This window comes from Phycobacter sedimenti (assembly GCF_038148855.1).
GTDB classification, from domain to species: domain Bacteria; phylum Pseudomonadota; class Alphaproteobacteria; order Rhodobacterales; family Rhodobacteraceae; genus Phycobacter; species Phycobacter sedimenti.
The window spans coordinates 171703-226519 of the sequence record NZ_JBBVGR010000007.1; the positions used below are offsets into that span (position 1 = coordinate 171703).

The 54817-nt window shown below is 61.9% G+C and carries 56 protein-coding genes (2 of these 56 running past the window's edge); 25 read left to right on the plus strand and 31 right to left on the minus strand.

The window, feature by feature from the left end; all coding sequences use genetic code 11:
• The 6 genes from AADA15_RS13780 to AADA15_RS13805 form a co-directional block, all read right to left on the minus strand.
• Positions 1-331: the 5' portion of an SDR family oxidoreductase gene (locus tag AADA15_RS13780; RefSeq protein ID WP_341642132.1), read on the minus strand. Its footprint begins 410 nt before the window's first position; the window shows 331 of its 741 coding nt (coding positions 1-331); its start codon is at positions 329-331; its stop codon lies beyond the left edge, outside the window.
• A complete protein-coding gene (locus AADA15_RS13785) occupies positions 328-1863 on the minus strand; it encodes an ATP-dependent DNA helicase (protein WP_341642133.1) in 1536 nt (511 codons plus the stop codon). Before AADA15_RS13785 ends, AADA15_RS13780 begins: the two co-directional genes overlap by 4 nt.
• An 84-nt stretch (positions 1864-1947) precedes the next feature.
• Entirely contained in the window at positions 1948-2589 is a 642-nt protein-coding gene (locus AADA15_RS13790; RefSeq protein WP_341642134.1) for an acyl-homoserine-lactone synthase, read from the minus strand.
• Positions 2590-2700: 111 nt separating this feature from the next.
• Positions 2701-3420: a helix-turn-helix transcriptional regulator gene (locus AADA15_RS13795; RefSeq protein WP_341642135.1), complete on the minus strand. Its 720-nt coding sequence runs from the start codon at positions 3418-3420 to the stop codon at positions 2701-2703.
• A 373-nt stretch (positions 3421-3793) separates the two neighbouring features.
• Positions 3794-5080: a crotonyl-CoA carboxylase/reductase gene (ccrA, locus tag AADA15_RS13800; protein WP_341642136.1), complete on the minus strand. Its 1287-nt coding sequence runs from the start codon at positions 5078-5080 to the stop codon at positions 3794-3796.
• Between the two features lie 111 nt (positions 5081-5191).
• The gene (locus tag AADA15_RS13805) at positions 5192-6631 is read right to left on the minus strand and encodes a 1-acyl-sn-glycerol-3-phosphate acyltransferase (protein WP_341642137.1); all 1440 of its coding nucleotides are present in this window, start codon (positions 6629-6631) and stop codon (positions 5192-5194) included.
• A 163-nt stretch (positions 6632-6794) separates the two neighbouring features.
• Here AADA15_RS13805 and AADA15_RS13810 point away from each other — a divergent pair, with 163 nt between their 5' ends.
• From AADA15_RS13810 to deoD, 3 genes are all read left to right on the plus strand, one after another.
• Entirely contained in the window at positions 6795-8768 is a 1974-nt protein-coding gene (locus AADA15_RS13810; RefSeq protein ID WP_341642138.1) for a methylmalonyl-CoA mutase family protein, read from the plus strand.
• A 127-nt stretch (positions 8769-8895) separates the two neighbouring features.
• Positions 8896-9213, plus strand: a complete 318-nt coding sequence (locus tag AADA15_RS13815; RefSeq protein ID WP_341642139.1) for an H-NS histone family protein — start codon at positions 8896-8898, stop codon at positions 9211-9213.
• A 24-nt stretch (positions 9214-9237) separates the two neighbouring features.
• Complete coding sequence (deoD, locus tag AADA15_RS13820; protein ID WP_341642140.1) at positions 9238-9942, plus strand: purine-nucleoside phosphorylase; 705 nt, start codon at positions 9238-9240, stop codon at positions 9940-9942.
• A 179-nt stretch (positions 9943-10121) separates the two neighbouring features.
• Here the strand turns inward: deoD and AADA15_RS13825 are convergent, their stop codons facing one another.
• The 12 genes from AADA15_RS13825 to AADA15_RS13880 all read right to left on the minus strand — a co-directional run bounded on the left by AADA15_RS13825 (position 10122) and on the right by AADA15_RS13880 (position 20827).
• Entirely contained in the window at positions 10122-10985 is an 864-nt protein-coding gene (locus AADA15_RS13825) for an urea carboxylase-associated family protein (protein WP_341642141.1), read from the minus strand.
• A 175-nt stretch (positions 10986-11160) separates the two neighbouring features.
• Entirely contained in the window at positions 11161-12336 is a 1176-nt protein-coding gene (locus tag AADA15_RS13830) for a type III PLP-dependent enzyme (RefSeq protein ID WP_437343198.1), read from the minus strand.
• Between the two features lie 617 nt (positions 12337-12953).
• Positions 12954-13118 (minus strand): hypothetical protein, encoded by a 165-nt coding sequence (locus AADA15_RS13835; protein ID WP_341642143.1) that lies wholly within the window; start codon positions 13116-13118, stop codon positions 12954-12956.
• Positions 13119-13311: 193 nt separating this feature from the next.
• On the minus strand, positions 13312-14091 hold the full coding sequence (locus AADA15_RS13840) for a succinate dehydrogenase iron-sulfur subunit (protein ID WP_192965576.1): 780 nt from the start codon (positions 14089-14091) through the stop codon (positions 13312-13314).
• 150 nt (positions 14092-14241) lie between these two features.
• Complete coding sequence (locus AADA15_RS13845) at positions 14242-15123, minus strand: hypothetical protein (protein ID WP_341642144.1); 882 nt, start codon at positions 15121-15123, stop codon at positions 14242-14244.
• Between the two features lie 117 nt (positions 15124-15240).
• Complete coding sequence (gene sdhA / locus AADA15_RS13850) at positions 15241-17046, minus strand: succinate dehydrogenase flavoprotein subunit (protein ID WP_341642145.1); 1806 nt, start codon at positions 17044-17046, stop codon at positions 15241-15243.
• Positions 17047-17061: 15 nt separating this feature from the next.
• The gene (gene sdhD, locus AADA15_RS13855; protein WP_065272520.1) at positions 17062-17433 is read right to left on the minus strand and encodes a succinate dehydrogenase, hydrophobic membrane anchor protein; all 372 of its coding nucleotides are present in this window, start codon (positions 17431-17433) and stop codon (positions 17062-17064) included.
• A 22-nt stretch (positions 17434-17455) separates the two neighbouring features.
• Entirely contained in the window at positions 17456-17839 is a 384-nt protein-coding gene (gene sdhC / locus AADA15_RS13860) for a succinate dehydrogenase, cytochrome b556 subunit (RefSeq protein ID WP_341642146.1), read from the minus strand.
• Positions 17840-18129: 290 nt separating this feature from the next.
• On the minus strand, positions 18130-19176 hold the full coding sequence (locus AADA15_RS13865; RefSeq protein WP_341642147.1) for a MaoC family dehydratase: 1047 nt from the start codon (positions 19174-19176) through the stop codon (positions 18130-18132).
• Positions 19176-19379, minus strand: coding sequence for a DUF1737 domain-containing protein (locus tag AADA15_RS13870; protein WP_065272517.1), 204 nt, complete (start codon positions 19377-19379; stop codon positions 19176-19178). Before AADA15_RS13870 ends, AADA15_RS13865 begins: the two co-directional genes overlap by 1 nt.
• 7 nt (positions 19380-19386) lie before the next feature.
• Complete coding sequence (locus AADA15_RS13875; protein ID WP_341642148.1) at positions 19387-19935, minus strand: NnrU family protein; 549 nt, start codon at positions 19933-19935, stop codon at positions 19387-19389.
• A 37-nt stretch (positions 19936-19972) separates the two neighbouring features.
• On the minus strand, positions 19973-20827 hold the full coding sequence (locus AADA15_RS13880) for an HpcH/HpaI aldolase/citrate lyase family protein (RefSeq protein WP_341642149.1): 855 nt from the start codon (positions 20825-20827) through the stop codon (positions 19973-19975).
• 420 nt (positions 20828-21247) lie between these two features.
• Between AADA15_RS13880 and AADA15_RS13885 the strand changes: the two genes are divergently transcribed.
• Positions 21248-21562 carry a hypothetical protein gene (locus tag AADA15_RS13885; protein ID WP_341642150.1) on the plus strand — a complete coding sequence of 105 codons (315 nt, stop codon included), beginning with the start codon at positions 21248-21250 and terminating at the stop codon, positions 21560-21562.
• Positions 21563-21634: 72 nt separating this feature from the next.
• On the opposite strand, the gene AADA15_RS13890 is transcribed toward AADA15_RS13885, so the two are convergent.
• Entirely contained in the window at positions 21635-22390 is a 756-nt protein-coding gene (locus AADA15_RS13890) for a sulfite exporter TauE/SafE family protein (protein ID WP_437343201.1), read from the minus strand.
• 160 nt (positions 22391-22550) lie between these two features.
• On the opposite strand from AADA15_RS13890, the gene mdh reads away from it, so the two are divergent.
• Positions 22551-23513: a malate dehydrogenase gene (mdh, locus tag AADA15_RS13895; RefSeq protein ID WP_341642152.1), complete on the plus strand. Its 963-nt coding sequence runs from the start codon at positions 22551-22553 to the stop codon at positions 23511-23513.
• A gap of 466 nt (positions 23514-23979) precedes the next feature.
• Here the strand turns inward: mdh and AADA15_RS13900 are convergent, their stop codons facing one another.
• Positions 23980-24567 (minus strand): TetR/AcrR family transcriptional regulator, encoded by a 588-nt coding sequence (locus AADA15_RS13900; RefSeq protein WP_341642153.1) that lies wholly within the window; start codon positions 24565-24567, stop codon positions 23980-23982.
• Positions 24568-24648: 81 nt separating this feature from the next.
• Between AADA15_RS13900 and AADA15_RS13905 the strand changes: the two genes are divergently transcribed.
• The 10 genes from AADA15_RS13905 to AADA15_RS13950 all read left to right on the plus strand — a co-directional run bounded on the left by AADA15_RS13905 (position 24649) and on the right by AADA15_RS13950 (position 35964).
• On the plus strand, positions 24649-25062 hold the full coding sequence (locus AADA15_RS13905) for a DUF4345 domain-containing protein (RefSeq protein ID WP_341642154.1): 414 nt from the start codon (positions 24649-24651) through the stop codon (positions 25060-25062).
• Between the two features lie 301 nt (positions 25063-25363).
• On the plus strand, positions 25364-26557 hold the full coding sequence (gene sucC / locus AADA15_RS13910) for an ADP-forming succinate--CoA ligase subunit beta (protein ID WP_341642155.1): 1194 nt from the start codon (positions 25364-25366) through the stop codon (positions 26555-26557).
• Between the two features lie 7 nt (positions 26558-26564).
• A complete protein-coding gene (locus AADA15_RS13915) occupies positions 26565-27086 on the plus strand; it encodes a hypothetical protein (RefSeq protein WP_341642156.1) in 522 nt (173 codons plus the stop codon).
• Positions 27087-27293: 207 nt separating this feature from the next.
• Positions 27294-28181, plus strand: coding sequence for a succinate--CoA ligase subunit alpha (gene sucD / locus AADA15_RS13920; RefSeq protein WP_341642157.1), 888 nt, complete (start codon positions 27294-27296; stop codon positions 28179-28181).
• Between the two features lie 267 nt (positions 28182-28448).
• The gene (locus AADA15_RS13925; protein WP_341642158.1) at positions 28449-31403 is read left to right on the plus strand and encodes a 2-oxoglutarate dehydrogenase E1 component; all 2955 of its coding nucleotides are present in this window, start codon (positions 28449-28451) and stop codon (positions 31401-31403) included.
• Positions 31404-31414: 11 nt separating this feature from the next.
• Complete coding sequence (odhB, locus tag AADA15_RS13930) at positions 31415-32941, plus strand: 2-oxoglutarate dehydrogenase complex dihydrolipoyllysine-residue succinyltransferase (RefSeq protein WP_341642159.1); 1527 nt, start codon at positions 31415-31417, stop codon at positions 32939-32941.
• Between the two features lie 58 nt (positions 32942-32999).
• Entirely contained in the window at positions 33000-33359 is a 360-nt protein-coding gene (locus AADA15_RS13935) for a hypothetical protein (protein WP_341642160.1), read from the plus strand.
• A gap of 112 nt (positions 33360-33471) precedes the next feature.
• On the plus strand, positions 33472-33861 hold the full coding sequence (locus AADA15_RS13940; protein WP_341642161.1) for an MAPEG family protein: 390 nt from the start codon (positions 33472-33474) through the stop codon (positions 33859-33861).
• 153 nt (positions 33862-34014) lie between these two features.
• Positions 34015-35409 (plus strand): dihydrolipoyl dehydrogenase, encoded by a 1395-nt coding sequence (lpdA, locus tag AADA15_RS13945; RefSeq protein WP_341642162.1) that lies wholly within the window; start codon positions 34015-34017, stop codon positions 35407-35409.
• 54 nt (positions 35410-35463) lie between these two features.
• On the plus strand, positions 35464-35964 hold the full coding sequence (locus AADA15_RS13950) for a flagellar type III secretion system protein FlhB (RefSeq protein ID WP_341642163.1): 501 nt from the start codon (positions 35464-35466) through the stop codon (positions 35962-35964).
• A gap of 134 nt (positions 35965-36098) precedes the next feature.
• On the opposite strand, the gene AADA15_RS13955 is transcribed toward AADA15_RS13950, so the two are convergent.
• Genes AADA15_RS13955 through AADA15_RS13970 form a run of 4 tightly spaced genes read right to left on the minus strand, consistent with a single transcriptional unit; the run spans position 36099 to position 39013 of the window.
• Positions 36099-36704: a pyridoxamine 5'-phosphate oxidase family protein gene (locus AADA15_RS13955; RefSeq protein ID WP_341642164.1), complete on the minus strand. Its 606-nt coding sequence runs from the start codon at positions 36702-36704 to the stop codon at positions 36099-36101.
• Positions 36682-37431 carry a lysophospholipid acyltransferase family protein gene (locus AADA15_RS13960; RefSeq protein WP_341642165.1) on the minus strand — a complete coding sequence of 250 codons (750 nt, stop codon included), beginning with the start codon at positions 37429-37431 and terminating at the stop codon, positions 36682-36684. Before AADA15_RS13960 ends, AADA15_RS13955 begins: the two co-directional genes overlap by 23 nt.
• Positions 37428-38339: a cell division protein FtsX gene (locus AADA15_RS13965; protein ID WP_341642166.1), complete on the minus strand. Its 912-nt coding sequence runs from the start codon at positions 38337-38339 to the stop codon at positions 37428-37430. The genes AADA15_RS13960 and AADA15_RS13965 overlap by 4 nt, the downstream gene beginning before the upstream one ends.
• Positions 38336-39013 carry a cell division ATP-binding protein FtsE gene (locus AADA15_RS13970; protein ID WP_341642167.1) on the minus strand — a complete coding sequence of 226 codons (678 nt, stop codon included), beginning with the start codon at positions 39011-39013 and terminating at the stop codon, positions 38336-38338. Before AADA15_RS13970 ends, AADA15_RS13965 begins: the two co-directional genes overlap by 4 nt.
• A 205-nt stretch (positions 39014-39218) precedes the next feature.
• Here AADA15_RS13970 and AADA15_RS13975 point away from each other — a divergent pair, with 205 nt between their 5' ends.
• Positions 39219-40031, plus strand: coding sequence for a zinc-ribbon domain-containing protein (locus tag AADA15_RS13975; RefSeq protein ID WP_341642168.1), 813 nt, complete (start codon positions 39219-39221; stop codon positions 40029-40031).
• 35 nt (positions 40032-40066) lie between these two features.
• On the opposite strand, the gene AADA15_RS13980 is transcribed toward AADA15_RS13975, so the two are convergent.
• The 3 genes from AADA15_RS13980 to AADA15_RS13990 all read right to left on the minus strand — a co-directional run bounded on the left by AADA15_RS13980 (position 40067) and on the right by AADA15_RS13990 (position 44652).
• Entirely contained in the window at positions 40067-42655 is a 2589-nt protein-coding gene (locus AADA15_RS13980; protein ID WP_341642169.1) for a TIGR02302 family protein, read from the minus strand.
• 76 nt (positions 42656-42731) lie between these two features.
• Positions 42732-43997, minus strand: a complete 1266-nt coding sequence (lysA, locus tag AADA15_RS13985) for a diaminopimelate decarboxylase (RefSeq protein WP_341642170.1) — start codon at positions 43995-43997, stop codon at positions 42732-42734.
• A gap of 67 nt (positions 43998-44064) precedes the next feature.
• Positions 44065-44652, minus strand: coding sequence for a TetR/AcrR family transcriptional regulator (locus tag AADA15_RS13990; protein ID WP_341642171.1), 588 nt, complete (start codon positions 44650-44652; stop codon positions 44065-44067).
• Positions 44653-44795: 143 nt separating this feature from the next.
• Between AADA15_RS13990 and AADA15_RS13995 the strand changes: the two genes are divergently transcribed.
• Positions 44796-45689 (plus strand): SDR family oxidoreductase, encoded by an 894-nt coding sequence (locus AADA15_RS13995; RefSeq protein WP_341642172.1) that lies wholly within the window; start codon positions 44796-44798, stop codon positions 45687-45689.
• Here AADA15_RS13995 and AADA15_RS14000 read toward each other — a convergent pair.
• The 3 genes from AADA15_RS14000 to argH all read right to left on the minus strand — a co-directional run bounded on the left by AADA15_RS14000 (position 45676) and on the right by argH (position 47619).
• Entirely contained in the window at positions 45676-45846 is a 171-nt protein-coding gene (locus AADA15_RS14000) for a hypothetical protein (RefSeq protein WP_341642173.1), read from the minus strand. The two genes, AADA15_RS13995 and AADA15_RS14000, sit on opposite strands and share 14 nt — an antisense overlap.
• 92 nt (positions 45847-45938) lie before the next feature.
• On the minus strand, positions 45939-46115 hold the full coding sequence (locus AADA15_RS14005) for a hypothetical protein (protein ID WP_341642174.1): 177 nt from the start codon (positions 46113-46115) through the stop codon (positions 45939-45941).
• 109 nt (positions 46116-46224) lie between these two features.
• Positions 46225-47619, minus strand: a complete 1395-nt coding sequence (gene argH / locus AADA15_RS14010; protein ID WP_341642175.1) for an argininosuccinate lyase — start codon at positions 47617-47619, stop codon at positions 46225-46227.
• Between the two features lie 20 nt (positions 47620-47639).
• On the opposite strand from argH, the gene AADA15_RS14015 reads away from it, so the two are divergent.
• The 7 genes from AADA15_RS14015 to phbB all read left to right on the plus strand — a co-directional run bounded on the left by AADA15_RS14015 (position 47640) and on the right by phbB (position 53670).
• Positions 47640-48203 (plus strand): TlpA disulfide reductase family protein, encoded by a 564-nt coding sequence (locus tag AADA15_RS14015; protein WP_341642176.1) that lies wholly within the window; start codon positions 47640-47642, stop codon positions 48201-48203.
• An 81-nt stretch (positions 48204-48284) separates the two neighbouring features.
• Entirely contained in the window at positions 48285-48899 is a 615-nt protein-coding gene (locus AADA15_RS14020) for a hypothetical protein (protein WP_341642177.1), read from the plus strand.
• A gap of 95 nt (positions 48900-48994) precedes the next feature.
• Positions 48995-49396, plus strand: coding sequence for a hypothetical protein (locus tag AADA15_RS14025; protein ID WP_341642178.1), 402 nt, complete (start codon positions 48995-48997; stop codon positions 49394-49396).
• The gene (locus AADA15_RS14030) at positions 49393-50340 is read left to right on the plus strand and encodes a sterol desaturase family protein (protein WP_341642179.1); all 948 of its coding nucleotides are present in this window, start codon (positions 49393-49395) and stop codon (positions 50338-50340) included. Before AADA15_RS14025 ends, AADA15_RS14030 begins: the two co-directional genes overlap by 4 nt.
• Before the next feature lie 179 nt (positions 50341-50519).
• On the plus strand, positions 50520-51329 hold the full coding sequence (locus AADA15_RS14035; RefSeq protein WP_437343202.1) for an EAL domain-containing protein: 810 nt from the start codon (positions 50520-50522) through the stop codon (positions 51327-51329).
• A 252-nt stretch (positions 51330-51581) separates the two neighbouring features.
• A complete protein-coding gene (locus AADA15_RS14040; protein WP_341642181.1) occupies positions 51582-52757 on the plus strand; it encodes an acetyl-CoA C-acetyltransferase in 1176 nt (391 codons plus the stop codon).
• 190 nt (positions 52758-52947) lie between these two features.
• Positions 52948-53670, plus strand: a complete 723-nt coding sequence (phbB, locus tag AADA15_RS14045) for an acetoacetyl-CoA reductase (protein WP_341642182.1) — start codon at positions 52948-52950, stop codon at positions 53668-53670.
• A 79-nt stretch (positions 53671-53749) separates the two neighbouring features.
• Here the strand turns inward: phbB and AADA15_RS14050 are convergent, their stop codons facing one another.
• The gene (locus AADA15_RS14050) at positions 53750-53896 is read right to left on the minus strand and encodes a hypothetical protein (protein WP_192965539.1); all 147 of its coding nucleotides are present in this window, start codon (positions 53894-53896) and stop codon (positions 53750-53752) included.
• A gap of 115 nt (positions 53897-54011) precedes the next feature.
• Between AADA15_RS14050 and AADA15_RS14055 the strand changes: the two genes are divergently transcribed.
• A protein-coding gene (locus AADA15_RS14055) for a transcriptional regulator GcvA (RefSeq protein ID WP_192965538.1) crosses the window boundary here: on the plus strand, positions 54012-54817 show its 5' portion. Its footprint extends 142 nt past the window's final position; 806 of the gene's 948 nt are visible here — the first part of the coding sequence; its start codon is at positions 54012-54014; its stop codon lies beyond the right edge, outside the window.

The window sequence follows — 54817 nt, forward strand, 5'->3', positions numbered from 1 at the left end:
CCGTAAGGTTCACGTTCACGGCAGCGTGCCAGTCTTCCAGCGCGATCTCGTCGATGGTGCCCGGCGGAGTAAAAATTCCGGCGTTGTTGAACAGCACATCGAGCCGCCCCGCCTGCATCACGAAGCTGTTCACGGCGTGATCCACTGCGACCGGGTCGGTCACATCGGCGGGCACCACATAGGCGCTGTCATGCCCCAGCGCCACATCCGTCAGCTTGTCCGCGCGCCGCGCCAAGAGGCCCACGGACCAGCCCTGCGTCAGGAAAAGTTCCGCCACCGCCTTGCCAATGCCCGAGCTGGCGCCCGTGATCAGGATCGTCTTTCGGCTCATATCGCGGCTTCCTCCTCTGCCTCTAGTGTCAATGCGGCCACCGGGGCGGCGCGCAGATCATCCACACGCAGCGGCCCCGAAGGTTTGGCCAGCCGGTTGCGCACCACCCAGATCAGCCGCTCCTGCGCACGGGTGATCGCCACATAGGCAAGCCGCTTCCACAGGGGCTGACCGGCCTCGACGCGACCCATGCGGGCGGCGGCATAAATGTCAGGGGCAAAGACCTGCGCGGTCTCCCATTGCGACCCTTGCGCCTTGTGAATGGTCACTGCCGCGCCATGAAGGAAGGTCGCCCCCATCCGCGCGGCGTAAGGGATGAACGGCTCTTCCTCGTCCGGTTTTTCGATCTTCACGATAGAGGCGGCCGAGACCTGCGGGTCTTCGGCGCCCATCACATGCAGGCGCGAAAAGCCGGGCTTGCGCCCCGGGCCGAGATAGATCACCTGCGCGCCCTTGATCAGCCCGCGCGCCTCAAGATCGAGCCGTTTCTTGCGGTGCTTGAGCGGCAGCTCGATTCCGTCACAGATCAGCGGCTCCCCCTCGATCAGCGCATCCTCGGGCGCGCCATGAACAGAGCGAAAGGCGTTGATCAGCCGGATGCGCGTTGCGTTGCGCCAGACCAGCACCGGAGAGCGCGCCATCAGGTCCACCTCGACCCGCTGGCCCCAGACCACGCGGGGATCGCGGCGGGCAGTGTCTTCGACCATGCGCTCGAAGTCTTCGAAGCTCAGCTGCGGGTCGGCCAGCGCATGGGCCAGGTCCAGGATCGGGTTGTCCGCCTCCTGCCGGTGAATGCGGCTGAGAACCAGCTTGCGCGGCTCGGGCAGCCCGTCAAAGACCATGGCGCCGGACTGGTTCACCGGTGCCAGCTGCGCCGGGTCGCCAAACAGCAGGAGAGTCGGGAAAATCTCCTTCAGGTCCTCGAACTGGCGATCGTCCAGCATCGAGGCCTCATCGACAAAACCGATGTCCAGGGGCTCCTCGCGGCGCTTCCAGCCGGTGATGAAATCCGATCCGCGCAGACCAGCGGCAGCCAGGGCGCCGGGGATCGACTTGTTGCGCTCGTAAAAGGCGGCAGCACGGGCCAGCGCCTCTTCGGTGAGGCCCTCGATGTCTGGCTCGTCGCCATTGCCCGCCAGCCATTCGGCGATGCGTTCGAATTCGGGGTCATAGACAGGGGTATAAAGGATGCGGTGGATCGTGGTCGCGGGCACCCCGCGCAGGCGCAAGACGCTGGCGGCCTTGTTGGTGGGCGCGAGGATCGCAAGGGTGCGTTTGCCGGTCTTCTTGCGGCTTTCGTAATCGCCCGAAACCACCTCGACACCGGCCTGTTCCAGCGCTTTGTAGAGTTCGGCCAGAAGGAGCGTTTTGCCCGACCCGGCCTTGCCGATCACAGCCATCACCCCGGCATCGCCGCGCGGCGGGTGCAAAAGCCCATCGTCCAGGTCGACACCGGCCTGGCGCAAGAGCGCGGTCACGCTGTCATAGGCCGTGGCCTGATCATCAGAGAACTGGATAAGAGGCTGTGTCATGGCGCGACATTACAGCCGGTGGGTCGGCTGCACCAGCGGCAACCGACCCGGGAACAAGCAGGGATTATTCAACAGGAACGCAAATCAACCGGTCATCGCCATCGGCGCGACGGGGCCGGCATCCCCAAAGGCACGTTCGAACCAAAGGCGCGACAACTCGGGCGCAATCTCGGCACGTTTCGCCACCATATCATAGCTTTCGGGCGTGAACTCCCAAAGGCCGACGTTGATCTGATCACGCCCTTCACCTTCGGTGCCCAGTACCTCGGGGCTGGAGCCGATGGCACGGTATATGCGCACCATGCGCTTGTCGAAAACGCCTACAAAATGACGCACACCAAAATTGCGCATGATCTCACCACCGCCCAGCATCAAGGCGCCGGCAACGCGGGAGGGGGCGTGGCGCGACAGGCAGAACCGCGTGCACTCCCAGATCAGCGGGCTGACAATGGGCGCACCGCCAGTCAGATGGCCAAAGATCTCGTTCACCATGACGCGCCCCGTGGTCGGCAGGAACCGCATCGAGCCGCCGTGGCTGCCGTCGGGCATTTCCCAGATCACATAAAGCGGATCCAGCGCGTCGTACTGATCGCGCTCTTCACCATTGGCATCAACATTGACCTCCCAGCCCAGCCGAGTGCGGAATTGATCGGCGCGGTCCGTAAACATGGAGTGGGCCAGTTCCGGGTATTTGTGAAGGTCGTGTCCGTAGATGTATCGAAGCATTTGCATTGTCCCCTTTAGCTTGAAATGCAGGGACAGAATACGGCCTGAAAGTGAAGAACCAAAGACTTTAGATAAATTGTCGAGGCTAAATTCTATTTTTTATTCAACCACTTAAACAACAATCAGGCCGCAACTAAGGGCCCGCGCAATTGCATGCGTGGTGTTCAGCGCGCCAAGCTTGAAACGTGCGCTTTCGATGTAAACGCGCAACGTATGTTCGGAAATCGACAGGGTTTGTGCGACTTGCGCACGGCTGTACCCAATGGCCAGCAGCGTCAGTGCGTCGATTTCACGCGGCGACAGGGTCTGTGCTTTGTCAGGTCCACGATCCGGTTCGAATTCCAGCGCTTTTCTATTGAAATAGTGCGCCATGAGAATCAGTTCGCGACTGTGGTTTTCAGTAAATTCAGCCCATTCTTCATCCTCGCAATTATGATTGACGGTAAACAGGGCGAATTGCCCGTTCGGCCCGCGAATCGGAATTGAATACCCCTGATTGCCGACCCCGTGGGCCAGCGCGTCTTTCAGGAATATGCGTGCGGATTTGGTTGACCAGTCGAGCCGTTTCCAATCGACGGGGTGGAACCTCTGGTAGCAGCCGATAATGACCGGATCAGTGCGCAGATAACCCTGCTCGAGGTAGTGCTGGACCCAGGCGTCGTCGTAGGTACCGCAGCCGTATTGCTCTCCGGCGCTGTCGACCCAGTGGTAGACGATGTGATCGATGCCAAAGGCATCCCGCACGCGCTCGGTGATCTCCTGGAGACCCTCAAGAGTCGTGGTGGCATCCAAGTCCTCCAGAATGCCGTCGAGATCTACCTTCTTCCCCATAGGATTGCGCACCGTTGTCGTCTGCTCTTGGGGAGATCTCCGCGTAAGCGATATCCAGCGCGATATCCAGCTGGTCGCTCAGCCTCCCCAGACCTTTTGCAGCGGCAACCTCCCTGAGGTCAACGAGAACGTCCAAAATCCATCCATTTTCTCCCATCGCGGCCCCCTGAGCCTTTCCAATTCCTGCCTCCAACGTAATTTCTTTGCAAAATTTGTCCTATTCGCGGGTTTTTCTTCCCCTGAAATAGTGAGGCACAGACACGTAAGTCGCTGATTTTTCATTTTGGGAGATTTCAAAAGCAAAAAAAGAGCGAACCATTTGAAATGATTCGCTCTTACGTTTTCTGTAGGCTGTCGCCGGGTGTTCTGCGGATTACTTGCCCGCGTCAAGCACCTCGGCCAAGGTGCGCATGCCGGTCTTGGGGGCCTGCACCAGCACCGACATATTGCCCGGCAGATGCTCGTTGCGCAGCATCTTCATGTGGGCTTCGGGCAGATCGTTCCAGGCAAAAACCTCGGACATGCAGGGGTCAAGACGGCGCTCGATCATCAGCTTGTTGGCCGCCGAGGCCTGCTTCAGATGGGCAAAGTGCGATCCCTGCAAACGCTTCTGGTGCATCCACATGTAGCGCACATCGAAGGTACAGTTGAAGCCGGAGGTGCCTGCGCAAATCACGACCATGCCGCCCTTTTTCACCACGAACGTAGAGACCGGGAAGGTCGCCTCGCCGGGGTGTTCAAAGACCATGTCCACGTTCACACCCTTGCCGGTGATGTCCCAGATCGCCTTGCCGAACTTGCGGGCTTCCTTGAACCAATTGGCGTATTCCGGGGTGTTGACCGTGGGCAACTGGCCCCAGCAGTTGAAGTCCTTGCGGTTCAGAACGCCCTTGGCACCCAGCCCCATGACGAAGTCACGCTTGCTCTCGTCCGAGATCACGCCGATCGCATTGGCGCCGGCGGTGTTGATCAGCTGGATCGCATAGGAGCCAAGACCGCCCGATGCGCCCCAGACCAGAACGTTCTGGCCCGGCTTCAGGTCATGCGGCTCATGGCCGAACAGCATCCGGTAGGCAGTCGCCAAGGTCAGCGTGTAGCAGGCGCTTTCTTCCCAGCTCAGGTGCTTGGGGCGCGGCATCAGCTGCTGGGCCTGCACGTTGGTGAACTGGGCAAAGGAGCCATCGGGGGTTTCATAGCCCCAGATGCGCTGGCTGGGGGAATACATCGGATCGCCACCGTTGCATTCCTCGTCGTCGCCGTCGTCCTGGTTGCAGTGGATCACAACCTCGTCGCCCACTTTCCAGCGCGTGACCTTGTCACCCACGGCCCAGACGATGCCCGACGCATCGGAGCCCGCGATATGATAGGGGGCCTTGTGGCCGTCAAAGGGCGAGATCGGCTTGCCAAGGGCTGCCCAGACACCGTTGTAGTTGACGCCCGCCGCCATCACCAGGACCAGCACCTCGTGGCTGTCCAGCTGGGGCACGTCCACCACTTCCTCGACCATGGCGGTGTTCGGCTCGCCGTGACGTTCCTTGCGGATGGTCCAGGCGTACATTTTCTTGGGGACGTAACCCATCGGGGGGATTTCGCCCATCTCATAGAGATCCTTCTCGGGCGCCTCGTAGGACAGAACGTCGGTCTGCGTGTCCAGAGCCATGATGGCCTCCTTCGTATGAAACATTTCGCCGCAATGCAGAATCGCGGGCCTTTCTAGGGAATAGAAATGGGAAGGTAATAATGCAACCCCATTTGATGCCGTTTTGTAATTTTATGACCTTGCAGTCGCAGAAATTTCCTTGGCACTCGCAGCATCAGAGGTCAGAGAGGCCGCCGGAACAAGGTGGCGGATCGAGTTGGCATAGTAGACCAGAAGATCCCGTTTGGCCGGAACAGGCTGGTATCGTCCCCGCTCGGCCCAAACGATTCCCCGCCGGATCAGGATGCGCAGCGCCGATTCAACCGCGTAGGCATGACTGTGGCGCGGCACGTGGATATGCGCCATCGGCATCCGCTCCAGAAGCGCGCCCAGCCTGTGCTCCAAGGCGCTGCGCGACATCGCCCCTTCGGACAGCAAAAGCCAGGCCACGGCAGGCACGGGCAGCACCGGCACGATCTCCCCGATCCGCTCCATCAGCTCCTGCGACAGGGGTTCGGGCAGATCGTCAGCGCCCTGCCCGTCTGGCGGCTGCGCGGCGGTAAACTCGGCAAGGCTGAGCGGGCGACCAAAGTTCACCGCCGCATAGCCGAACCGGTGGTAGCGCCCCGTCATCCAAAGCCACAGCTGCCGCAGCATCCGCGCCATGACGACCCCGATGCGGGCCTTGAACCGCCGCTCCCCTGCGCGCCCCGCCGAGGTCAGGATCTTGTCCTCCAGCACCCAGTCATAGTTCAGCCCAACGGGCACAAAGACCACATCACGACGGGGGCCTGCCGCGCCCTGCGCCGCGACGATGTATTTCAGCAGCCCCATGCGCGGCGATGACAGCGCCCCATCAAGGCTCAGGCCCCCTTCGGGGAACATGGCCTGCGTTGCGCCCCCTTGGGTGGCAAGGCGCACATAGGTCGCCAGCACCCTGCGATAGAGCTCATTGCGCGATTTGCGCCGGATGAAATAGGCCCCCATGGCCCGGATCAGCCGCGACAGGGGCCAGACCCGCGCCCACTCCCCCACCGCATAGGACAGCGCCGAGCGCCGCGCCGCCAGATAGGTGATCAGCACGTAATCCATGTTGCTGCGGTGGTTCATCACAAAGACCAGCGTGGCCTCCGGATCGATCCGGCGCAGGGCCTCTTCGTCCTGATGGCCCAGCCGCACCCGGTAGATCGCATTCGAAAGCCAGCGCGTGACGCGAATGGCAAAGCTGAAATAGGTGAAGGCGGAAAAGGAGGGCACGATCTCGCGCGCATAGCGGCGTGCCTCCTCAAAGGCGACGTTGTCGGGAATGCCCTCGGCTGCGGCGTGATCGGCCACCGCCTGCGCCACCTGCGGATCGTAGATCAGCCGCTGGATCATGTCATAGCGCCGCGCCAGCCGGAACGGCTCGATCGGGCGTTCCAGCCGCTGATTGAGCCGCGCCACCGCCCGCTCAAGCCGTCGCCGGAAGAACCAGCGCACGGAAGGAAACAGGAAATGCGAGGCAAAGGTGACCGCCGCAAAAAGCAGGATCAGCGCAAAGAGCCAAATCGGGATCTCGACGGTCTCGGTCATGGGCCGACTGTGGCAGCAAAGCCGGGTCCGGGCAATTGTGACGCAGGATAACAGCCCGCACGAAGCTTCGCCGCAACGCAGCGAATTGACATGGATCTATTATTCCGCTTTACATCGCCACAGCGAAATAAAATTACCGAACCTAGAATCGTGAGGCCCGCCCATGTCGCAGACGCAGAATGACCGCAAAGCCGACCGCCCCTGGCTGATCCGCACCTATGCCGGCCACTCCACCGCCGAGGCCTCCAACGCACTGTATCGCTCGAACCTGGCCAAGGGTCAGACCGGCCTGTCCGTCGCTTTCGACCTGCCGACCCAGACGGGTTATGACAGCGATCACGTGCTGGCGCGCGGCGAAGTGGGCAAGGTGGGTGTTCCCGTCTGCCACCTTGGCGACATGCGCACCCTGTTCGACCAGATCCCGCTGGAGCAGATGAACACCTCGATGACGATCAACGCGACCGCGCCTTGGCTGCTCTCGCTTTACATCGCCGTGGCCGAGGAACAGGGCGCCGATGTCAGCAAGCTGCAGGGCACAGTCCAGAACGATCTGATCAAGGAATACCTCAGCCGCGGCACCTATATCTGCCCGCCCAAGCCGAGCCTCAAGATGATCGCGGATGTGGCCGAATACTGCTACACCAACGTGCCCAAATGGAACCCGATGAACGTCTGTTCCTACCACCTGCAGGAAGCCGGCGCGACGCCTGAACAAGAGCTGGCCTTTGCCCTGGCCACAGCGCAGGCGGTGCTGGACGAACTGCGCCCGCGCATCGCGCCTGAGGATTTCCCGGCGCTGGTCGGGCGGATCTCTTTCTTCGTGAACGCGGGCATCCGCTTTGTCACCGAGATGTGCAAGATGCGCGCCTTTGTCGATCTCTGGGATGAGATCTGCGAAAAACGCTATGGCGTGGACAACCCGAAATTCCGCCGCTTCCGCTATGGCGTGCAGGTGAACTCCCTCGGCCTGACCGAACAGCAGCCGGAAAACAACGTCTACCGCATCCTGATCGAGATGCTGGCAGTGACCCTGTCGAAAAAGGCCCGCGCCCGCGCGGTGCAGCTGCCCGCCTGGAACGAGGCGCTGGGCCTGCCGCGCCCATGGGACCAGCAGTGGTCCATGCGCATGCAGCAGATCCTGGCCTATGAAACCGACCTTCTGGAATACGAAGACCTGTTCGACGGCAACCCGGCGGTGGACCGCAAGGTCGAGGAGCTGAAGGAAGGCGCCCGCGCCGAGCTGGCCAACCTCGATAGCATGGGCGGCGCCGTGGCCTCGATCGAATACATGAAGTCGCGCCTGGTGGATTCAAACGCCGAACGCCTGAACCGGATCGAGCGCAATGAAACCGTAGTGGTGGGCGTCAACCGCTGGACCGAAGGCGAGCCCTCGCCGCTGCAGACCGAGGATGGCGGCATCATGGTTGTCGACCCGGCGGTGGAGCAGCAGCAGATCGGCCGCCTGAACGACTGGCGCGCCCAGCGGGACAATACTGCGGTCCAGGCCGCGCTGGCGGCCCTGCGCAAGGCGGCTGAGGAGGGCAGCAACATCATGGAGCCGTCGATTGCAGCCGCCAAGGCGGGCGTCACCACCGGCGAATGGGCCGAGGAAATGCGAAAGGTCCATGGCACCTATCGCGGCCCGACCGGCGTCTCCGGTTCTCCCTCGAACAAGACCGAGGGACTGGATGATCTGCGCGAGGCGGTGAATGCGGTCAGCGACCAGCTGGGACGCAGGCTCAAGTTCGTGGTCGGCAAGCCGGGCCTTGACGGGCATTCGAATGGCGCCGAACAGATTGCCTTCCGCGCCCGCGACTGCGGCATGGACATTACCTATGACGGTATCCGCATGACCCCGCAGGAACTGGTGGAGCAGGCCCGCAAGGACGACGCCCATGTGGTCGGCCTGTCGATCCTCTCGGGCAGCCACCTGCCGCTGGTCGAGGACATGATGACCCTGATGCGCGATGCCGGCCTTGGCCATATCCCGGTCGTGGTCGGAGGAATCATCCCCGATGACGATGCGGAACGTCTCAGGAAGATGGGTGTCGCCCGTGTCTATACCCCGAAAGATTTCGAGCTGAATTCAATTATGGGGGATATCGTGGAATTGGCAAAACCACCCCAAATTGCATGAAATGAGGTTACTGGCGCCCTTTTGTGACTGAAATGTAAAAAAATGGGCTAATAATTTCATTTTCGTTACGGCATACAGGGTGACACAGGAACAACCTGTGTGGCCCTATTATTGCCGGAGTATCGAAATGAGTGTTGACCTTTCTTCCATGTCGCGCAGCGAATTGATTGAGCTGAAAGCCAAAGTGGAAGCAGCCATTAAATCGGCCGAAGTGCGTGAGCGGCAGGAAGCCCTGAAAGCTGCGGAAGAAGCAGCCGCCAAGTATGGGTTCTCGCTGGATGAGATCGCCGGCGCCTCCCGCAGCAGCGGCAAAAAGCAAAAAGCCACAGCAAAATATCGCAATCCCAATAACCCCGAAGAAACCTGGAGCGGACGCGGGCGCAAACCTCATTGGGTTCATGCGGCTCTTACTGCCGGAATGGACATTTCCGACCTTGAGATCTGATTATTTCCGGCTCGGAGCACAATAATGACAATCCATATCGGCGCCGAGAAGGGCGATATTGCCGAAACGGTTCTGATGCCGGGCGATCCTTATCGGGCAAAATGGGCTGCAGAAACGTTTTTGCAGGATGCGCGTCTTGTAAATGAAGTGCGCGGGATGCTGGGCTATACCGGCACCTGGAACGGCCATCCGGTTACAATTCAGGGCAGCGGCATGGGAATGCCCTCGCTTTCGATTTATGCCAATGAATTGATCCGAGATTTCGGCGCAAAGACACTGATCCGGATCGGCTCCTGCGGTGGCATGCAGAAATCGGTGGCGGTGCGCGATGTCATTCTTGCCATGACCGCGACCACGGCAGGCTCGCCCTCGGCGACGATGTTCAAAGAGGTGAATTTCGCGCCCTGTGCGGATTGGTCCTTGCTGAAAGCCGCAGCCGAGGCGGCAGGCAAACGCGACGTTGCCACGCATGTGGGCGGGATTTACTCCTCCGACACCTTCTATGACGAACGCCCCGATCTGAATGAACAGATGGTGCGTCACGGCATTCTGGGTGTCGAGATGGAAGCCGCCGAGCTTTATACTCTGGCTGCCCGGTATGGCTGCCGTGCCCTTGCGGTGCTGACCGTTTCCGACCACCTTTTGACCGGCGAGGCCCTGCCCTCGGAGCAGCGCGAGCGCAGCTTTGGCGACATGGTGGAGATCGCACTCGAAGCCGCCTTCGGCTGAACCTCCGCCCTCACCTGAAACTGAAACGGGCAACGGACAACATCCGCTGCCCGTTTTTTCTTGGCCCTCGTTTTGCGGCGATGCAGCGCGGCGCAGGCGCGCTGCCGGGCCCAAGGCTTTTTGCCGCCCCCAAGGGGCGGCGCAAAGGCGCGGGAGCCCCTCCCCCTTTTCGGTGCTGACTACCGTCCGTGGCTGCGGTCGTATCCGTTTGGCGCAGGGCTGTTCCAAGCCGCCAGCGCACCGTCGGCCGGGGCAAAGACCTCGACCAACAGCGGATAGCAGGCCGCTGTATCGCTGGAATGCTCCGCCGAACAATCCCCCCCCGGACATGCACTCAGCGCGCCCAGAATGTCGATCTCGGCAAAGAATTCCAGATAGTCGCCGGGGCGCACCGGGCTGGCCTTCATGAAATACTGCCCTGTGTCACGGGTGAACCCCGTGCACATGAAGACGTTGAGCACATCGTGCACATGGGGTTCCGCCTCCATGAGGCTGACATCCAGATGATCCGCCAGCGCCCGTGTGAGGTTTGAGTGGCAACAGTGGTGATACTGGCTGCCCGCCAATAGGTTGCCGGTGTAAGGGTCGCAGCGGGTGCCAATCACATCGTGAACCGAACCGCCAAATTCATCCATGCCGTACCAGTCCAGCGTATCGTCGATGATGGTCGCCATGGGGCGCAAATGCGGAAAGCTCGACCACATCCGCTCGCCGGTGGTCAGATGGGTGCCATGCAGCGCGCGGCTCTTGCCGGAATAGAAACGTTCGGACAGATCCTTGAGGTTCCACAGGTTCAGATCCCCCACCTGCGGCCCTTCGACCGAGGAGATGCGAAAGAAGTGCCCGGCAGGCACTTCGAAACAGGCTGCATCGCGGGCGGAAACCAGCACCTCGCCGGTCTTTTCAGCGCCCTGTCGCGCTGCCCGGTACAAGGTCAGGTCCGGCACCGGCAGGGTCTCGTTCGGGTAGCAGATCACCGGCCTGATGGCCTTGCGGTCCGCCGCGTCCGGGGGCGCGGGATGGTGGGAAATATCAACTGTCATGGTCTGCTCCAATCCTTCTGACGGCAGCGCATGCCCCTTGGCAAAGGGGTGGGCGCGATCCGGCCTGTGACCGAATTTCAATGCCGCACTCTTGGAGCCATTGAAAAAACCAAAGGCGCCCGGGCACAAGTCCCGAACGCCTTTTCTGTCTTCAAATTTCGCTGAGCGCGTCTGCTCAGATCACCACCACATCCAGTGGCGGGAAGCCGTTGAAACCGACCGAGGCATAGGTCGAGGTATAGGCCCCGCAGGCATGGATCACCACGCGGTCCCCGCCCCTCAGCCCCAGCGGCAGCTGGTAGGGCTGCTTTTCATAAAGCACATCGGCGCTGTCGCAGGAGGGGCCGGCCAGCACGCAGGGGCCGGTGGCCTCATGATCGCGGTCGGTGGTGATGCGGTAGCGGATCGCCTCGTCCATGGTTTCAGCGAGGCCCGAGAATTTGCCGATATCGAGGTAGACCCAGCGATGCAGGTCATCCTCGTGCTTTTTGGAGACCAGCAGAACCTCGGCCACGATGGCACCGGCCTCGGCCACCAGACCGCGCCCTGGCTCGGCCATCACCTCGGCGGCATCGGGGAAGCGCGCATTGACCTGCGCCATCACCGCGCGGGCATAGTCGGTCGGCCCCATCACGGTATTAACGTAGGACGCCGGGAAACCGCCGCCGATGTTCAACAGGCGCATGCTGTGACCCGCGTCCCTTGCGGCCTGCCAGACGGTTCGCACCTGATCGAGCGTCACGCCCCAGGTCATCGGGTCGCGGGTTTGCGATCCGACATGGAACGACAGGCCATCGGCCACCAGCCCCAGATCGCGGGCGCGCTCCATCAGCGGGAGAGCCATCTCCGGGGTGCAGCCGAACTTGCGGCTGAGCGGCCAGTCCGCGCCGGTTGCATTGACCAGCAGGCGAATGCAGACATGGGCGCCGGGCGCGTGCTCGGCCAGCTTTTCCAGCTCCTCCACCGCGTCGGCGGCGAAGTGACGGATGCCGATCTCATGAGCATAGGCGATGTCGGCGGGGCGTTTGACGGTGTTGCCAAAGGTGATCTGATGCGGCGCAGCGCCAGCGGCCAGGCACATCTCGATCTCGGCACGGCTGGCGGCATCGAAGTTGGAGCCCGAGCGGACCAGGCGGCGCAGCAGGGCGGTCTCGGGGTTGGCTTTGACGGCATAGTGGATGCGGGCACGGCCCAGACCAGCGGCAAGCGCCGCATACTGGCGCGACACGGCAGCACCGTCGATCACGAGCGTCGGACGTGCGAAAGCGGTGTTCGCGATATGCTGGATGTGGCGTGCTGCAGGTACGACTTCACAATCGCGGGCAATCTGCCCGGTTACGTTTGCGTTCATGGTCATCTCCAAAAGACCCGGCCATATATGACCGCTCACTTCAATCAGAGACGTTACCGTCGCTACGTAACCCTAGGGCAGTCAGCCCTTTCGACAGAGGCGCGTGCGTTGGCGTCTTGTTCGCGCATATCGGGCAAACTTTCGAGTCGTTCAAGTGGTTTTCCGCACAGGGTCCAATTTTTTCCCGCTGGATTTTCTGAATCGCCCCGGCGTGCTCCCGCGTCCTTGGGGGCATCAAAGATGCCCCCGTCTGCCTTGGGCCCGGCGCCGCGCTCCGCGCGGCGCTACGCCCAAACGCAAAGGGCTGCCTCTGGCAGTCCTGACGCGGGCGGGAGCCGCCCCTTCAGCGTCCTGTCCTGCTGCGGCCCGCGGGGTTGAGGCACTGGCGCGGCGCGTCCGCACCGGGTTGCACTGCGCCGCAAAAGGTACAGCGCCACTGCCCCTTGCTCCGCTCGGCCCGCCAACGGCAATCACGGGTCAGCGATGACGTCTTTTGACGCCACAGAAAGTAGGCAAAGACGCCGACAAGAAGAATGAGAAGCAAAAAAGGCATGCGCGCTGTCTAGCGGCAGCGCGCATGTGTATCAATGAATGAGATCAAAGCCTGATACCGACAGTCAGGCTGCCTGGTAATAGGGAACATACCCTTCGGCTGGTTGCTCTTCCTTCGCCTGTGTTCGCGGGATCGGAGTATAGTAAGCATAAGCCTGTTCAAGAACGTCTAGCGCGGCAGCAGCTTTATCCTCGGAGCGTGTGGTCGTCTGTGCAGTCATGGTTGTCATGGAAACATATCCCTGTCTTCAGGATGCTTCCTCCCTGCGCCGTAAGATAGTCACCGCTCCGGTCAGTGTGGAGACGGGTTGTGCGCAGTCTCGACATGCGAAAAATGCAACGCTGTGCCCCCGGGACCCAAAGCAAAGCAGCCGCGACGGGGTGTCCCGTCACGGCTGCACTCTTTTCAAACACAATCGGGAATCAGACGGCGCGTTCGACCATCATCTGTTTGATGTGCGAGATCGCCTTGGCCGGGTTCAGACCCTTGGGGCAGGTCTTGGCACAGTTCATGATGCTGTGGCAGCGATACAGCTTGAACGGGTCTTCCAGCTGATCCAGACGCTCGCCGGTCGCCTCGTCGCGGCTGTCAATGATCCAGCGGTAGGCGTGCAGCAGCGCGGCGGGGCCGAGGTAGCGATCACCGTTCCACCAGTAGCTGGGGCAGGAGGTGGAGCAGCTGGCGCACATCACGCATTCATAAAGACCGTCCAGCTTCTTGCGGTCCTCGATGGACTGTTTCCACTCTTTCGCGGGGCGGTTGGTTTTGGTTTCCAGCCAGGGCATGATCGAGGCGTGCTGCGCATAGAAATGGGTGAGATCCGGAATGAGGTCCTTCACCACCGGCATATGCGGCAGCGGGTAGATCTTCACGTCGCCCTTGATCTCGTCCAGGCCATAGATACAGGCCAGCGTGTTGATCCCGTCGATGTTCATCGCGCAGGAGCCACAGATGCCTTCGCGGCAGGAGCGGCGGAAGGTCAGGGTCGGATCGATCTCGTTCTTGATCTTGATCAGCGCGTCCAGAACCATGGGGCCGCATTTGTCCATGTCCAGGAAATAGGTGTCCACCTGCGGGTTCTTCCCGTCATCCGGGTTCCAGCGATAGATCTGGAACTTGCGGACGTTGGTTGCGCCTTCGGGCTTGGGCCACGTCTTACCCGTGGTGATCTTGGAGTTTTTCGGAAGTGCGAATTCGACCATAGATCTGTCTCCTTGCTTAGCCGCCCATCGTCAGGGACCAAAGCGGTGCCTGCAGACAGGAGATCGGATGAACCGGCGATAGGGCAATACCCTGCCGGAAAGCGAGTGCTGCGCCCATTCGGGCGCTTGCGTTCAGGGGTGCGGGGGCCGTCATGCCAGCCCTCCGCGCATCATTGGTTTTTCGGACGCCACATGGGCCAGCAGAGCCGCATCACCCGGAAACAGCCGCGACAGCCGGTCGGTCAACGCCTCATCCCGCGCCGCCAGGTGCAGAACCGACTGGTATTCGGCATCCTCTGCCATCTGGCGCCAGCGTTGATCGGTCTGAAGATCCTCGGCGCCCTTGGCATCCTTCTGGAAGGACGAGCCGCCGCCATAGGATTGCACCGCACCAAGGCCGTTGTCCTGCGCTTTCAGGCCCAGTTCGGCCAGCAGATCCGCGCGATAAGCCTCGTCGCGGCACCAGCGATCATAAGAGATGCAGGTGACCGCCAGCTCCTTGGCCATCTCCACCATGCCCAGAAGGCGGGTGTAAGTGTCCATGGCGCGCAGCAGGATGGCGTTGCGCCGCACAAGGCTGTAGCTTGGATTGCCCTGCATCTTTTTCAGAAGCGAGGCCGCCCAGTTGAGGAAACCGCGATAGATCAGCACGTTGTGGCTCAGAAGGCTTTCATCGAAGCCGCCGGACACCTGCCGGTTCCCGGTGAATTCCGCAGGCGAGGTATCCTCGTAGGACATCACCAGAAGCGCGCCATCACCGGCCGCGCCCGTCACCGCTGACATATCCCGCAGCGCCTTGTGCTGGGGGGCATGGGCACCGTTGACCTCGATCCCGCGAAAGCTGCGGAAAGGATCCTGTCCGGGCTTGCAGTTGTTGAGGAACACCGAGCGCCCAAAGGGTGCATTGCGCTGCATCCAGTCCACGATGGCGTGATTGCCCGAGCGGCGCATGCCAAAAAGGCGGAGGGCAACACCGGGAACGATCCCAAGGGGCTGCCATGCGCTCTGCGCCTGTTGCACGGCGAAAGACATCAGATGCCCTCCCCCTTGCAGGCCCACATATCCCTGCGCACAAGCAGGCGCCCCTCCATCAGGAGAGGCGCTGCAGCACGCGAATGATATGCGGCAGGACCCATCGCGTCTGCTGCCTTAGAAGGTCCGCGCCTTGGGCGCGATACGCTTGAGGCTGATGCCGCCTTCGTCCTCGGTGGTCAGAGGATCCGTGATCACCGGACGATAGCTGAGGTCCACGGTGTTGCCTTCGACGCGGGCAACCGAGTGGACACGCCAGTTTTCGTCGTCGCGGGTGGTGAAATCCTCATGCGCGTGGGCGCCACGGCTTTCCTTGCGGGCCTCGGCACCAACAATGGTGGCCAGCGCGTTCGGCATCAGGTTCGTGAGCTCCAGCGTCTCCATCAGGTCCGAGTTCCACACCAGCGAGCGGTCGGTGACCTTCAGATCGCCCATCTTCGCTGCGATGGCGGTCATCTTCTCGACGCCTTCGGCCATGGTTTCCGAGGTGCGGAAGACCGCCGCATCGGATTGCATGGTGCGCTGCATCTCAAGGCGCAGATCCGCTGTCGGGATGCCGCCATTGGCGTTGCGCAGCCCGTCGAAGCGGTCAAATGCCTTGTCGATCTGGGACTGGTTCAGCTCGGGGTTCGAAGTCTCGGGGTTCACCACCTTGCCTGCGCGGATCGCAGCGGCGCGGCCGAACACGACGAGGTCAATGAGCGAGTTGGACCCCAGACGGTTGGCGCCATGCACCGAGGCACAGCCCGCTTCGCCCACGGCCATCAGGCCCGGCACCACGGCGGTGGGGTCTTCGGCGGTGGGGTTCAGCACTTCGCCCCAGTAGTTGGTGGGAATGCCGCCCATGTTGTAGTGCACCGTCGGCAGAACCGGGATCGGCTCCTTGGTGACATCCACACCGGCAAAGATCTTGGCGCTTTCCGAAATGCCCGGAAGGCGTTCGGCCAGGGCCTCGGCCGGGAGGTGGCTGAGGTTCAGGTGAATGTGATCGCCATGTTCACCCACGCCGCGCCCCTCGCGGATCTCCATGGTCATGGAGCGGGAGACATAGTCGCGCGGGGCGAGGTCTTTATACTGGGGCGCATAGCGCTCCATGAAGCGTTCGCCCTCGGAGTTAGTCAGATAGCCGCCTTCGCCGCGCGCGCCTTCGGTGATCAGGCAGCCCGAGCCGTAGATGCCGGTCGGGTGGAACTGCACGAACTCCATGTCCTGCAGCGGCAGGCCCGCACGGGCCACCATGCCGCCACCGTCGCCGGTGCAGGTATGGGCCGAGGTGGCGCTGAAATAGGCACGGCCATAACCGCCGGTGGCCAGTACGACCATCTTGGCGTTGAAGACATGCATGGTGCCATCGTCAAGCTTCCAGCAGACAACGCCCTGGCACTGTCCGTCTTCGGACATGATCAGGTCGATGGCGAAATACTCGATGTAGAACTCGGCGTTGTTCTTGAGGCTCTGACCATAAAGCGTGTGCAGGATGGCGTGGCCGGTCCGGTCGGCGGCGGCACAGGTGCGCTGCACGGCGGGGCCTTCACCGAATTCGGTGGTGTGACCACCGAACGGACGCTGGTAGATCTTGCCCTCTTCGGTGCGCGAAAACGGCACGCCGTAGTGCTCCAGCTCGTAAACCGCCTTGGGCGCTTCACGGGCGAGGTATTCCATCGCGTCGGTATCACCCAGCCAGTCCGAGCCCTTGACGGTGTCATACATGTGCCACTGCCAGTGGTCCGGGCCCATGTTCGACAGCGAGGCAGCGATACCGCCCTGCGCCGCAACCGTGTGGGAACGGGTCGGGAAAACCTTGGTCACGCAGGCGGTGCGCAGACCCTGCTCGGCCATGCCGAGGGTCGCGCGCAGACCGGCACCACCGGCACCGACCACGACCACGTCATATTCATGTGTTTCGTATTCGTAAGCAGCCATTGGAAACCTCGGGGATTACAGGGCCAGACGGACGAGGGCGTAGACCCCGGTCACGGCGACAGCATAGGACAGGCAGGTCATCAGGATGATCGCCAGACGGCCCTTGAAGCCGTGGACGTAGTCTTCCAGCATGATCTGCGCACCCGATTTGAAGTGCATCATGCCGACCCAGATGGTCAGCGCGGCGATGATCGCCGGGAAGGGACGCGCGTAATAGGCGGTGATCTCTTCATAGGATCCGCCCAGTGCGCAGCCGAAGGTGAAGATGAACAGCGGCACCAGGATCAGCAGGGCAACCGAGCTGACCTGCATCGACCAGTGATGCTCGGTTCCGGATTTGGCCGCGCCCATGCCAATGGCGCGCTTGCGGTCTGTCAAATAACGCATAGCTTTCTCTCTCCCTTGGCGATCAGACGAGGATCAGGGTGATGGCGGTCAGGGCGACCGAGCCGATGATGACGATCCAGCCCAGTTTCTGAGCAGGCTCGAGGTCCATCATCTTGCCGTTGTCCCAGATCAGGTGACGCACACCTGCCAGAAGGTGATACCACATGCCCAGAACCGACAGGCTGAGGACAAGATCCCCGAACCAGCTGGTCAGCACCGCATTGGCGATTGCGAAATATTCAGCAGAAGTCGCCGCGGCGAGGAACCACCAGACAACCAGCAGCGCGGTCACGATCAGGGCATTGCCTGTGATCCGCGTCAGGATCGAGGTGACAGAGGTGATCTGCGGGCGGTAGATCGACAGATGCGGCGAAAGCGGGCGATTGCCCCGATTTACATCGGCCATGTTGGCTCCTTTCCGGTTAGCTGACCACGTTTTAGCGGTTTTTTGGGCGCTGTCACGCAAACGAGTGGTAAAAATCGCGCCATATTCACACTGCGGTGCAGAAAAGCCGGGATTTGTGATCACACCGGTCAGTTAAGTGATCACAAATTCTCAGATCCCTAAAAATGCACAGAATCACGGGGACGAACCGCCAGCCCCGCTTTGCCGCCGGGATGACCGCAGTCTCCCGGCCGTCGGGCCGTCCGGCGCCCATTCCCAGCGTGGGTAAAGGGCGCCGGGCATTGACACCGTCACTTGGGCATCAGGGCCCAGTAATCAAGATCCAGCAGCACCTCGGGCAGGTACTTGCCGTCTTCGCCCTTCAGCTGGAACGGCTCCCCGCCGCTGGTGGCGACCAGGCGCAGGCGGATGGCGCCGACGCCGGGGGCCTCGGTCTCGGCCTTGTCCAGAACCTCGGACCAGGCGCGGATGGTGGTGCCGGACAGGCAGGGGTTCGCATGCGCGCCACCGTTGAGGCCGACGATCATCTGCGCATTGGCCAAACCGTTGAAGGACAGCGCCCGCGCCATGGAGATCACGTGACCACCATAGATCAGCCGGGTGCCGTCGGGGCGCGCGGTGGCGTCGAAATGAACCTTGGCGGTGTTCTGCCACAGGCGAGTGGCCAGCATGTGCTCGGCCTCTTCAACCGTCACGCCATCGACGTGGTCGATGGTCTCGCCCACCTCGTAATCACCCCAGCGGTGGGGCTCACCGGCGAGCGTGAAGTCGTAACCGCTGAAATCAAGACCACCCGGGATTTTCAGATCCGAGGCCGGGATCACCTTGGTCAGCTCGGGGATCTGGGTTTCGGGCGCAGGCGCATCGAGGTTGTTCTTGCGCACCATCACCCAGCGCACATACTCCATCACGACCTCATCGTTCTGGTTCAGCCCGCGGGTGCGCACGTAAACGACGCCCGATTTGCCGTTGGAGTTCTGCTTGAGTCCGATCACCTCGGATTCCGAGCGCAGCGTGTCCCCTTCATAGACCGGCAACAGCCAGCGCCCCTCGGCATAGCCGAGGTTCGCGACCGCGTTCAGCGAAATATCCGGCACCGTCTTGCCGAATACGATGTGGAAGGCCACCAGATCATCGATGGGCGATGCGGGCAGACCACAGCCGCGCGCAAATTCATCCGAGGAATAGAGCGCATGACGCGCCGGATAAAGCGCGTGATAGAGCGCCCGCTCGCCCCCCGAAACGGTGCGCGGCACCGCGTGGGCGATCACATCCCCCACATTGTAGTCTTCGAAAAAGCGTCCCGGATTGGTTTTGGCCGCTGTGGTCTTGGCCATCAGTGCTCTCCCAGTTTTGTGTCAGGTGTGTAGGTGCCCTCGACCTCTTTCACCACGGATTGACCGCAGCGCATGATGCCCTTGACCGGGTCAAAGGTCTGGGTGGGGGAGCCATAAAGCTCCCATCCCTTGTTCAGCGCATCGGTCACCTTGTGACAAAAGGCAGAGGTGTCGTCTTCGCTCAGGAAACGATAGAGTTTCATGGATCACTTATCCCGGAAACGGTGAGGGGCCGATCAGCCCGTGGATGTAGCCGATGACGGCCAGCAGAACGATGGAGGCGACAAAGAACATCCCGTCCTTGGCGATGCTGCCCTTGGGGCCGGGGGTCCAGTTCGGCTCGGCGCGGTTGATCAGCATGATCTGCACCGGCACATACAGCAGCAAGCCACCGAACAGCACGATCGAGGCGAGATCGCCGTTGACCAGAAGATGCGCAATCGCCCAGAGGGCAAAGCCCGTCAGCATCGGATGGCGCATCCCTGACAGGAGCGCGCCCTTCTTGGGCGCAGGCGACATCATGTAAAGCGCGATCAGAACCAGCAGGTTGTTGATATGCACCATGAAGGCAGGCGGTGCCCAGACGTAGATGAAGTCAGTGGCGCGATAGCCCAGAACCATCAGAACGATGCCCGCCACGATAACCAGCGCGGTGATGCCCTTGCCCTTGTCGCCAAGGGATGCGCGGGCATCGGGGGCAAGGCGTTTGAACATATGCCCGCCCCACCACAGTAGGATGCCTAGGACCAAAAGTGCCATATCAGTCTCCGATCAAGGTGTTAAATGTGGTTAACACCTAGGCCGAAATGGCCGCGATTGCATCCGCTTTTGCAAGAATCTCCCGCGCCGTCACAACGTGCAGGTTCTCGACGATCTTGCCATCCACCACGGCCACGCCCTGCCCCGCGGCTTCGACCTCTTCAAAGGCGGCGATCTGGCGGCGGGCAAGGTCAATCTCGGCCTCGGAGGGCGCAAATGCGGTGTTGGTCACATCGACCTGCGCCGGGTGGATCAGGGTCTTGCCGTCAAAGCCCATGTCGCGGCCCTGATCGCATTCCGCTTTCAGCCCTTCGTCGTCCTTGAAGGCATTGTAGACGCCATCGACGATGATCTTGCCTTCCGCCTTGGCGGCCAGCAGGCACAGGCCCAGCCCGGCCATCATCGGCAGGCGGTCGGGGCGGAACCGGGTCTGCAGCTCCTTGGCCAGATCGTTGGTGCCCATCACCATGCCTTGCAGCTTCGGATGCGCCGCGATCGCGGCCGCGTTCAGCATCCCGCGCGGGGTTTCCATCATCGCCCAGAGCGGCTTGTCCCCGGTGATTTCGGCCAGCGCGTCCAGATCGGCGGGGGAGGACACCTTGGGCAAGAGGATCGCGTCGCAGTCCATCTTGGCAGCAGCCTCGGCATCGGCGCGGCCCCATTTGGTATCCAGCCCGTTGATCCGCACGATACGGACACGGGCGCCATAGCCGCCGGTTGCCAGCGCCTCTGCCAGCGTGTCGCGGGCGTTTTCCTTTTCCTCGACCGAAACGGCATCTTCCAGATCAAAGATCACCGCATCCACCGGCAGGGAGCGGGCCTTGTCCAGCGCGCGGGGCTTTGAACCGGGAATGTAAAGAACCGAACGATATGGGCGGGTGCGCGGGTCCATCAGGGGCCTCCAAGTCATTTTGTTGCGCAAACCGGTACAGATTCGACCAGATACTTTCAAGGGAATTCCCGCCGCAGTGCAGAAAAGCACAAAAAGGAAGCCCGAAACGCAAAATCCTCACAAAGAATACCATTGATATTTCAGCCGAATCATGAATGCGCACCTGATTAACGACTTGTCAGCACCTGTTTGGCACAGTTTTTGTGTCGAGCAGTCGATCCGGAACAGCCAAGACTCTGACTGACCGGGGGCCAGGACGGTCCATCCACAATGCCGCCGATCCGAGCGATCCGTGGCAAGGCTCTGGGCCAAAGGCCCGCATAACGATTACGTCAATCAAACCGGCCCATGAAGGGACTTCGGACAGGTGCAGCTTGCTGCCTCTGAACAGGTCTGGCCGTTCGGGAAAGGGTAAAACCCATGAAGAAGACGATGTTCAAAGCAACCGTTGGTCTGGCCGTTCTGGCCCTGACCGCAACCCAGTCCTTTGCTCAGGGCCGCAACTGCGCCCCGCGGGAAGTCGTGGTCGAGCGACTGGCAGAGAAATACGGCGAAAGCCGCCAGAGCATTGGCCTTGGTGGCCAGGGCATGGTGATGGAAACCTTCGCCTCGGCCGAATCCGGCACCTGGACGATCACCGTCACGATGCCCAACGGCATGACCTGCCTGATGGCCTCTGGCCAGTCCTATGAGGCGCTGGCAGAGGCCCTGCCCAGCACAGACAACGACGCCTGATCAGAGCATTCCTGATCGGCCCCTGACCGAACACCAGGATTGGACCGCCCATGTGGCGGCCCTTTCAGGGGCTTAGGTCAGCCCGTCCCAGATCAGCTTGACTCCGGTCACCGTCAACAGGACGTAGGCAACGGCAAAAAACAGGCGATCCGGTATGCTGTGGTGCAACCGCACGCCGAGCCAGGTGCCAATCAGGGCAAAAGGCGCAAGAACCAGATCCAGCGTCAGCGTCTCGGCGCTGAACAGTCCCAGACCTGCGTAGGGAATGGCCTTTGCCAGGTTTATCACCCAGAACACCAGAACCGTGGTGGCCTGGTATTCGGTCTTTGTCGGCTTTCTGCTGAGCAGGTAGACAGCCACCGGCGGCCCGCCTGCGTGGCTGACGAAACTGGTGAACCCGGCCAGCGCTCCGGCGCATGCCCCGGCCCAGCGCCCCATGATGCGGCTCCCTTGCAGGGCCAGCCCCAGATGCGCCCGCATCTGCCAGATCACGAATGCGACAGACAGCGCGCCAATCAACAGCCGCATGGCATCCGCATCGAGTCCCGCAAACAGCCAGGCCCCCAGGGCCACACCGGGGATCCCGCCAAGGATCAGCACCCCGGCGTCCGTGCCGTTCCAACGCCGCCAATAGGGTCGCAGCGCCGCCACATCCATCAGCATCAAAAGCGGCAGCATCAGCGCAAGCGCCTGACCAGGCTCGATAATCAATGCCAGAATCGAGGCTCCGGCAAAGGCCGCCCCGGACCCAAAGCCGCCTTTTGAGACCCCCGCGAAGATCACCGCGGGAATGGCAAAGGCGAAAAACACCGGTCCGGCATCCAGGATCTGCACGATGCGGAACTCCCTTATTTCACAACCATTTTTTCAGCGCAGGAGCCGACAGGCAAGGCTCAAAAGGCCCGCGCTGCAGCGCAGAACACTTGCGCGACGCCCCGCAAAGGCTTAGGCATCGCTGCAAATTCAACCGGACCGGAGAGACATCCCCATGGCACGACCCAAAATCGCCCTTATCGGCGCAGGTCAGATCGGTGGCACCCTTGCCCATCTCGCAGCTCTGAAAGAACTCGGCGACGTCGTTCTGTTCGACATCGCCGAAGGCACCCCGGAAGGCAAGGCGCTGGACATCGCGGAATCCGGCCCCTCCGAAGGCTTTGACGCCTCGCTGAAAGGCACCCAGGATTACGCCGACATCGCGGGCGCAGACGTCTGCATCGTGACCGCGGGCGTTCCGCGCAAGCCGGGCATGAGCCGCGACGACCTTCTGGGCATCAACCTGAAAGTCATGAAATCCGTTGGCGAAGGCATCCGCGACAACGCGCCCGACGCATTCGTGATCTGCATCACCAACCCGCTGGACGCGATGGTCTGGGCGCTGCAGAAATTCTCGGGCCTGCCAGCGCACAAGGTCTGCGGCATGGCCGGCGTTCTGGACTCCGCCCGCTTCCGCCACTTCCTGGCCGAAGAATTCAACGTCTCCATGAAAGACGTCACCGCCTTCGTTCTGGGCGGCCACGGCGACACCATGGTGCCTTCGGTGCGTTACTCCACCGTCGCAGGCATCCCGCTGCCTGACCTGATCGAGATGGGCTGGACCACTCAAGAGAAAATGGACGCCATCGTTCAGCGCACCCGTGACGGCGGCGCCGAAATCGTGGGCCTTCTGAAAACCGGTTCCGCCTTCTACGCCCCGGCCACCTCGGCGATCGAAATGGCCGAAGCTTACCTCAAAGACCAGAAGCGTGTCCTGCCCTGCGCCGCCTATTGCGACGGCGACCTCGGCGTCAGCGACATGTATGTGGGCGTGCCCACCGTGATCGGCGCGGGCGGCATCGAGAAGATCGTCAACATCAAGCTGAACAAGGCCGAGCAGGAGATGTTCGACACCTCCGTCAAGGCGGTTCAGGGCCTGGTCGAAGCCTGCAAGGGCATCGACGCCTCGCTGGCCTAAGGCCAGCACCAAACAAATTGCAAAAGGGTCCGGTCCTCCGGGCCCTTTTTCTTTGGTGGTGTTGACAGATCGTGTGGGTCGGTTAGTGGGCAAAACGACCGTTGGACCTCTTTTGTCATGGTGGTACGTCTACCCTATGAAGATCGAAATCATCGACTTTGATTGCCTGTCCGACGACCGAGAGGGGCGAAACCTTTTTGTGCTGTTCTCCAAGCACAAGATAGCTTTCGCATTTAACACTGTAGCGAAAGCCGAATTATGGGTTTCGAAAACCAACAGCTCATTCCCATGTGAGGTGTACCAACCACGCCCAAACGGTTTCCTTGATCCTCCACATGTGCACATGAGAGCAGACAGCCAATTCCGACTGAAAGACCTTATTGCCGTCGGTGATATCATCACGATTTTGTAGTTTTGACTTCAACGCGAACGACGCCGCCTGCGAACATGATCCTGCCTATCGCGTTCAGCTTTTGACCAGCGCTAAGGAAATCACCCGCTGCATTTCCGACAGGTAGTCCTCTGCGCTCCAGCCGCTGTCCAATACGCAGGCTGCCCAGCTGTCCATGTTCAAAAGCGAAAGGTACAGATCCGCCGCCCGATCCACCGTCAAATGATCCATCAGATCCCCATCGGCCTGTAGGGCATCCACGGCCGCGCGGCAGCCTTCCTTCATGGCGCCCATGCGGTTGCCCCAGGCGGATTTCGCCTCTTCATCGCCCTGCCCCATCGCCATCAGCGCCTGTTTCAGCGGATAGATCTCCGGGTAGAATTCCAGCATCGCGCGGGTGTAGGCCGCAAGGCGGCTTTTGCCGTCCGGCGCGCTGCGGCTGGGGGCCAGCCTTGCGTCAATCTCCAGCCTGTCACCAAAATGCAGGATCGCGGCGATCAGCATCTCCGACCGGTTTGCAAAATGATCATAGACCGTCTGCCGGGTGACCCCTGCGGCGCGGGCCACGTCGATCATCCGCAAGGGGGAGCCTTCGGACGCCAGCAGCAATTCCAGCACGGTTTCAAGCAGCAGATGGCGGGTTTGCGAGCGTTTATTTGACATGGTGTAAGATTTTCCTTGACGCAGTGTAAGGTTTTGCGGCATCAGATCAGCAATCGTACACAGTGTAAAGTGAGTGATGTCATGCCCCCTCTTGTGAAACCCTATCTTTTCCTCTCCGCCGCCGTGCTTTTGCTTGTCGGAGCCTTGCTCAGCTTTGCGCCAGAGGTTCTTTATGCCAGCTCGGGACAGGATCTGCCCGCTGCCGTGATGATCCGCTCGGACCTGCGCGCGGGCGGCATGTTGCTGCTGCTGTCCGGGCTTTTTGTCGGCGCGGCGACCCTTAACCTGCGCTCAGCGCGCCCCGCCCTGCAGCTTTCGGCCCTGGTGTATCTCGGCTACGGGCTGGGGCGGATCTCAAGCCTCGCCTTTGACGGCACTCCCGACACCACGCTGATGGCGGTTACGGGGGTTGAGTGGCTTTTGGGCCTTGCAGCCGTGGCGCTGCTGTGGCGCGGCCTCCCCGCGGACCCAAAGCAACGTGTCCAGACAGCCTGAGAGGCCGATCCGCGCGCCTGAATAAATCTTGCGCAGACCGAGGGGGCGACATGTTGTCGGCCCCCTTTTTCATTGACAGGCAACCGACACAGGCCGCCATCCCTCAAGTTTGCCGACAAATTTAGCGGTTGCACGAATCACGCAGCCTTTGGGCATTTTTGTGATCACACCCATCAAACGTGTGATCACAAAATCGAAAAATCTTCATCATTTCCCGGACAGCTGTCAAAAAACCCTTTAATCCTTTGGCCTATGACGGCGTTATACCCAAGACAAAATTAGCCAGACGGGACAGTTTCTCATGAACATCCACGAATATCAGGCCAAGGCCCTTTTGCGCAGCTATGGCGCTCCGGTATCGGACGGGCGCGTTGTGCTGAAAGCAGACGAAGCCAAGACCGCCGCAGGGGAGCTTGACGGCCCGCTTTGGGTCGTCAAGGCGCAGATCCACGCGGGCGGCCGCGGCAAAGGGTCCTTCAAGGAAGCCGACGCCGGTGAAAAAGGCGGCGTGCGCCTGACCAAATCGGTGGAAGAAGCCGCCGAGGAAGCCAAGAAGATGCTGGGCCGCACCCTGGTGACCCATCAGACCGGCCCGGCGGGCAAGCAGGTCAACCGCATCTACATCGAAGCCGGCTCCGGCATCGAGACCGAGCTGTACCTCGCCCTTCTGGTGGACCGCCAGACCTCGCGCATCTCCTTTGTCTGCTCCACCGAGGGCGGCATGGACATCGAGGAAGTCGCGGCAGAGACCCCGGAAAAGATCCTGTCCTTCTCGGTCGATCCCGCGACCGGCTATCAGGCTTTCCACGGTCGCCGCATCGCCTTTTCCCTCGGCCTCAAGGGCGCGCAGGTCAAGCAGTGCGTGCAGCTGATGGGCCAGCTCTACAAGGCCTTCGTCGAAAAAGACATGGAGATGCTGGAGATCAACCCGCTGATCATCTCTGACGACGGCAACCTCAAGGTGCTGGACGCCAAGGTCGGTTTCGACGGCAACGCGGTCTACCGCCACCCCGATATCGCCGAGCTGCGCGACACCACCGAGGAAGACCCGAAAGAACTCGAAGCCTCCAAATACGACCTGAACTACATCGCGCTCGACGGTGAGATCGGCTGCATGGTGAACGGCGCGGGTCTGGCGATGGCCACCATGGACATCATCAAACTTTACGGTGCTGAGCCTGCGAACTTCCTTGATGTGGGCGGCGGCGCCACCAAGGAGAAAGTGACCGAGGCCTTCAAGATCATCACCTCTGACCCCAACGTCAAAGGCATCCTGGTGAACATCTTCGGCGGCATCATGCGCTGCGACGTGATCGCCGAGGGCGTGGTCGCCGCGGTAAAGGAAGTCGGCCTCAAGGTTCCGCTGGTCGTGCGTCTGGAAGGCACCAACGTCGAAGCGGGCAAGGAGATCATCAACACCTCCGGCCTGGACGTGATCGCGGCAGACAACCTGTCCGACGGCGCCGAGAAGATCGTGAAAGCGGTTAAGGGGTAATCTGGCTATGAAGGCGGCGCTCATTTCCTTTTTCGTTGCTAGCATAGCGCTCACGGGCTGCGTTGTTCCCGAGGAGACAAATCCTGCTGTTGCCCGTCAGGGACAGCAAGACTTTGTAGAGGCGTTTGCTCTGTTTGATAACGTCTGCCTGCGCGCGGCTCGGGAAGGCGGCCTTTCCAAGGCTCCCTCCCTTGCCGCAGGGCGCGGGTTCGCCAAACGCGATGATGTTTTCTACCGGCAGAACAACAAGGCCTATACTTACTATTCAAAACCTGCCAGTCGGCAAAACCTCTTCATCGGAAAGCGCTCAGGCTCATCCATGAAATGCGGTGTTGAATGGAAAGCTGAAACCAACGTTGTACCCGTTAGCTCTCAGGCATTCTTTCAGAAGATGTTTGAAATTCAGGGCCGGGAGATCGGTTTCTTCACAGGAGCAGACACGAACATCGAATTGGGGGGCGCCACCTACTCCTGGAGCCAAGGTTACAGCGGTCGGGAAAAAAGCCAGGTGATTTACCTCTATGACTAATTGGGAGTTCGCTGGAGCACTCAGACCACAACGGTTTGAAGACAAGGCAGCCGAACGGCCGTCTGTACCTTCCAGCGCAGTCGCTTCCAAGTATACGCCAAATCAATCTGAACAGGGGCCGGCCGGTTCCTTGTCCGAACACATAGAACACGCGGTCCATGGTTCCTGAAAAGGGGCCGACAAACGAACAGCAAGGAGACTCCTCAAATGGCAGTCCTCATCGACGAAAACACCAAGGTCATCTGTCAGGGCTTCACCGGCTCGCAGGGCACCTTTCACTCTGAACAGGCCATCGCCTATGGCACCAAGATGGTCGGCGGCGTGACCCCCGGCAAGGGTGGGCAGACCCACCTCGACCTGCCGGTCTTCAACTCGGTCCACGAGGCCAAGCACGTGACCGAAGCCAACGCCTCCGTCATCTACGTGCCGCCCCCCTTTGCGGCGGATTCGATCTTGGAGGCCATCGACGCCGAGATGGAGCTGATCGTCTGCATCACCGAAGGCATCCCGGTTCTGGACATGATGAAGGTGCAGCGCGCGCTGGAAGGCTCCAAATCGCGCCTCATCGGCCCGAACTGCCCCGGTGTCATCACGCCGGGCGCCTGCAAGATCGGCATCATGCCCGGCCACATTCACAAACGCGGGAGCGTGGGTGTTGTGAGCCGGTCCGGCACCCTTACATATGAGGCCGTGAAACAGACCTCCGATATCGGCCTTGGCCAGTCCTCTGCGGTTGGCATCGGCGGTGACCCCATCAAGGGCACCGAGCATATCGACGTGCTCGACATGTTCCTGGACGATGACGAAACCACCTCGATCATCATGATCGGTGAGATCGGCGGCTCTGCCGAAGAGGAAGCAGCCGCCTTCCTCGCCGAGCAGAAGAAAAAGGGCCGCTGGAAGCCGACCGCAGGCTTCATCGCAGGCCGCACCGCCCCTCCGGGCCGCCGCATGGGCCACGCGGGCGCGATTGTCGCCGGCGGCAAAGGCGGCGCCGAGGACAAGATCGAAGCCATGAAATCGGCCGGTATCGTGGTCGCCGACAGCCCCGCGGGCCTCGGTGAAGCGGTGCTGAAAGCGATCGAGCTGGGCTAAGATGCCTGCGGCTGATCATATCAGCCACGGGCAGCGCCCGACCTTCCCTTGCGGAGGGTCGGGCGCTGCCCCGCGTTTGCGCCGGACAGTGTTTTCCTCACCTTCCCTCACATTCCACCCGGACTGTGTTGCAAAGGCGGCCCCTTGGGTGGCTTTTGCAGCAGAGTCCCGCCCCGGTTTCACCTTTCGGAAACCTCCAAGCGCCAGTCTGCCCCGAATGACCAAAGGTCACGATGTAAACGGTCCGAACCCACAAGAGGCACCCAAATGACCGAACAAAGCCCCAACGATCTCTTCCATGCGTCCTCCTTCATGCAGGGGCACAATGCGGAGTATCTGGAGCAGCTTTACGCCCAGTATGCCAATGACCCCAGCGCGGTGGATGCCGCCTGGGCCGAATTCTTCCGACAGATGGGCGATGCAGACCTTGATGTGAAGGCCGAGGCTGCAGGCCCCTCCTGGGCGCGTGGCGACTGGCCGCCAGCGCCGAATGATGATCTGACCGCCGCCCTGACCGGCGAATGGCCCGCCCCCGTGGAAACCAAGGCCGCCGGCAAGAAGATCGCCGAAAAGGCCGCCAAGGCCGGTGTCGAAGTGTCGGACGAGCAGATCCAGCGCGCGGTTCTGGACTCGGTCCGCGCCCTGATGCTGATCCGTGCCTACCGGATCCGGGGCCATCTGGCCGCCGATCTTGACCCCCTTGGCATGCGTGCGGACACGCCCCATCCCGAGCTCGACCCAAAGACCTACGGCTTTACCGATGCGGACATGGACCGTCCGATCTTCATCGACAACGTGCTGGGGCTGCAGGTTGCGTCGATGCGGCAGATCGTGGACATCGTGAAGCGCACCTACTGCGGCACCTTTGCCCTGCAGTACATGCACATTTCCGACCCCGAACAGTCCTCCTGGCTGAAAGAACGGATCGAAGGCTTTGGCAAGGAGATCCAGTTCACCCGCGAGGGCCGCAAGGCGATCCTGAACAAGATGGTCGAGGCCGAGGGCTTCGAAAAGTTCCTCCATGTCAAATACATGGGCACCAAGCGGTTCGGCCTTGATGGCGGCGAAAGCCTCATTCCCGCGATGGAGCAGATCATCAAGCGTGGCGGCAATCTCGGTGTCGAGGAAATCGTCATCGGCATGCCGCACCGGGGCCGTCTGTCGGTTCTGGCCAACGTGATGCAGAAACCCTATCGCGCCATCTTCAACGAATTCCAGGGCGGCAGCTTCAAGCCCGAGGACGTGGATGGATCGGGCGATGTGAAGTACCACCTCGGCGCCTCCTCGGACCGCGAGTTCGACAACAACACCGTGCACCTCAGCCTGACCGCGAACCCCTCGCACCTTGAGGCGGTGAACCCGGTTGTGCTGGGCAAGGTCCGCGCCAAGCAGGACCAGAAGAACGATCCGTCCCGCACCAAGGTTCTGCCGATCCTGCTGCACGGGGACGCGGCCTTTGCCGGTCAGGGCGTCGTGGCGGAATGTTTCGCCCTCTCGGGTCTGCGCGGTCACAAGACCGGCGGCACCATCCATATCGTGGTGAACAACCAGATCGGCTTCACCACCGCGCCGCATTTCTCGCGCTCCTCGCCCTATCCCACCGACAATGCGCTGGTGGTCGAGGCACCGATCTTCCACGTCAATGGCGACGACCCCGAGGCGGTGGTGCACGCCGCCAAGGTGGCGACCGAGTTCCGCCAGAAGTTCGGCAAGGACGTCGTGATCGACATGTTCTGCTACCGCCGGTTCGGTCACAACGAGGGCGACGAGCCCATGTTCACCAACCCCTTGATGTACAAGACCATCAAGAGCCACAAGACCACGCTCAGCCTTTACACCGAGCGTCTGGTCAAGGACGGTCTGATCCCCGAAGGCGAGATCGAGGACATGAAGGCCGCCTTCCAGGCCCAGCTGAACGAGGAATTCGAGGCCGGCAAGGACTACAAACCCAACAAGGCCGACTGGCTGGACGGGCGCTGGTCGCACCTCGATCGCCAGAAACAGAACAAGTACCAGCGCGGCAAGACAGCCATCGCCCAGGAAACCTTTGACGAGGTTGGCGCGGCCCTGACCCGCCTGCCCGAGGGCTTCCCGGTGCACAAGACCATTGGCCGGTTCCTTGATACCCGTGCCAAGATGTTCGAGACCGGCACCGGCATCGACTGGGCCACGGGTGAGGCGCTGGCATTTGGCTCGCTCCTGACCGAAGGCTACCCGGTGCGTCTGGCCGGTCAGGACAGCACCCGCGGCACCTTCTCGCAGCGCCACTCCGGCATCGTGAACCAGGACACCGAGGAACGCTACTATCCGCTCAACAACATCCGTGCGGGCCAGTCCCAGTACGAGGTGATCGACTCCGCCCTGTCGGAATACGCGGTGCTTGGCTTCGAATACGGCTACTCGCTGGCCGAACCCAATGCGCTGACCCTCTGGGAAGCGCAGTTCGGCGACTTCGCCAACGGCGCGCAGATCATGTTCGACCAGTTCATCTCTTCGGGCGAAAGCAAATGGCTGCGGATGTCGGGCCTTGTCTGCCTCTTGCCGCACGGCTTCGAAGGTCAGGGCCCCGAGCATTCCTCGGCGCGTCTGGAACGCTTCCTGCAGATGTGCGGCCAGGACAACTGGATCGTGGCCAACTGCACGACGCCGGCGAACTACTTCCACATCCTGCGCCGTCAGCTGCACCGCACCTTCCGCAAGCCGCTGATCCTGGTGACCCCGAAATCCCTGCTGCGCCACAAGCTGGCCATAAGCAAGGCCGAGGAATTCACCACCGGGTCGAGCTTCCACCGCGTTCTGTGGGACGATGCGCAGCACGGCAATTCCGACACCAAGCTGGTCGCCGATGACAAGATCAAGCGCGTCGTTCTGTGCTCGGGCAAGGTCTACTATGACCTCCTGGAAGAGCGCGACGCCCGCGGCATTGACGACGTCTACCTGATGCGGATCGAACAGTATTACCCCTTCCCGGCGATTTCGCTGGTCAAGGAGCTGGAGCGGTTCAAGGACGCCGAGGTCGTCTGGTGCCAGGAAGAGCCCAAGAACCAGGGCGCCTGGAGTTTCATCGAGCCAAACATCGAATGGGTGCTGACCCGCATCGGCGCCAAGCATACCCGGCCCACCTATGTCGGCCGCGCCACATCGGCTTCGCCCGCGACGGGCCTGGCCAGCCAACACAAAGCCCAACAAGCCGCGCTTGTGAACGAAGCGCTGAGCATCTGAGGAAGAGACACATGACCACTGAAGTGCGCGTACCCACCCTGGGTGAATCCGTCACCGAAGCCACCGTGGCCACCTGGTTCAAAAAGCCCGGCGATGCGGTTGCCGTGGATGAAATGCTCTGCGAGCTGGAGACCGACAAGGTCACCGTCGAAGTGCCCGCCCCCGCGGCCGGCACCCTGGGCGAAATCGTCGCCGCCGAAGGCGATACCGTGGGCGTCGATGCGCTCCTGGCCACAATCACCGAGGCAGGCGCCGCAGCCGCAGCGACCCCGGCGCCTGCCGCACCCGCTGCCGCGGCTGCGCCCGCAGGTGATGCAGGCGGCTCCACCGATGTGATGGTGCCCACCCTTGGCGAATCCGTGACTGAGGCGACCGTCTCCACATGGTTCAAGAAGGTCGGCGACACCGTCGCGCAGGACGAAATGCTCTGTGAGCTGGAAACCGACAAGGTTTCGGTCGAGGTGCCCGCGCCCGTCGCTGGCGTTCTGGCTGAAATCACCGCGCCCGAAGGCACCACGGTTGATGCCTCGGCGAAACTCGGCGTGATCTCCGGCTCCGGTGCAGCGGTCGCGGCCGAGCCTGCCACCGACACCGGCGCCAGCCAGTACAGCACGCCCCCGGCGGGCAATGGCGGTCCGGGCAAGGACGTCGCCAATGCACCCTCGGCGGAAAAGGCCATGGCCGAAGCCGGGATCTCTGCCGCGAATGTTCAGGGCACCGGCCGCGATGGCCGCATCATGAAGGATGACGTCGCCCGCGCCGTGGCAGCCGCCGCAGCCGCGCCCGCACCGGCCCCTGCCCCGGCCGCCCCGCGTGCGCCGGTCGCTGCTGACGATGCCGCGCGTGAAGAGCGGGTCAAGATGACCCGCCTGCGCCAGACCATCGCCAAGCGCCTGAAAGACAGCCAGAACACCGCTGCCATGCTGACCACCTACAACGAGGTGGACATGACCGAGGTGATGGCCCTGCGCAAACAGTACAAGGACGAGTTCGAAAAGAAGCACGGCGTGCGTCTGGGCTTCATGTCCTTCTTCACCAAGGCCTGCTGCCACGCGCTGAAGGAAGTTCCCGAGGTCAACGCCGAAATCGACGGCACCGACATCGTCTACAAGAACTTCGTGCACATGGGCGTTGCCGCCGGCACGCCGACCGGCCTGGTGGTTCCGATCATCCGCGATGCGGACAGCATGTCCTTTGCCGAGATCGAAAAGGCGATCGCCGAGAAGGGCAAGCGCGCCCGTGACGGCAAGCTGTCGATGGCGGAAATGCAGGGCGGCACCTTCACCATCTCCAACGGTGGTGTCTATGGCTCGCTGATGTCCTCGCCCATCCTGAACCCGCCGCAGTCGGGTATCTTGGGCATGCACAAGATCCAGGACCGCCCGATGGCCATCAACGGTGAGGTGGTGATCCGCCCGATGATGTATCTGGCCCTCAGCTATGACCACCGCATCGTCGACGGCAAAGGCGCCGTGACCTTCCTGGTCCGCGTCAAGGAAGCGCTGGAAGATCCCCGTCGTCTGCTGATGGATCTGTAATAAGAACAGCGGCGCACCCCTATTTGACGGGGTGCGCTTAGCGTTTCGAGGGACAGAGATGAACCTGGCCATCACTGCAGTTCAGTGGATGATCGCGTTGGCAGCGGCCGTGCTATGCGTACAGATGTTTATTGCCGCTGCAGACGGCCCCTCGCTATTGGAACTCATCGCGCTCTTTGCAATCCTAGTTGCGATTCAGATCCTGCCCTTGGTCTTCTTCCTCCACTGCCTCGACAAAGAGATCAAATGGGGCATCTACCTGTTTGCCGTATTCTGCCTCTACGTGTTCGTAAGCACGGTCATGGACGGGTTGACGGTTGAGAACCTGATCCACTTCCCGAGTGCAATCCTGGCCTTTGTGGCGTTCTGCGGGATTTTTCACTGGAAACGTGACCGCAAGATACTGGAGCAGCAATGACGCATCATCCACCAGATAGGGCAGCGCCCGACCCTAGGTGGGTGCGAAAGCGCCCTTCTGGGGGGAGGGTCGGGCGCTGCCCGGCGTTGCCGGGCAATGAAAGAGGCCAAGAATGACCCCTGAACTCACCGCCCTCACAGTCGCCGCGCTGCTGCAGGTTCTGCAGTTCTTCGCCTATTCCATCACGGCCAACCGGCAGGTCGGCCCCAAGGTGGCGATGGGTCCGCGTGACACGCCGGTACAACTGACCGGCATCGCGGGCCGATTGCAACGGGCGCTGAACAATCACTTCGAAGGGCTGATCCTCTTCACCATCGCCTGTGTGGTGGTGACGCTTGGCGGCCAGTCCACGGAATTCACCGCCGCCTGCGGCTGGGTCTATGTGCTGAGCCGGGTGCTGTATGTGCCCGCCTATGCCTTGGGCCTGTCGCCCTGGCGGTCGGTCGTCTGGTCGGTCGGCTTTCTCGCCACCATCCTGATGCTGATCGCGGCGCTGATCTGATGGTCTGCGCCCACCCTCATATCCCCGAACACGGGCCAGGGCCGTGCACAGGCGGTGTACGCCCGGTGCACGGGGGGTGTACGGATGTCACCCCCGGTTTTCGCCCCCTATTTCGCCCCGGCCAAACTCTCATTCTTAACGAAAGGACCTCCCATGGCTTCCTATGACGTGATCATCATCGGCGCAGGCCCCGGCGGCTATGTCAGCGCCATCCGCTGCGCCCAGCTGGGCCTCAAGACCGCCATCGTCGAAGGGCGCGAAACCCTTGGCGGCACCTGCCTGAACGTAGGCTGTATCCCGTCCAAGGCGCTGCTGCACGCGACGCATTCCCTGCACGAGGCAGAGCACAATTTTGCCAAGATGGGCCTCAAGGGCAAAAGCCCCTCCGTCGACTGGGACCAGATGAAGGCGTACAAGGACGAGGTCATCGGCCAGAACACCGGCGGCGTCGAATTCCTGATGAAAAAGAACAAGATCGACTGGCTGAAAGGCTGGGCCTCGATCCCGGCTGCCGGCCAGGTCAAGGTCGGCGACGATGTGCATGAGGCTAAGAATATCGTGATCGCCTCTGGCTCGGTTCCCTCTTCGCTCCCCGGCGTCACCGTGGACAACCAGAAGGGCATCGTGGTGGACAGCACCGGCGCGCTGGAGCTGCCCAAGGTGCCGAAAAAGATGGTCGTCATCGGTGCCGGCGTCATCGGGCTGGAGCTTGGCTCGGTCTATGCGCGCCTTGGCGCCGAAGTGACCGTGGTGGAATACATGGACGCCGTCTGCCCCGGCATGGACAAGGACGTGCAGCGCACTTTCAAACGTATACTTGAAAAACAAGGGCTTAACTTCATCATGGGCGCCGCCGTGCAGGGCGTTGAGACCACCAAGACCAAGGCCAAGGTGACCTACCAGCCCAAGAAAGGCGGCGATGCCGAGGTGCTGGACGCCGATGTGGTGCTGGTCGCCACGGGCCGCAAACCCTACGCCGAGGGGCTGGGCCTGGATGCCTTGGGTGTGAAACTGACCGAGCGCGGCCAGATCGCAACCGACGCGCACTGGGCCACCAACGTCAAAGGCATCTATGCCATCGGTGACGTGATCGAAGGCCCGATGCTGGCCCACAAGGCCGAGGACGAAGGCATGGCCGTGGCCGAGGTGATCGCGGGCAAGCATGGCCACGTGAACTATGGCGTGATCCCTGGCGTCGTCTACACCACGCCCGAGGTTGCCACCGTCGGCGCCACCGAGGACGCGCTCAAGGCCGAGGGCCGCAAGATCAAGGTCGGCAAGTTCAACTTCATGGGCAACGGCCGCGCCAAGGCCGTGCATCAGGGTGAGGGCTTTGTGAAACTGATCGCGGACAAGGAAACCGACCGCATCCTGGGCGCTGCCATCATCGGCCCCGGCGCCGGTGATCTGATCCACGAGGTCTGCGTCGCCATGGAATTCGGCGCCTCTGCCGAGGATCTGGCCCTCACCTGCCACGCGCACCCGACCTATTCCGAAGCGGTCCGCGAAGCGGCCCTTGCCTGCGGCGACGGCGCGATCCACAGCTAAACTCTTTCTTCGCCCCGGTTTTCTTGCCGGGGCGAAACCCATTTTGGATTCGTTTTGAAGCTTCGTATTCTTTTTCCCACTGTGGTCATCGGACTGGCGCTTGGCTATGGTACGGCGTCCGTTCTGTCGCCCCTGCCAAGCCGCACGGAACGGATTGCCACGCTGTTCACGGATATCTGTATCGCCAACCATTTCGGTCGCGATTTTGGCACTCCAAAGGACCATGGTCTGGTAGAGGTCTTGGACGGCTTCCAAAAGGTGTTGTGGATCGACCCCCTATCAGGTGCCTTTCTTCGGCTTGAGACTGCGAAGTGCACAATTGAAACACATGCTCCGCATGCACTTAGCCGCCCAGAGGCCGAAGACGTGCTGACAAGGCTAGAAACCATTGTTCCAAATGCACTGCCCGATCTGCCGGTGGACCCGGATGCGGTCGTCGGAGGAAATAGCGTCTCCAAGGGATGGCTGACTGGGCCGCGCGGCTCCCTTGCGCGCTGGGGCGTGTTCTTTGCGGCCTTTCCGGATAATCCAGACGGGGACAGCAGTTGGCTCTGAATCAGGGCACCGCAGCCCGACAGCTAAGCCACGCTTGTGAGCCTATTCAACCCTCACGCCTGACAGTTCGAGACCAACCCTGTTGAGCATCGAGCCCTAGAGTTTTGTTTCGCGTTGGAACAGAACACATTCCCTCACCACATGGTCTTTGCCGCCCGTGCGCCCCAGGCGTCATCATAGGGTTTGCCGCCCTCCTCGCCATCTGTCTGCTCGGCAAGGATCTCTCCCATGCTGGGCAGGCCCTCGCTTTGATCGCCTGCGGTCCAGGTGCCTGCCCGCATCAGGGCGCGGGCGCATTGAGTGTAGATTTCGTCGATAGCAATCACGGCAACGGTCGCAGGCTGCTTGCCCTGACGGTCAAACCGGGCGCGCAGGGCTTCATCGGCCGTGATCCGGGCCTGCCCATTCACGCGCACCACGTTGTTTGATCCGGGCACGAAAAACATCAGCGATACCCTCGGATCCACCACGATATTGCGAAGTGAATCGATCCGCTGGTTGCCCCGCCAATCGGGCAGAGCGAGGGTGCCGGGATCCAGTTCCAGAACACAGGGGCCATCGTCGCCGCGCGGGCTGGCGTCGGTCCCTTCGGGACCGACAGTGGACAGCACGCACAGGCGCGAGGCCATGATCCACTTGCGATAAAGCGGCGTCATCCGCCGCGCCACTTTTCGTAAAGAAGGCGCTCCCGGTGTCCCGTAAAGCGCCTCAAGATCTTCAAGATTTTCGATGTACTCCATCCGGATCAAACCCCGCTTCGCGCATCAGTGCATCGGATCGCTCTTCGACCCGTTCTTCCAATATCTTCATGAAATCCTGCCGCTTCATACCCGGTTCAATCGGGTCCAGGAATTCAACCACGGCGACGCCCGGACGGCGCATGATCCCCTTGCGCGGCCAGAGGACCCCCACATTGGTGGCCACCGGCACGCAGGTCTGCGCCAGTTGTTCGTACAGAACGCCGGTGCCGACCTTGTATTCCGCCTTGACGCCCGGCGCGACGCGCGTGCCTTGCGAATAGATCACCAACTGCCCCGCTTCCTGCCGACCGGCGTGAACATCTGCCACCATCTTCTGGATCGCGGCGCCACGCTTGCCGCGGTCCACAGCCACGCAGTCCAAGAGCTTGGCGTATTGGCCGATCACCGGGGTGCGCAGGATCTCTTTCTTCATGATGAACTTGGCCGTCGGCAAGGCGGTGAAAATCATCATGATATCCAGGAACGACTGGTGCTTGGCGGCGATCAGCGCCTCACCTTGGGGGGGCGTGCCGCGCACCTCGCAGCGGATGCCGACCATCCAGCGCGCGCTCCAGAACACCCAGCGCGAATAGGTCTTGCAGCAGGTCCGGGCGCCCCGTTTGCTGAAGATCGCCCAGGGCGCAAAGGCAAGGCCGATGATCGGCATCATCAGGTAGATCTGGCCCACAAACAGAAGCGAGCGCAGCCATTGAATTGCATCTTTCACGTAAGATCTCCCAGGCGTTTCTTGGCGGCGCGGGTGGTGGCGACATAGGCGACCAGCGCCCCGAGAAGCGGAATGGCAAGAGGCAAGAGCCAGCCAAAACCCTGAAAACCAAGGCCGGTCAGAAACCCGCCCTCGTCCGAGGCAGCGGGCATCAGCCAGACCCCCAGCATGCCAAATGCCATGCCCACCGCCGCTCCGCTGAGCGCCCGCAGGGTAAAGCGACGAATGAAGGCCTGCGCAATATAACTGTCCTGTGCACCGACAAGACGCAGCACTTCAATCACCTGGGCATTCGCCGCAAGGGCGGCATTGGCGGCAAGGGTGATCATCGCCCCCATGGCGCCTGCGATCAGCAGGATCGACACCACCGCCAGAAGCCGCAGGGAACGCGCAGCATCCACCAGCGGTTCGCGCCAGCGCGTGTGATCGTCCAGCACCGCACCCGGCACCTCGGCCTGAAGGCGCAGGCGCAGGCCGGTGGCGTCATAGCCGGGATCATCTTCGATCACCTCGATCAGCTGGGGCACCGGCAAGGCATCCAGTGGCAGCGCTGCGCCAAACCACGGCGCCAGCAAGGCCGCCTGTTCCTCGGCCGTAAAGGCACGGGCCGAGGCCACCCCCGGCGTCTGCCGCAGGATCTTGAGCGCCGCCTCGGTCTGGGCGGCGCGCTGTTCGGCCGGAGCGTTGATGCGCAGAGTTGCCGCGCGGGCCAGTTCATCCGCCCAGCGATCCGCCAGCCGCCCCGAAGCCAGCGACAAGGCCAGCGCAAAGACCGCCAGAAACGCCATCGCCCCGGCGGCAAAGAGCGTCAGCTGCGCGGTAAACCCGCTCGGCGGCACCACACGGTCGGCCTGCGCATCGCCAATGATCAGGGTCTTGAGCCGTCCGGCAAAGCTGTCGTTGCTCATAGGTCTGCCCCCGCCAGATGCAGCTGCCTGTCCCAGATTCTGAGCACCCGCGCCTGCACCTGGTTCTTGGCGGCGCGAATCAACGACAGGTCATGGGTCGCCACGAGGATGGTCTTGCCCATGCGGTTCAGCTCCACCAAAAGCTGCAGCAGGCGCTGGGACATTTCCCAATCGACGTTGCCGGTCGGCTCGTCCGCGATGATGACCTCAGGCGACAGGATGACCGAACGCGCAAGAGCCGCCCGCTGACGTTCGCCGCCCGACAGTTCAGGCGGCAGCGCGTCAGACCGGTCCGCAAGGCCAACCCAGTTGAGCAGCTCCCGCAGGTTTGCCTCTTCCTGCCCGAGGTCACGCCCCGAAACGGTCAGCGGCAGGGCGATGTTCTCGATCACGGGCAGGTGGTCCAGAAAACGGCAATCCTGATGCACGACGCCAACGCGGCGGCGCAGCAGCGCCATCTGATCCCTGTCCAGCCCCTTGACGTCCATGTTGAAGGCGCGCACCCGCCCAGAAGTCGGTGTCAGGGCTCCGTAGCAAAGCTTCAAAAGCGTGGTCTTGCCAGCGCCCGATGGACCCGTGAGGAAATGGAATGAACCCGGCGCCAGTTTGACCGACACGCCGCTCAGCAGCTCACCGCCACCATAGTTGTAGCCCACATTGTCCAGCTCGATCACGGCGGCCCCCAGCTTCTGCCTGCTCGTTTTGCCCCAGAGCACCGCCAGTTTCAATGGCCCGCAACGCTTTGCCCGCGCCCCTCGGCGTCAGGGACTTTTGCCCCTGTGAATTTGCCCCCTTTCTTGAGGCCCCCGAACTGCCTATGATCATTTGGAAATAACGCCATATGGCCCCCAGAGGGTTTCGGGGCCAAGGAGTCTTTGAATGCGCCTGACATGTCCGAATTGCGCCGCCCAGTACGAAGTGCCGGATGACGTGATTCCGGACGAGGGACGCGATGTTCAGTGTTCCAATTGCGGCACCACATGGTTCGAAGGCGGACATCGTGCCTCCGAAGTTCAGCAGGCACCGGTCCCGGACGCCTTCGCGCAAGATGACGAAGACCATTTGGCGCAAGAGCCTGACCAGGACGCGGATCAGTCGCACAGCGTGGATGAAAGCGCGGCTCCGGAACCAGAGCCTGAGGTATCCGCGCGCCCGCAGCGGGGACTGGACCCGGCCCTGTCCGATATTTTGCGCGAAGAAGCAGAACGTGAGGCCAGTTTGCGCGCCGCGGCGGCTGCCTCCTCCAGCGGTCTGGAAAGCCAGCCAAACCTCGGCCTTGATGATCTGCCGGAAAGCGACAGCGCCCTGCGCGCCCGTCAGGCCAAGGACCGCATGGCCCGGCTTCATGGGCAGGATCCCCGTCAGCTTGCAGCCGAGGAAAGCGGGCAACGGCGCGATATCCTGCCCGACATCGAAGAGATCAACTCCACTCTGCGCGCAGGCGATACGGCTGCGGCGGCCCAGCCCACAGTCCAAGTGGCCGAGGCGCCCCGCAAAAGCGGGTTTGCTCGCGGGTTTGCACTGACCATCCTGCTCTTCCTGCTGCTGCTGATGGTCTATACCAACGCAGGCCAGATCGCGGAATCGATGCCTCAGGCGGATCCCTATCTCAGCGCCTTTGTCACCTGGGTTGATCAGGCGCGCATCTGGCTGGATGCACAGGTCAAGGCTCTGCAAGCGCCCCAGCTCTGAGGCGGCGCGCAAGCCAATCGATTTCGCTTTGCGGCCTAGAAGCGGTCGAACAGGCGCTGAAGGTAGCCGCGCTCTTCCTCGCTGCGGCTTCGATCCTCTGACCGTCGACGGATTTCTTCCAACAGTTGCCACGCGCGCCCATGGGCCGAGCCTTGATCCGGGACGGATCCGGTCCGCCCCTCATCGATGCCCGTGCTGCGCCCAAGCGGGTCGATACCGCTCGCCGAGGCGTTCGGCTGTGCTTCGCCCTGCCCCTGGTTCTGGCCCGGCTGCTGGCGCTGCGCCATGGCCTCACCAAGGGAACGCATACCTTCGCGAAGCGCCTCCATCGCGTTCGACTGCTGGTCGATCGCCTCGGCCAGATCGCCCTGACGCAGGGCTTCTTCGGCACCTTCCATGGCGCGACCCGCCCGGTCCAGCGCATCGCGGGCATCGCGCCCTTCTTCGCCCCCAAAGGGTAAGCCATTCTGCTGACGCTCAAGCTCATCGCGCAGGGCCTGCTGACGATCGGCCAAGCTCTGTCCGTCCTCTCCCTGCTGGGTGCCGCCCTGCCCCTGGCCAGAGGGATCACCCGCCTGTCCGGAGCCACCAGAGCCTTCGTGGCTTTGGCCACGGCCCTGACCGCCGTTACGTCCCTCGTTGCCCTGGCTTTCTCCGCGCTGAGCGTCGCCGTTGAATTGCTCCTGCAGATCGCGGAAGGCCTGATCCGACAGGCCCTGCTGTTCGCGCAAGGTTTCTGCGAGGCCCTCCATCGCCTCGCGGCCTTCGCCTCCACCGCCCTGCCCCTGCTGGCCCTGGGCCATGCGCATGTTTTCCATCATCTGCTGGAATTCGCGCAGGGCCTGTTCGGCCTCGGCCATGCGCCCCTGTTCCATCAGCTCCTGAATACGATCCATCATCGCCTGCAGATCGTCCTGGTTGAGCTGTATCGTGTTTTCGGACATCTCGCCCGACTCGCCCATTTCGCCATCCTGCTGGGCCTGCCGCTGCAACTGGCGCAGGTAATCATCCGTAGCCTCGCGCAGCTCCTGCATGAGACGGGCGATTTCCTGATCACTTGCCCCTTCGCGCATCGCCTGGCTGAGGCGCTCCTGGGCGCGGCGCATGCGCTCAAGAGCGTCGCCGACATCGCCTTCTTCAAGTGTCACGGCCAGATCCCACAGGGCGGCAGCGATCTCCTCCTGCTGGGGCGGTGTCAGGCCTGCCGCCACATAGCTTTCGAGCTGCCGCAGAATGCCGCGCAGGCGCAGATAGCTGCCCGCATCGCGGAACACCTCGTCCGGGCGGTGCGACAGGGCGCGCAGGATCTGCGCAACGCGCATGCCATTCGCGCGCGCCCACAACAGATCGCGGCGCTGTTCGGCCACGGAGGCGGCCAGCGGATCAAAGAAGCGCCGCGCCGTCAGAGACCCGCCAAAGGGAGCGGCACTACCACTTTGGGCTGCCGCGTCACGTGCAGTGAAGGTAAAGATCACCGGCATGTTGGCCCAGGGGTGCTGGGCAAAGTCCTCGATCAGGTTTTCGGTGAAGTCCTGTCGGCTGCCCGTCAACGGCAGGGGCAGGTCAAGGACGATATCCTCGCGCGGGTCGGGATCGATGCTCAGGCCATGCTGGCGTTCAAGGGCCAGAAGGTCGAGAGAAATGCGAACGCTACCGCCGGTGACGCCATAGTCGTCCTGCGCCGCGAAAGGCAGCGACAAGGCACCGTCAGATCCCATCTCGGGCGTGCCTGCCACGGAAATTGCAGGCGGTGCGTCAGGCGCAAGGGTCACGTCCCAGCTGCGTCCCCCCTGCCCTTCGATGGCAAGCCTGCCCCCCTTGGCAACATCGAACTCCTGCTCGGGGTCGGTGGCCGGGGGCACGTCTCCGGTTCGGGACGACAGGGCCTCATCCAGGCTCAGCGCGCCAATCTCTCCATAAAACCGCAGGGTGATCCGGCTGCCCTCGGGGAGGGTCAGATCGCCTTCGGGCTGGTCGTTGAGATAGAGAACCGGAAGGCCGGTGTAACGCGGCGGCGCGATCCAGCCCTCCCATGTGGGCCCGCTCATGGCAGAGGCCGCGCCGGGGGTCATGCCCGAAAGGCTCCCCACCCGCCACAGAGAGCCAAAGACCAGCGCCACGACCAGCGCCAGCAACGCCATATAGCGCAGGGCGAAAGGATCTGCCGCGGCAATCCTGAGGTTCGGCGCCGGAGCGCGGGCCTCAGCCGCGGCGCGGGCCATCCGCCGCTGATGGGCCTGCCACAGGGCGATCGAGGCCGGATCCGACGCACCGATCGCCTGCGCGTCCAGCAAAGCGCTGACCGGCCGCCCCGGCAATGTCGCGTCCAGGCGGATCAGGGCGTCAGCCTGGCTGGGCCAGGAAATCCGCCGCAGGCCCCAGACCAGAGCGGCCCCCAGCCCCAGCACGCTGATGACTGCGCCGAACCAGACCAGTTCGACGGGAAGTGCATCCTGCAGGCCCAGCATCACAGCGGCCAGCACCGCCATCAGGACCGAGGCCGCGGGCCAGAAGGCGCGCAGCAGCTGCTCGGCCACCAACCCTGCACGGGTCAGCCGCAGCGGCCAGCGCAGGGGCCTCAGGCGTGGATCAGAGTTTGCGAATGCAGAATCACGTGCGGCCATACAGGCAATGCCTCATTCTCACCCATGCGGGCGCGGTTGCGGGGCAGCCCCAACCGCGCAAAACCCGCAGCAGCGATCAGAGCCATTCTGGAATGGTATCGCGGTTTATCATTTCGTCAAAGGACGGACGTCGGCGGATAACCGCGAATTGATCCCCATGCACCAGAACCTCGGGGATCAAGGGGCGCGAGTTGTACTCGCTCGCCATCACCGCACCATAGGCCCCCGCGCTGCGAAAGGCGATCAGATCCCCGGCCCGCAGGGGCGGCATTTCGCGCTGCTTGGCGAAGGTGTCGCCCGTCTCACAGACCGGTCCAACGATGTCATAGGGCTGGCTTTCGATGCCGGGTTCAGGCTCGATAACCGGCACGATATCATGGTGCGCCTCGTACATGGCCGGGCGGATGAGATCGTTCATGGCGCCGTCCACGATGAGGAAATCACGGCCCTCGCCGGATTTGACGTAGATGACCTTGCTGACCATCAGCCCCGCGTTGCCCGCGATCAGGCGGCCCGGCTCAATCTCGATCTCGCAGCCCAGATGGCCAAGGGTGCGCTTGATGAGCGCGCCGTAATCCATCGGCAGGGGCGGTGCCTCGTTCGAGCGGGTGTAGGGAATGCCCAAGCCCCCACCCAGATCCAGACGGCGAATGTCATGGCCTTCGGCGCGTAGGGTCTCGGTCAGTTCGGCAACCTTGCGGTAGGCCGCCTCGAAGGGGGCAAGTTCGGTCAGCTGCGAGCCGATGTGAACGTCAATTCCGACCACTTCCAGCCCAGGCAGGCTGGCGGCATGGGCGTAGACCTCGCTCGCGCGTGAAATCGGAATGCCGAACTTGTTCTCGGACTTTCCAGTGGCGATCTTGGCGTGTGTCTTGGCGTCCACATCCGGGTTGATGCGGATGGTGATGGGCGCGCGGGTGCCCAGCTCAAGCGCGACGGCGTTGATCACCTCCATCTCGGGCTCGGATTCCACGTTGAATTGGCGGATGCCGCCGGACAGGGCGCAGCGGATCTCATCCGCCGTCTTGCCCACCCCGGAAAAGACGATGCGATCGCCCGGCACACCAGCGGCCTTGGCGCGCAGGTATTCGCCCTGGCTGACCACATCCATGCCCGCCCCTGCCTGCGCCAGCGTCTTGAGGATGGCCTGGTTGCTGGCCGCCTTCATTGCGTAGCAGACCAGATGATCCGTGCCCTCCAGCGCCTCGTCGAACAGGCGGAAGTGCCGCAGCAGCGTGGCCGTGGAATAGACATAGAACGGCGTGCCCACGGCGGCTGCAATTTCAGCCACCGGTACGTCCTCAGCGCAGAGCGCGCCATCGCGATAGAGAAAATGATCCATGCTTTGGCGCTTAGACCAAAAGAGGGCGGCGGATCAATGGAATTGTCATCGAAAGAACGCCACAGGCCTATCCCTTGAGCCCGGATGCAATCAGCCTCAGCGCCGCCTCGCGTCGCGCCACGGCGAGGGGGTCTTCGGGGGGAAAAAACGTCAGGTGCAGGAACAGGCCATCGAGCATGGCAATGACGGCCCGCGCCAAGGCCTTGGGCTCACTGTCGCTGCGGATCTGCCCAGAGGCCGCCAGATCCTCAAAATGCTGCGCCCAGTGTCCCGCAAGCCAGTCGAAAAAGCCGCCTACGACCTGCACGCCGCGCGGATCGTTAAAACCGGGGCCGAGGACCTCGAAGATCAGGGAAGTCATCGCGCGCTGCTCAACGCTGACGATCCTGCGCAACAGGGACAGACAGTCCTCAAGGCCTTGCGGCGCAGGCAGGCCCTCGATTTCGGCCCGGATCCGATCGAGGTAAGACTGCACCAGAGCCAGGATCACCTCGTCCTTACCGGTGAAATACAGATACAAAGTCCCCTTTGCCACACCGGCAGCCCGTGCGACATCCACCATCCTGGTCGCGTGATAGCCCGTCTGCGTGAAACACCCCATGGCCGCGTCCAGGATCTGAACACGCATCTTCGGTTTGTCGACGATCTTGGGCATGTCCGATCCCTTCGCTCCAAATTGCGCCATTTGCATGGCGGGGTTGCGCGACCAGGGCATGCAAATGACTTGCGGGTCAGCAACTCGCTTCCTAAATAGCCTCAATCAAAATTGATCAATTGGTCAAAAATGGATTTAACTGAATGGCACAGGATATCAAGACGGCATTTGTGGCCGGCGCGACCGGCTATCTTGGTCGCCGGATCGTCTCCCAGCTCGCGGCACGCGGCTATGACGTCAAGGCACTGGTCCGGGGCGGATCGGACCCCTCGGGGTTTCCCGATGGCGTGCAGCAGGTGCAGGCGGAAGCCACTGATCCGAAGTCCCTGACTGGAATCATGGAGGGTGTGGATCTGGTCATCTCGGCCCTGGGGCTGACACGGCAACCGGACCGACTGAGCTATATGGATGTGGACTATCAGGCCAACCTCAACCTGCTGCGGGAAGCGGTCAACGCAGGAGTTGACCAGTTTGCTTATGTGCACGTTCTGACGCGCGGCGCCCCGGCTTCGGACCTCGTTGCCGCCAAGGCACGATTTGTAGCAACGCTGCAGACGGCCCCGCTCAGGACCTGTGTGATCCGTCCCAACGGGTTCTTTGCCGATATGGAAGAGGTCCTTGCAATGGCCAAACGCGGCCGGGTCTGGCTGATCGGAGATGGGTCGGCGCGCATCAATCCCATTGATGGCTGCGATCTGGCAAAGGTCACGCTGGACAGCATCGAGGCCGGAGCAGAGGACGTGGAGATTGGCGGCCCTCAAATCCTGAGCCTGGATCAGATTGCGGACCTTGCATTCATGGCCCTCAACCGCTCCCCGCGGATCACGCATCTCCCCAATTGGATGGGGCAGGCCGCTCTTGGGGTTTTGAAACGCCTTGCCCCGCGTCACATCTGGGGACCGTTCGAATTCTTCCTGACCTCGTGCCAGCAGGATGCCATCGGACCCTGCCACGGAGACCGGCTGCTGAGCAATCACTTCAAGGCGTTGTGTTCCGGGACAAGCCCAACCGGCCTTGCGACCGTCAGCCCCCGATAGACACCCCGGCCCGCGCGGTGCCGGAAACCGTCACCCCTGTGGACGTCGTGGTGGTGCGTGTCGGATCGGGTTTCGGGACGTATCCCTGAGGCTCACAGGCCGAAACCACGCAGACCGACAGCACCAGGACAATCTGCTTTGTTTTCATTGAGGCCATGAAAGACTACCTTTTTGCGGTGACGGTGGGATAGCGACCCGCCGGGATCGATCAGGGGGCGCGTTGGGATCAGATGGCACCTGACCGCTGCACTAGAACCCCAGCAGCAGATTGAACGGGCCCTTTTGAACGCCCACGCTTCCACCCGCGTGAACGCCGCTACTCGAAACCGAAACCCCTGCGTTCAGCGCCGGACGCACAGGCTCACCATCGACGCCACAGGCCGCAAGCGTAGTGACCGCAAGAAGACTGAGAAGAAGCAGGCGCATCAGGTTTGTTCCTCTGACTGTCGGGAGGTGGCTCGATTATGGGCGGGGCGCACGGCAATCACAAGCGCCCCATCCAAATGGCTCTGGCAGAAACCCGCCGGTGGCCGCTCTATCCTGCCAACAGCTCTTTCCAGCGGGCGACCTGTGCACGCACCTGTGCAGGCGCGGTGCCACCATAGGACATGCGCGAATTGACCGAGTTCTCGACCCCAAGCACCGTGAAGATATCCTCGGTGATCCCGGCATGAACCCCCTGCATGTCCTCAAGGCTGAGGTCCGGCAGATCACAGCCGCGCCCTTCGGCCATGGCAACGAGGGTGCCTGTCACATGGTGCGCATCGCGGAAGGGCACCTTCAGCACCCGCACCAGCCAGTCGGCAAGATCGGTGGCGGTGGAAAAACCGGACCCCGCAGCGGCGGCCAGCGAGTCGCGGTTGGCGGTCATGTCCTTCACCATGCCCTCCATCGCGGCCAAGGCCAGCATCCAGTTATCAGCGGCGTCAAAGACCTGCTCCTTGTCTTCCTGCATGTCCTTGGAATAGGCCAGCGGCAGGCCCTTCATCACCATCATCAGCGCGGTGTTGGCGCCATAGATGCGGCCCACCTTGGCGCGGATCAGCTCAGCCGCATCGGGGTTCTTCTTCTGCGGCATGATGGACGAGCCGGTCGAGAAACGATCCGACAGTGTCACGAACCGGAACTGCGCCGAGGACCAGATCACCAGCTCTTCGGCAAAGCGGGACAGGTGCACCGCACAGATCGAGGCGACACTGAGGAATTCGAGCGCGAAATCACGGTCCGAAACCGCATCGAGCGAGTTTGCCGCCGGACGGTCAAAGCCCAGCGCCTGTGCCGTCATCTCGCGGTCGATGGGGAAGGATGTGCCCGCCAGCGCCGCCGCGCCAAGGGGGCTTTCGTTCATCCGCGCGCGGGCGTCGCGCACGCGGGACAAATCGCGGCCGAACATCTCCACATAGGCCATCATATGATGGCCCCAGGTGACGGGCTGTGCGGTCTGAAGGTGGGTGAAACCGGGCATCACCCAGTCGGCGCCCGCCTCGGCCTGCGCCAGAAGTGCGCGGATCAGCGCCAGAAGGCCGCTTTCGGCGGCATCGAACTGATCGCGCACCCAGAGTTTGAAATCGGTCGCCACCTGATCGTTGCGCGACCGGCCCGTGTGCAGACGGCCGGCAGGCTCTCCGATGATCTCTTTCAGGCGGGCCTCCACGTTCATGTGGATGTCTTCCAGCGCGGTGGAGAACTGGAAGCTGCCGCTTTCGATCTCTGACAAGACCGTGAGCAGACCTTCCCGAATGGCCTCGGCGTCGTTATCCGTAATAACGCCTGTTGCGGCCAGCATCGCCGCATGGGCCCTTGAGCCCGCGATGTCCTGGGCCGCCATACGCTTGTCAAACCCGATCGAGGCATTAATTGCCTCCATGATCGCGTCAGGGCCAGCGGCAAAGCGGCCGCCCCACATCTGGTTTGAGGATTGATCTGTCATGGCTGAACCCCGGAGATAACATGCGTCTGTTTCGTCACCTCACCCTTTATATGGCCCTGAGCTTGGGTGCAAATGCCGCCTTGGCCGCAGATGTCGCAACGCTGGAAGGCCTGCGTGCGGACAGCCTGAAACGACTGGTCGTGCATAGCGAACCACGGCCCGTGTCGGACGCCGAATTCTTCCTTGAGGATGACAGCGGCACCGCGACACTCGCCGACTACAAAGGAAAGATCGTCCTCTTGAACTTCTGGGCCACCTGGTGCGCGCCCTGCCGCAAGGAAATGCCACAGATCGCCGAGCTGCAGGAGGAATTCGGCGGTGAAGATTTCGAGGTGCTGACCATCGCCACCGGACGCAACACGCCAGCGGGCATCGTGAAGTTCTTTGAAGAAAACGGCATCACCAACCTGCCCCGCCACACCGACCCCAAACAGGCGCTGGCCCGCACCATGGCGGTGATCGGCCTGCCCATCACCGTGCTGATCAACCGCGACGGGCAAGAGGTTGCGCGCCTCCTTGGGGACGCAGTATGGAACAGCGACAGCGCCAAGGCAATTGTTGCCGCGATGATCGAAGGAGAGTAGCCTCCGGTTGAATTCCCGGCAGGGGGCAACGTATTCCCCTTGCCGTCATCCGGAGGAAGACCCATTTTCAAGAAAACACTTTTGGCCCTGGCGGCTGTGGCCACGATCAGCCCAGCAGCAATCGCCGGGGAACTGCGCCTTGTCGACGGCCCCGCTGTCCTGACCCTCCACAGCAGAGCCAAGCTGAGTCCTGACGCTGAAACCGCCCTCAGAACGCTTGCAGAAAGTAACTTCTATGGCGCTTTTGTCGTTTCCAGAGATGGTCAAGGCTATGCCTACAACCAAGGCATCAATAGCCTCAAGGCTGCCCGAGACCTCGCGCTGATGAGCTGCCGGAGTGCCGGTAATTCCGGTTGCAAGATCTATGCAACGCTGGCCCCCAAAGACTACTCCCCATCACGACGTGATGTCACTCTGTCGGCTCGAAACCTCGATTACTTCAACGCAACCTATAGAACACGAGCGGCAGCTGGTGGGTATTCCGCTTTTGCCATCAACGGACTTGGCAGTGCCGGCTACGCAGCAAACTACAAGACAGCAGAGGAAGCAGAACAACGTGCTATCGGCGAGTGCGGAATAGCAACCGCCAAGCTGTTCAACAAGCCGGGCATTCCACTGACACCGGCGCAAATCATGAGGTCCGCCAAATGGAAGTGCCGGATCGTGCACCAGATCAGTCCATCTCATACTGATTGACCTTCGGGTTTCTGCATATCTTGCGTGCGCCTTCCCCCACGCAACCTTTGACAGCCCCCTGCTGACAGCTTCATTCTGCCCACAGGGAGGACGACATGCCACTGGAACTGCTGCTGATCATGGTTGTCGGCGGGGTCAGCCTCGTTGCGCTGATCTTGCATATGACCGGCCGCTCGGCTCAAACCGTTCTGTCAGCCGAGGATGCACGCGCGGCCTGGCATCGCCATTTCCCCGATGACGAAGTGCGTCAGGTGATGGTCTCGGAAGATCACCACGCGGCACTCGTGCAGACGAGTGAGGCAACAGGTGTTCTTTGGTCCTTTGGCGCCGATACAGTCGCCCGCCACCTCATCGATTTCGACGTGATGGAAACCGAACACGGCCTGCGCCTTGAGTTTCACGATTTCGGCACGCCCGGCGTTTCCCTCGCCCTCGCGCCCGGCGAGCGCACGCGCTGGCAACAGCTGATGACATCCCCTGACGGAGCCCTGCCATGAGTGATACGATCACCTATCCCGACGTGACCCAATATGCGGTGCCCTTCTTCATCGCTGCGATCCTGGCCGAATTCCTGTGGATCGCCATCAAGGGGCGCGGCGGGCGGTACGAGACCCGCGATGCGCTCACCTCGCTGATCATGGGCGCGGGCAGCGTCGCCTCGGGGCTGATCCTGGGGTTCATCGCCTGGGGATTCTTCATGCTTCTGTGGCGGGTCACCCCGCTGGACATGGGCACATCGATCTGGGCCATCGTCGCCTGCTTCGTGCTGGACGATCTGCGCTACTATTGGGTGCATCGCTTCGGCCACCGGGTGCGCTGGGTCTGGGCTTCCCACGTGAACCACCACTCCAGCCAGCATTACAACCTGACCACCGCGCTGCGGCAGACCTGGACCGGCACCTTCACCTTCATGATGGTGGTCCGCGCGCCGCTGGTGCTGATGGGCTTTCACCCGGCGCTGGTGCTGTTCGTGGGTGGCATCAACCTTGTCTACCAGTTCTGGATCCATACCGAGGCCATCGGCAAGATGCCCCGCTGGTTCGAGGCGGTGATGAACACCCCCAGCCACCACCGCGCGCACCACGGGCGCAACCCTCGCTATCTGGATTGCAACTATGCGGGCGTTTTCATCATCTGGGACAGGATGTTCGGCACCTTCGTGCCCGAACAGGAGAATGACCGCGTGGATTATGGCCTTGTTCACAACATTGGCAGCTTCAACCCGCTGCGCGTTGCGTTCCACGAATGGGTCGGCATCTTTCGCGACATGACCCAGCCGGGCCTCACCTTGAAGCAGCGTCTCCTCTATGCCGTTGCCCCGCCCGGCTACAGCCACGATGGCAGCCGCGACACCAGCGAAGAGATCAAGGCAAAACACCTGGCCCGCAACCCCAAGGACAGGGGTACGCCGGGGTTTGAGGCGTCGGCAGATGCATCCTGACCCAAAACGCGGGATCCGGTCGATATGGATCACGCTGCGGAAAAATCGGTAAAATTGCAGCTTTAAACCTCGCTTCACCCTTTTGCCCGAAAGTGCAATCCGAAGCATAGTTTACCTGCAGGCACGCAGGGCAAGCCGGGGGAATCACGGTGAACAAAAGACGCTGGAAGAAGGCGGACATGCCGGAAGGCGCAGAAAGCCCGCTGAATGCGGCCGTTGTGTCGCGTGACCGCTCGACCCTCGACATGGTTGCAGAGGCCGTGAAACACGACCAGACCATGCTGGCCTTTCAGCCGGTCATGCAGGCCATGCCGCCCCATCAAACTGCATTCTACGAAGGCTACATCCGGGTTCTTGATCCCACGGGCCGGGTCATTCCTGCGCGCAACTTCATGCATGTGGTTGAAGAAACCGAGATCGGTCGCGCCCTTGATTGCCTTGCCTTGCAGCATGGTCTCAAAGCGCTTGCCAAATCCCCCCAGATCCGCCTGTCGGTGAACATGTCGGCCCGCTCCATCGGATATGGCCGCTGGATGGATGTGCTGAATCGCTTCCTGAAAAAGGATGCAACGATCGGAGAACGTCTGATTCTGGAAATCTCCGAAGCCTCGGCCATGGCCACACCGGAGCTGGTCATAGACTTCATGCAGCGGATGCAAAGGCATGGCATTGCCTTTGCGCTCGACAATTTTGGCGCGGGCACGACGGCCATCGGCCATTTCCGCAACTTCTTTTTTGACGCGGTCAAGATCGACGGTCAGTTCATCCGCGGCATCAGCGAAAACGCCGATAACCAGGCCGTCACCTGCGCGCTGGTCGGTATCGCCAAACAGTTCGATATGCTGGTTGTGGCCGAGTCGGTGGAAACCGAAGCCGATGCGCAGTTCCTCGTCTCCATCGGGGTGGACTGCATGCAGGGCTTCCTGTTCGGTGCCCCCACGGTCAGCCCACCCTGGCTGGAAGAGATGAAGGAACGCAGCCGCGCCTGACGCGCCCTCTACAAAACAGCACTCAGATGGGTCCACACCTCAAAGCCACCACATCCGGTGGCTTTTTGCATCTCTGGCGGTTGACTTCTTCTCAACCCCTGAGACACCCTGTCGATTGCTGCAGGTGCAGCAATACGCTATGCCTGCCCGGGACTAAGGGAGGGAAGGTCGCCATCGCGGTGTTTTGATTTCACCATCATCCGCGCTGGTGAGACTGTCCCACGTACATTTGTTGGCAGAGGACCCATATAAATGACCAATGTTGTAATCGCATCCGCCGCGCGGACCGCCGTCGGTAGCTTTGGCGGCGCGTTCGCCAATACCCCGGCCCACGATCTGGGGGCTGCCGTTCTGGAAGCCGTCGTCGCCCGCGCCGGGATCGACAAGAGCGAAGTTTCGGAAACCATCCTTGGTCAGGTTCTGACTGCGGCCCAGGGTCAGAACCCTGCCCGCCAGGCCCATATCAACGCAGGCCTGCCGATCGAAAGCGCGGCCTGGGGGATCAACCAGGTCTGTGGCTCGGGTCTGCGCGCCGTGGCCCTTGGCGCTCAGCACATCCAGCTGGGTGACGCCTCGATCGTCTGTGCAGGCGGTCAGGAAAACATGACCCTCAGCCCCCATGCGGCTCACCTGCGTGCGGGTCACAAGATGGGCGACATGAAGTATATCGACACAATGATCCGCGACGGCCTGTGGGATGCTTTCAACGGCTACCACATGGGCCAGACCGCCGAGAATGTTGCCGAAAAATGGCAGATCTCCCGCGATCAGCAGGACGAATTCGCCGTCAGCAGCCAGAACAAGGCCGAAGCGGCGCAGAAGGCCGGCAAATTCGCCGACGAGATCGCTGCCTTCACCGTGAAGACCCGCAAGGGCGACATCGTGGTGGACCAGGACGAATACATCCGCCACGGCGCCACCATCGAAGCGATGCAGAAACTGCGCCCCGCCTTCACCAAGGACGGCTCGGTCACCGCGGCCAACGCTTCGGGTCTCAACGACGGCGCCGCCGCCACCCTCCTGATGAGCGCCGATGAAGCCGAAAAGCGCGGCATCGAGCCGCTGGCGCGGATCGCCTCTTACGCGACCGCCGGTCTTGATCCGTCGATCATGGGTGTCGGCCCAATCTACGCGTCGCGCAAGGCGCTGGAAAAGGCCGGCTGGAGCGCATCGGACCTGGATCTGGTCGAAGCCAACGAAGCCTTTGCCGCGCAGGCCTGCGCGGTGAACAAGGAAATGGGCTGGGATCCCGAGATCGTCAACGTCAACGGCGGCGCCATCGCCATCGGCCACCCCATCGGCGCCTCGGGCTGCCGGGTGCTGAACACGCTTCTGTTCGAGATGAAGCGGCGCGGCGCCAAGAAGGGCCTGGCCACCCTCTGCATCGGCGGCGGTATGGGCGTCGCCATGTGTGTGGAGCGCCCGTAATTTGAGCGTAAAACCTGACATAACAAGGGGCGCCACTGTGGCGCCCTTTTCTTTTATGCTTCAAAGGTTTGTAGGGGGTGCGACAATTTATGCGGCACCGCAGCAAAATTCTCCGCGAAATATTGTTGCGCATAATTGACCCTGCATGTAGCAAGATTACCAAGCAAATGAATCACTGGAGGAAAACTCAATGGCACGTACTGCACTCGTCACCGGCGGCTCCCGCGGCATCGGCGCAGCAATTTCCAAGGCGCTGAAGGCCGAAGGCTATAACGTCGCGGCCACCTATGCCGGCAATGACGAAGCCGCGGCCAAGTTCACCGAAGAAACCGGCATCCAGACCTACAAGTGGAATGTTGGCGACTACGATGAAAGCAAGGCCGGCATCGAAAAGGTCGAGGCAGATCTTGGCCCGATCGACGTGGTCGTCGCCAATGCCGGCATCACCCGCGATGCCCCCTTCCACAAGATGACCCCCGAGCAGTGGCACCAGGTGATCGACACCAACCTGACCGGCGTGTTCAACACCATTCACCCGGTGTGGCCCGGCATGCGCGAGCGCAAGTTCGGCCGCATCATCGTGATCTCCTCGATCAACGGTCAGAAAGGCCAGTTCGCCCAAGTGAACTATGCCGCAACCAAGGCCGGCGATCTGGGCATCGTGAAGTCCCTGGCGCAGGAAGGCGCCCGTGCAGGCATCACCGCCAACGCCATCTGCCCCGGCTACATTGCCACCGAAATGGTGATGGCGGTGCCGGAAAAGGTCCGGGAATCGATCATTGGCCAGATCCCGACCGGCCGCCTGGGTGAGCCCGAGGAAATCGCCCGCTGCGTGACCTTCCTCGCCTCTGACGATGCAGGCTTTATCAACGGCTCGACCATTTCGGCCAATGGCGGACAGTTCTTCGTCTGATCCCGGATCGGACGCGCCAAACGAACAAGGGCCGGTCCATCAGGACCGGCCCTTTTCAAATCCCGTAAGGACATGCGCGCTATGCCCAGCGGGAAACTCCAGCGTGAACCAAGCTGGGCTTGCTGCGGCGAAACAGCCGCGCCCAGAAGGACTTCAGAACCTGACCGCGTTCCGCGTGGGCGCGCTGCATGGCCAGTTTGATATCTGCGTTGGCTGTATATTCCATCTTGCAAACCTCCGTTTCGGATCAGCATCGTTAACTTGATCTGAATATGAGCTACCGGAAGACAGCTTACAAACGAGACTTTTCATTCACTCAGTTAAGTATTACTTATGTGACTATGCCAGATCGCCTACCTCCCTTGACCGCCCTGCGTGCCTTTGATGCCGCTGCCCGCCACATGTCTTTTGCCAAGGCAGCAGAGGAATTGAACGTGACGCCCGCCGCCCTGTCCTTTCAGATCAAATCGCTCGAAGAGCATTTGGGCGAGCCGCTGTTCCGCCGCCTCAACCGCGCGGTCGAACTGACCGAAGCCGGACGCACCCTGGCCCCGGGCGCCGCCGAAGGCTTTGAAATCCTGGGTGATGCCTGGCGTGCAACCCGCCGCCTGCAGGACAACAGCACCCTTACCGTGACGGCCGGTCCGGCTTTCACGGCAAAATGGCTGGCGCCCCGTCTGTATGAGTTCGCCCGCGCCCATCCTGAAATTGATCTTCGCTTCTCGGCCACCCTCCGGATGATGGATTTTGACCGCGATGAGGTGGACGTGGCGATCCGCTTCGGTCTCGGCCCCGACGAAGGGTTGTGGTCCCTGCCGCTGCGCAATGAATGGCTGACGCCGGTCATGACGCCGGAGCTGGCGGAAAAATACACCACGCCGGAAAGCCTGACAGAGGCGCCGCTCTTGTTCGACGAATCCCTGCACTTCATCACGCCGCCCTGTGACTGGCCCGCCTGGTTTGCCAGCCAGGGCATTGATTTCGCCCCTTCCCACGGCGCCCATTTCTCGCAGGCGGACCACGCGGTTGACGCGGCCCTTGCCGGCGTTGGTGTCGCCCTTGGACGCAGGGCTGTCATTGTTACCGACCTCCATGCGGGCCGCCTGGTGGCCCCCTTCAAGACGGCCATCGGGATCCAGGGCCGGTT

What these genes read in the sequence shown, in the direction of transcription:
- AADA15_RS13785 (WP_341642133.1), bottom strand. Translation starts at nt 1,863, where the DNA reads ATGACACAGCCTCTTATCCAGTTCTCTGATGATCAGGCCACGGCCTAT.
- AADA15_RS13790 (WP_341642134.1), bottom strand. Translation starts at nt 2,589, where the DNA reads ATGCTTCGATACATCTACGGACACGACCTTCACAAATACCCGGAACTG.
- AADA15_RS13795 (WP_341642135.1), bottom strand. Translation starts at nt 3,420, where the DNA reads ATGGGGAAGAAGGTAGATCTCGACGGCATTCTGGAGGACTTGGATGCC.
- ccrA (WP_341642136.1), bottom strand. Translation starts at nt 5,080, where the DNA reads ATGGCTCTGGACACGCAGACCGACGTTCTGTCCTACGAGGCGCCCGAG.
- AADA15_RS13805 (WP_341642137.1), bottom strand. Translation starts at nt 6,631, where the DNA reads ATGACCGAGACCGTCGAGATCCCGATTTGGCTCTTTGCGCTGATCCTG.
- AADA15_RS13810 (WP_341642138.1), top strand. Translation starts at nt 6,795, where the DNA reads ATGTCGCAGACGCAGAATGACCGCAAAGCCGACCGCCCCTGGCTGATC.
- AADA15_RS13815 (WP_341642139.1), top strand. Translation starts at nt 8,896, where the DNA reads ATGAGTGTTGACCTTTCTTCCATGTCGCGCAGCGAATTGATTGAGCTG.
- deoD (WP_341642140.1), top strand. Translation starts at nt 9,238, where the DNA reads ATGACAATCCATATCGGCGCCGAGAAGGGCGATATTGCCGAAACGGTT.
- AADA15_RS13825 (WP_341642141.1), bottom strand. Translation starts at nt 10,985, where the DNA reads ATGACAGTTGATATTTCCCACCATCCCGCGCCCCCGGACGCGGCGGAC.
- AADA15_RS13830 (WP_437343198.1), bottom strand. Translation starts at nt 12,336, where the DNA reads ATGAACGCAAACGTAACCGGGCAGATTGCCCGCGATTGTGAAGTCGTA.
- AADA15_RS13835 (WP_341642143.1), bottom strand. Translation starts at nt 13,118, where the DNA reads ATGACAACCATGACTGCACAGACGACCACACGCTCCGAGGATAAAGCT.
- AADA15_RS13840 (WP_192965576.1), bottom strand. Translation starts at nt 14,091, where the DNA reads ATGGTCGAATTCGCACTTCCGAAAAACTCCAAGATCACCACGGGTAAG.
- AADA15_RS13845 (WP_341642144.1), bottom strand. Translation starts at nt 15,123, where the DNA reads ATGTCTTTCGCCGTGCAACAGGCGCAGAGCGCATGGCAGCCCCTTGGG.
- sdhA (WP_341642145.1), bottom strand. Translation starts at nt 17,046, where the DNA reads ATGGCTGCTTACGAATACGAAACACATGAATATGACGTGGTCGTGGTC.
- sdhD (WP_065272520.1), bottom strand. Translation starts at nt 17,433, where the DNA reads ATGCGTTATTTGACAGACCGCAAGCGCGCCATTGGCATGGGCGCGGCC.
- sdhC (WP_341642146.1), bottom strand. Translation starts at nt 17,839, where the DNA reads ATGGCCGATGTAAATCGGGGCAATCGCCCGCTTTCGCCGCATCTGTCG.
- AADA15_RS13865 (WP_341642147.1), bottom strand. Translation starts at nt 19,176, where the DNA reads ATGGCCAAGACCACAGCGGCCAAAACCAATCCGGGACGCTTTTTCGAA.
- AADA15_RS13870 (WP_065272517.1), bottom strand. Translation starts at nt 19,379, where the DNA reads ATGAAACTCTATCGTTTCCTGAGCGAAGACGACACCTCTGCCTTTTGT.
- AADA15_RS13875 (WP_341642148.1), bottom strand. Translation starts at nt 19,935, where the DNA reads ATGGCACTTTTGGTCCTAGGCATCCTACTGTGGTGGGGCGGGCATATG.
- AADA15_RS13880 (WP_341642149.1), bottom strand. Translation starts at nt 20,827, where the DNA reads ATGGACCCGCGCACCCGCCCATATCGTTCGGTTCTTTACATTCCCGGT.
- AADA15_RS13885 (WP_341642150.1), top strand. Translation starts at nt 21,248, where the DNA reads ATGAAGAAGACGATGTTCAAAGCAACCGTTGGTCTGGCCGTTCTGGCC.
- mdh (WP_341642152.1), top strand. Translation starts at nt 22,551, where the DNA reads ATGGCACGACCCAAAATCGCCCTTATCGGCGCAGGTCAGATCGGTGGC.
- AADA15_RS13900 (WP_341642153.1), bottom strand. Translation starts at nt 24,567, where the DNA reads ATGTCAAATAAACGCTCGCAAACCCGCCATCTGCTGCTTGAAACCGTG.
- AADA15_RS13905 (WP_341642154.1), top strand. Translation starts at nt 24,649, where the DNA reads ATGCCCCCTCTTGTGAAACCCTATCTTTTCCTCTCCGCCGCCGTGCTT.
- sucC (WP_341642155.1), top strand. Translation starts at nt 25,364, where the DNA reads ATGAACATCCACGAATATCAGGCCAAGGCCCTTTTGCGCAGCTATGGC.
- AADA15_RS13915 (WP_341642156.1), top strand. Translation starts at nt 26,565, where the DNA reads ATGAAGGCGGCGCTCATTTCCTTTTTCGTTGCTAGCATAGCGCTCACG.
- sucD (WP_341642157.1), top strand. Translation starts at nt 27,294, where the DNA reads ATGGCAGTCCTCATCGACGAAAACACCAAGGTCATCTGTCAGGGCTTC.
- AADA15_RS13925 (WP_341642158.1), top strand. Translation starts at nt 28,449, where the DNA reads ATGACCGAACAAAGCCCCAACGATCTCTTCCATGCGTCCTCCTTCATG.
- odhB (WP_341642159.1), top strand. Translation starts at nt 31,415, where the DNA reads ATGACCACTGAAGTGCGCGTACCCACCCTGGGTGAATCCGTCACCGAA.
- AADA15_RS13935 (WP_341642160.1), top strand. Translation starts at nt 33,000, where the DNA reads ATGAACCTGGCCATCACTGCAGTTCAGTGGATGATCGCGTTGGCAGCG.
- AADA15_RS13940 (WP_341642161.1), top strand. Translation starts at nt 33,472, where the DNA reads ATGACCCCTGAACTCACCGCCCTCACAGTCGCCGCGCTGCTGCAGGTT.
- lpdA (WP_341642162.1), top strand. Translation starts at nt 34,015, where the DNA reads ATGGCTTCCTATGACGTGATCATCATCGGCGCAGGCCCCGGCGGCTAT.
- AADA15_RS13955 (WP_341642164.1), bottom strand. Translation starts at nt 36,704, where the DNA reads ATGGAGTACATCGAAAATCTTGAAGATCTTGAGGCGCTTTACGGGACA.
- AADA15_RS13965 (WP_341642166.1), bottom strand. Translation starts at nt 38,339, where the DNA reads ATGAGCAACGACAGCTTTGCCGGACGGCTCAAGACCCTGATCATTGGC.
- AADA15_RS13975 (WP_341642168.1), top strand. Translation starts at nt 39,219, where the DNA reads ATGCGCCTGACATGTCCGAATTGCGCCGCCCAGTACGAAGTGCCGGAT.
- AADA15_RS13980 (WP_341642169.1), bottom strand. Translation starts at nt 42,655, where the DNA reads ATGGCCGCACGTGATTCTGCATTCGCAAACTCTGATCCACGCCTGAGG.
- lysA (WP_341642170.1), bottom strand. Translation starts at nt 43,997, where the DNA reads ATGGATCATTTTCTCTATCGCGATGGCGCGCTCTGCGCTGAGGACGTA.
- AADA15_RS13990 (WP_341642171.1), bottom strand. Translation starts at nt 44,652, where the DNA reads ATGCCCAAGATCGTCGACAAACCGAAGATGCGTGTTCAGATCCTGGAC.
- AADA15_RS13995 (WP_341642172.1), top strand. Translation starts at nt 44,796, where the DNA reads ATGGCACAGGATATCAAGACGGCATTTGTGGCCGGCGCGACCGGCTAT.
- AADA15_RS14000 (WP_341642173.1), bottom strand. Translation starts at nt 45,846, where the DNA reads ATGGCCTCAATGAAAACAAAGCAGATTGTCCTGGTGCTGTCGGTCTGC.
- AADA15_RS14005 (WP_341642174.1), bottom strand. Translation starts at nt 46,115, where the DNA reads ATGCGCCTGCTTCTTCTCAGTCTTCTTGCGGTCACTACGCTTGCGGCC.
- argH (WP_341642175.1), bottom strand. Translation starts at nt 47,619, where the DNA reads ATGACAGATCAATCCTCAAACCAGATGTGGGGCGGCCGCTTTGCCGCT.
- AADA15_RS14015 (WP_341642176.1), top strand. Translation starts at nt 47,640, where the DNA reads ATGCGTCTGTTTCGTCACCTCACCCTTTATATGGCCCTGAGCTTGGGT.
- AADA15_RS14025 (WP_341642178.1), top strand. Translation starts at nt 48,995, where the DNA reads ATGCCACTGGAACTGCTGCTGATCATGGTTGTCGGCGGGGTCAGCCTC.
- AADA15_RS14030 (WP_341642179.1), top strand. Translation starts at nt 49,393, where the DNA reads ATGAGTGATACGATCACCTATCCCGACGTGACCCAATATGCGGTGCCC.
- AADA15_RS14035 (WP_437343202.1), top strand. Translation starts at nt 50,520, where the DNA reads ATGCCGGAAGGCGCAGAAAGCCCGCTGAATGCGGCCGTTGTGTCGCGT.
- AADA15_RS14040 (WP_341642181.1), top strand. Translation starts at nt 51,582, where the DNA reads ATGACCAATGTTGTAATCGCATCCGCCGCGCGGACCGCCGTCGGTAGC.
- phbB (WP_341642182.1), top strand. Translation starts at nt 52,948, where the DNA reads ATGGCACGTACTGCACTCGTCACCGGCGGCTCCCGCGGCATCGGCGCA.
- AADA15_RS14050 (WP_192965539.1), bottom strand. Translation starts at nt 53,896, where the DNA reads ATGGAATATACAGCCAACGCAGATATCAAACTGGCCATGCAGCGCGCC.